This window comes from Mesorhizobium sp. LEGMi-168a (genome assembly GCF_058312955.1).
In genome coordinates this window covers 56,384-113,217 of record NZ_JBZEGV010000017.1, presented here as the reverse complement: position 1 = coordinate 113,217, position 56,834 = coordinate 56,384, and the positions used below count along the sequence as shown (strand labels likewise).

50 protein-coding genes, 2 tRNA genes and 1 pseudogene (2 of these 53 running past the window's edge) are annotated in these 56,834 nt (G+C 62.6%); 22 read left to right on the top strand and 31 right to left on the bottom strand.

The genetic code is table 11. The features are described 5' to 3' along the window. From tatB to AC4FWB_RS21575, 8 genes are all read right to left on the bottom strand, one after another. Positions 1-167: the 5' end (the start) of a Sec-independent protein translocase protein TatB gene (gene tatB / locus AC4FWB_RS21610; RefSeq protein ID WP_491028278.1), read on the bottom strand. The gene continues 538 nt to the left of window position 1, outside the view; only the first 167 of its 705 coding nucleotides appear in the window; its start codon is at positions 165-167; its stop codon lies beyond the left edge, outside the window. Positions 168-211: 44 nt separating this feature from the next. Next, on the bottom strand, positions 212-430 hold the full coding sequence (locus tag AC4FWB_RS21605; protein ID WP_059185404.1) for a twin-arginine translocase TatA/TatE family subunit: 219 nt from the start codon (positions 428-430) through the stop codon (positions 212-214). A gap of 181 nt (positions 431-611) precedes the next feature. Further along, positions 612-1,364, bottom strand: coding sequence for an SMC-Scp complex subunit ScpB (scpB, locus tag AC4FWB_RS21600; protein ID WP_491028277.1), 753 nt, complete (start codon positions 1,362-1,364; stop codon positions 612-614). After that, positions 1,361-2,161, bottom strand: coding sequence for a segregation and condensation protein A (locus tag AC4FWB_RS21595; RefSeq protein WP_491028313.1), 801 nt, complete (start codon positions 2,159-2,161; stop codon positions 1,361-1,363). The genes scpB and AC4FWB_RS21595 overlap by 4 nt, the downstream gene beginning before the upstream one ends. A gap of 63 nt (positions 2,162-2,224) precedes the next feature. Next, the gene (gene nagZ, locus AC4FWB_RS21590) at positions 2,225-3,244 is read right to left on the bottom strand and encodes a beta-N-acetylhexosaminidase (protein WP_491028276.1); all 1,020 of its coding nucleotides are present in this window, start codon (positions 3,242-3,244) and stop codon (positions 2,225-2,227) included. A 135-nt stretch (positions 3,245-3,379) separates the two neighbouring features. Next, positions 3,380-7,084: an SPOR domain-containing protein gene (locus AC4FWB_RS21585; RefSeq protein ID WP_491028275.1), complete on the bottom strand. Its 3,705-nt coding sequence runs from the start codon at positions 7,082-7,084 to the stop codon at positions 3,380-3,382. A gap of 103 nt (positions 7,085-7,187) precedes the next feature. Then, entirely contained in the window at positions 7,188-8,945 is a 1,758-nt protein-coding gene (argS, locus tag AC4FWB_RS21580) for an arginine--tRNA ligase (protein ID WP_491028274.1), read from the bottom strand. 60 nt (positions 8,946-9,005) lie between these two features. Then, a complete protein-coding gene (locus AC4FWB_RS21575; RefSeq protein WP_491028273.1) occupies positions 9,006-10,223 on the bottom strand; it encodes a deoxyguanosinetriphosphate triphosphohydrolase in 1,218 nt (405 codons plus the stop codon). 70 nt (positions 10,224-10,293) lie between these two features. Between AC4FWB_RS21575 and erpA the strand changes: the two genes are divergently transcribed. The 4 genes from erpA to AC4FWB_RS21555 all read left to right on the top strand — a co-directional run bounded on the left by erpA (position 10,294) and on the right by AC4FWB_RS21555 (position 12,218). Beyond that, on the top strand, positions 10,294-10,641 hold the full coding sequence (gene erpA / locus AC4FWB_RS21570) for an iron-sulfur cluster insertion protein ErpA (RefSeq protein WP_491028272.1): 348 nt from the start codon (positions 10,294-10,296) through the stop codon (positions 10,639-10,641). A gap of 8 nt (positions 10,642-10,649) precedes the next feature. Next, on the top strand, positions 10,650-11,042 hold the full coding sequence (locus tag AC4FWB_RS21565) for a VOC family protein (protein ID WP_491028271.1): 393 nt from the start codon (positions 10,650-10,652) through the stop codon (positions 11,040-11,042). A 7-nt stretch (positions 11,043-11,049) separates the two neighbouring features. Continuing rightward, positions 11,050-11,844, top strand: a complete 795-nt coding sequence (xth, locus tag AC4FWB_RS21560; RefSeq protein WP_491028270.1) for an exodeoxyribonuclease III — start codon at positions 11,050-11,052, stop codon at positions 11,842-11,844. A gap of 62 nt (positions 11,845-11,906) precedes the next feature. Beyond that, positions 11,907-12,218, top strand: a complete 312-nt coding sequence (locus AC4FWB_RS21555; RefSeq protein WP_491028312.1) for a hypothetical protein — start codon at positions 11,907-11,909, stop codon at positions 12,216-12,218. Between the two features lie 182 nt (positions 12,219-12,400). On the opposite strand, the gene AC4FWB_RS21550 is transcribed toward AC4FWB_RS21555, so the two are convergent. The 9 genes from AC4FWB_RS21550 to AC4FWB_RS21510 form a co-directional block, all read right to left on the bottom strand. Further along, on the bottom strand, positions 12,401-13,240 hold the full coding sequence (locus AC4FWB_RS21550; protein ID WP_491028269.1) for a tetratricopeptide repeat protein: 840 nt from the start codon (positions 13,238-13,240) through the stop codon (positions 12,401-12,403). Beyond that, positions 13,227-14,951, bottom strand: a complete 1,725-nt coding sequence (gene ilvD, locus AC4FWB_RS21545; protein WP_491028268.1) for a dihydroxy-acid dehydratase — start codon at positions 14,949-14,951, stop codon at positions 13,227-13,229. Before ilvD ends, AC4FWB_RS21550 begins: the two co-directional genes overlap by 14 nt. Before the next feature lie 293 nt (positions 14,952-15,244). After that, entirely contained in the window at positions 15,245-16,483 is a 1,239-nt protein-coding gene (locus AC4FWB_RS21540) for an OmpP1/FadL family transporter (RefSeq protein WP_491028311.1), read from the bottom strand. A 360-nt stretch (positions 16,484-16,843) separates the two neighbouring features. Then, positions 16,844-19,627: a valine--tRNA ligase gene (locus tag AC4FWB_RS21535; RefSeq protein WP_491028267.1), complete on the bottom strand. Its 2,784-nt coding sequence runs from the start codon at positions 19,625-19,627 to the stop codon at positions 16,844-16,846. A 217-nt stretch (positions 19,628-19,844) separates the two neighbouring features. Further along, the gene (locus AC4FWB_RS21530; protein ID WP_491028266.1) at positions 19,845-20,651 is read right to left on the bottom strand and encodes a PopZ family protein; all 807 of its coding nucleotides are present in this window, start codon (positions 20,649-20,651) and stop codon (positions 19,845-19,847) included. 236 nt (positions 20,652-20,887) lie between these two features. Continuing rightward, entirely contained in the window at positions 20,888-22,201 is a 1,314-nt protein-coding gene (locus AC4FWB_RS21525) for a TolC family outer membrane protein (protein ID WP_491028265.1), read from the bottom strand. A gap of 250 nt (positions 22,202-22,451) precedes the next feature. Continuing rightward, complete coding sequence (locus tag AC4FWB_RS21520) at positions 22,452-23,126, bottom strand: protein-L-isoaspartate O-methyltransferase family protein (protein ID WP_491028264.1); 675 nt, start codon at positions 23,124-23,126, stop codon at positions 22,452-22,454. Between the two features lie 104 nt (positions 23,127-23,230). Continuing rightward, positions 23,231-23,304, bottom strand: a tRNA-Cys gene (locus tag AC4FWB_RS21515). Between the two features lie 174 nt (positions 23,305-23,478). Next, positions 23,479-23,739: a hypothetical protein gene (locus tag AC4FWB_RS21510; RefSeq protein ID WP_491028263.1), complete on the bottom strand. Its 261-nt coding sequence runs from the start codon at positions 23,737-23,739 to the stop codon at positions 23,479-23,481. A gap of 218 nt (positions 23,740-23,957) precedes the next feature. Here AC4FWB_RS21510 and AC4FWB_RS21505 point away from each other — a divergent pair. Continuing rightward, a tRNA-Asn gene (locus tag AC4FWB_RS21505) sits at positions 23,958-24,032 on the top strand. A gap of 156 nt (positions 24,033-24,188) precedes the next feature. Here AC4FWB_RS21505 and AC4FWB_RS21500 read toward each other — a convergent pair. The 6 genes from AC4FWB_RS21500 to AC4FWB_RS21475 form a co-directional block, all read right to left on the bottom strand. Beyond that, a complete protein-coding gene (locus AC4FWB_RS21500; protein WP_491028262.1) occupies positions 24,189-25,094 on the bottom strand; it encodes a GGDEF domain-containing response regulator in 906 nt (301 codons plus the stop codon). 6 nt (positions 25,095-25,100) lie between these two features. Next, the gene (locus AC4FWB_RS21495) at positions 25,101-25,547 is read right to left on the bottom strand and encodes a response regulator (RefSeq protein ID WP_491028261.1); all 447 of its coding nucleotides are present in this window, start codon (positions 25,545-25,547) and stop codon (positions 25,101-25,103) included. Beyond that, the gene (locus AC4FWB_RS21490) at positions 25,544-27,523 is read right to left on the bottom strand and encodes a sensor histidine kinase (RefSeq protein WP_491028260.1); all 1,980 of its coding nucleotides are present in this window, start codon (positions 27,521-27,523) and stop codon (positions 25,544-25,546) included. Before AC4FWB_RS21490 ends, AC4FWB_RS21495 begins: the two co-directional genes overlap by 4 nt. Beyond that, positions 27,520-28,485 carry a porin PorA family protein gene (locus AC4FWB_RS21485; protein ID WP_491028259.1) on the bottom strand — a complete coding sequence of 322 codons (966 nt, stop codon included), beginning with the start codon at positions 28,483-28,485 and terminating at the stop codon, positions 27,520-27,522. The genes AC4FWB_RS21490 and AC4FWB_RS21485 overlap by 4 nt, the downstream gene beginning before the upstream one ends. 312 nt (positions 28,486-28,797) lie before the next feature. Beyond that, a complete protein-coding gene (locus AC4FWB_RS21480; protein WP_491028258.1) occupies positions 28,798-29,358 on the bottom strand; it encodes an ATP-dependent DNA ligase in 561 nt (186 codons plus the stop codon). A 435-nt stretch (positions 29,359-29,793) separates the two neighbouring features. Beyond that, positions 29,794-30,936 carry a helix-turn-helix domain-containing protein gene (locus tag AC4FWB_RS21475; RefSeq protein WP_491028310.1) on the bottom strand — a complete coding sequence of 381 codons (1,143 nt, stop codon included), beginning with the start codon at positions 30,934-30,936 and terminating at the stop codon, positions 29,794-29,796. 220 nt (positions 30,937-31,156) lie between these two features. Here AC4FWB_RS21475 and AC4FWB_RS21470 point away from each other — a divergent pair, with 220 nt between their 5' ends. The 4 genes from AC4FWB_RS21470 (at position 31,157) to AC4FWB_RS21455 (ending at position 32,867) form a co-directional block, all read left to right on the top strand. Further along, entirely contained in the window at positions 31,157-31,447 is a 291-nt protein-coding gene (locus AC4FWB_RS21470) for a hypothetical protein (protein ID WP_491028257.1), read from the top strand. A gap of 106 nt (positions 31,448-31,553) precedes the next feature. After that, on the top strand, positions 31,554-31,784 hold the full coding sequence (locus AC4FWB_RS21465; protein ID WP_491028256.1) for a hypothetical protein: 231 nt from the start codon (positions 31,554-31,556) through the stop codon (positions 31,782-31,784). Between the two features lie 288 nt (positions 31,785-32,072). Continuing rightward, a complete protein-coding gene (locus AC4FWB_RS21460) occupies positions 32,073-32,291 on the top strand; it encodes a hypothetical protein (RefSeq protein ID WP_491028255.1) in 219 nt (72 codons plus the stop codon). Positions 32,292-32,435: 144 nt separating this feature from the next. Then, complete coding sequence (locus AC4FWB_RS21455) at positions 32,436-32,867, top strand: cupin domain-containing protein (protein ID WP_491028254.1); 432 nt, start codon at positions 32,436-32,438, stop codon at positions 32,865-32,867. Between the two features lie 96 nt (positions 32,868-32,963). On the opposite strand, the gene AC4FWB_RS21450 is transcribed toward AC4FWB_RS21455, so the two are convergent. Continuing rightward, positions 32,964-33,419 (bottom strand): carboxymuconolactone decarboxylase family protein, encoded by a 456-nt coding sequence (locus tag AC4FWB_RS21450; RefSeq protein ID WP_491028253.1) that lies wholly within the window; start codon positions 33,417-33,419, stop codon positions 32,964-32,966. Between the two features lie 249 nt (positions 33,420-33,668). On the opposite strand from AC4FWB_RS21450, the gene AC4FWB_RS21445 reads away from it, so the two are divergent. The 3 genes from AC4FWB_RS21445 (at position 33,669) to AC4FWB_RS21435 (ending at position 35,493) form a co-directional block, all read left to right on the top strand. Next, entirely contained in the window at positions 33,669-34,424 is a 756-nt protein-coding gene (locus tag AC4FWB_RS21445; RefSeq protein WP_491028252.1) for a copper homeostasis protein CutC, read from the top strand. Then, a complete protein-coding gene (locus AC4FWB_RS21440) occupies positions 34,424-34,936 on the top strand; it encodes a GNAT family N-acetyltransferase (protein ID WP_491028251.1) in 513 nt (170 codons plus the stop codon). Before AC4FWB_RS21445 ends, AC4FWB_RS21440 begins: the two co-directional genes overlap by 1 nt. A gap of 71 nt (positions 34,937-35,007) precedes the next feature. Next, positions 35,008-35,493 (top strand): SRPBCC family protein, encoded by a 486-nt coding sequence (locus AC4FWB_RS21435; protein ID WP_491028250.1) that lies wholly within the window; start codon positions 35,008-35,010, stop codon positions 35,491-35,493. Between the two features lie 6 nt (positions 35,494-35,499). Here the strand turns inward: AC4FWB_RS21435 and AC4FWB_RS21430 are convergent, their stop codons facing one another. From AC4FWB_RS21430 to AC4FWB_RS21415, 4 genes are all read right to left on the bottom strand, one after another. Further along, on the bottom strand, positions 35,500-36,522 hold the full coding sequence (locus AC4FWB_RS21430; RefSeq protein ID WP_491028249.1) for an acyltransferase family protein: 1,023 nt from the start codon (positions 36,520-36,522) through the stop codon (positions 35,500-35,502). A gap of 203 nt (positions 36,523-36,725) precedes the next feature. Further along, the gene (locus AC4FWB_RS21425; RefSeq protein ID WP_491028248.1) at positions 36,726-37,523 is read right to left on the bottom strand and encodes an FAD binding domain-containing protein; all 798 of its coding nucleotides are present in this window, start codon (positions 37,521-37,523) and stop codon (positions 36,726-36,728) included. A gap of 119 nt (positions 37,524-37,642) precedes the next feature. Next, positions 37,643-39,988 carry a xanthine dehydrogenase family protein molybdopterin-binding subunit gene (locus AC4FWB_RS21420; RefSeq protein WP_491028247.1) on the bottom strand — a complete coding sequence of 782 codons (2,346 nt, stop codon included), beginning with the start codon at positions 39,986-39,988 and terminating at the stop codon, positions 37,643-37,645. A gap of 109 nt (positions 39,989-40,097) precedes the next feature. Continuing rightward, positions 40,098-40,598 (bottom strand): (2Fe-2S)-binding protein, encoded by a 501-nt coding sequence (locus AC4FWB_RS21415; protein ID WP_491028246.1) that lies wholly within the window; start codon positions 40,596-40,598, stop codon positions 40,098-40,100. A 197-nt stretch (positions 40,599-40,795) separates the two neighbouring features. On the opposite strand from AC4FWB_RS21415, the gene AC4FWB_RS21410 reads away from it, so the two are divergent. From AC4FWB_RS21410 to AC4FWB_RS21395, 4 genes are all read left to right on the top strand, one after another. Further along, positions 40,796-42,034 carry an FIST N-terminal domain-containing protein gene (locus AC4FWB_RS21410; protein WP_491028245.1) on the top strand — a complete coding sequence of 413 codons (1,239 nt, stop codon included), beginning with the start codon at positions 40,796-40,798 and terminating at the stop codon, positions 42,032-42,034. 6 nt (positions 42,035-42,040) lie between these two features. Next, positions 42,041-43,381 (top strand): ATP-binding response regulator, encoded by a 1,341-nt coding sequence (locus AC4FWB_RS21405; protein WP_491028244.1) that lies wholly within the window; start codon positions 42,041-42,043, stop codon positions 43,379-43,381. A gap of 235 nt (positions 43,382-43,616) precedes the next feature. Continuing rightward, the gene (locus AC4FWB_RS21400; RefSeq protein WP_491028243.1) at positions 43,617-49,208 is read left to right on the top strand and encodes a toxin TcdB middle/N-terminal domain-containing protein; all 5,592 of its coding nucleotides are present in this window, start codon (positions 43,617-43,619) and stop codon (positions 49,206-49,208) included. Positions 49,209-49,240: 32 nt separating this feature from the next. Next, complete coding sequence (locus AC4FWB_RS21395; RefSeq protein WP_491028242.1) at positions 49,241-49,903, top strand: Imm52 family immunity protein; 663 nt, start codon at positions 49,241-49,243, stop codon at positions 49,901-49,903. A 21-nt stretch (positions 49,904-49,924) separates the two neighbouring features. Here AC4FWB_RS21395 and AC4FWB_RS21390 read toward each other — a convergent pair. Further along, positions 49,925-50,167: pseudogene (locus AC4FWB_RS21390) on the bottom strand (helix-turn-helix domain-containing protein); the annotation flags it as partial. 1 nt (position 50,168) lies between these two features. Here AC4FWB_RS21390 and AC4FWB_RS21385 point away from each other — a divergent pair. Both AC4FWB_RS21385 and AC4FWB_RS21380 read left to right on the top strand, forming a co-directional pair. After that, positions 50,169-51,848, top strand: coding sequence for an RHS repeat-associated core domain-containing protein (locus AC4FWB_RS21385; RefSeq protein WP_491028241.1), 1,680 nt, complete (start codon positions 50,169-50,171; stop codon positions 51,846-51,848). A gap of 125 nt (positions 51,849-51,973) precedes the next feature. Then, positions 51,974-52,321 (top strand): DUF2251 domain-containing protein, encoded by a 348-nt coding sequence (locus AC4FWB_RS21380; RefSeq protein ID WP_491028240.1) that lies wholly within the window; start codon positions 51,974-51,976, stop codon positions 52,319-52,321. A gap of 59 nt (positions 52,322-52,380) precedes the next feature. Here AC4FWB_RS21380 and AC4FWB_RS21375 read toward each other — a convergent pair whose 3' ends face one another. Next, positions 52,381-53,064 carry a response regulator gene (locus tag AC4FWB_RS21375; RefSeq protein WP_126099704.1) on the bottom strand — a complete coding sequence of 228 codons (684 nt, stop codon included), beginning with the start codon at positions 53,062-53,064 and terminating at the stop codon, positions 52,381-52,383. A gap of 205 nt (positions 53,065-53,269) precedes the next feature. Here AC4FWB_RS21375 and AC4FWB_RS21370 point away from each other — a divergent pair, with 205 nt between their 5' ends. From AC4FWB_RS21370 to AC4FWB_RS21360, 3 genes are read left to right on the top strand one after another with little or no spacing between them, the layout of a single operon-like run. Beyond that, positions 53,270-53,968 (top strand): fumarylacetoacetate hydrolase family protein, encoded by a 699-nt coding sequence (locus tag AC4FWB_RS21370; RefSeq protein WP_491028239.1) that lies wholly within the window; start codon positions 53,270-53,272, stop codon positions 53,966-53,968. 3 nt (positions 53,969-53,971) lie between these two features. Next, complete coding sequence (gene maiA, locus AC4FWB_RS21365; RefSeq protein WP_491028238.1) at positions 53,972-54,622, top strand: maleylacetoacetate isomerase; 651 nt, start codon at positions 53,972-53,974, stop codon at positions 54,620-54,622. A 20-nt stretch (positions 54,623-54,642) separates the two neighbouring features. Continuing rightward, complete coding sequence (locus AC4FWB_RS21360) at positions 54,643-55,686, top strand: zinc-dependent alcohol dehydrogenase family protein (RefSeq protein WP_491028237.1); 1,044 nt, start codon at positions 54,643-54,645, stop codon at positions 55,684-55,686. A 12-nt stretch (positions 55,687-55,698) separates the two neighbouring features. Here AC4FWB_RS21360 and AC4FWB_RS21355 read toward each other — a convergent pair whose 3' ends face one another. Further along, a complete protein-coding gene (locus AC4FWB_RS21355; protein WP_491028236.1) occupies positions 55,699-56,592 on the bottom strand; it encodes a DMT family transporter in 894 nt (297 codons plus the stop codon). Positions 56,593-56,695: 103 nt separating this feature from the next. Between AC4FWB_RS21355 and AC4FWB_RS21350 the strand changes: the two genes are divergently transcribed. Then, a protein-coding gene (locus tag AC4FWB_RS21350; RefSeq protein WP_491028235.1) for an aminotransferase-like domain-containing protein crosses the window boundary here: on the top strand, positions 56,696-56,834 show its start. Its footprint extends 1,277 nt past the window's final position; 139 of the gene's 1,416 nt are visible here — the first part of the coding sequence; it begins with the start codon at positions 56,696-56,698; its stop codon lies off the right edge, out of view.

Here is a 56,834-nt window from a genome sequence, read left to right as displayed (position 1 = left end):
TCCTTGAGCGCGTCATTGAACTGCTTCTGGAAGTCGCCCGCCATGGCGCGCAATTTGGCCGCGGTGCGGCCGAAGGTGCGCAGCATGTTGGGCAAATCCTTGGGCCCGACGACCACGATCATGACGACCGCGATCACCAGCAGTTCGCTCCAGCCGACTTCGAACATGGCAATCTATTCCAACGAGAGCTGTTCCAACGAGAGCCTGGAGCTCAGCTCTTGCTGACCTTTTCCTTGCCCGGCGAAACGGTCTCGTCGGCACGATGCTCGACGGTGCGCTTGTCGTCGGTATCGTCGTCAGCCATGCCCTTCTTGAAGCTCTTGATGCCCTTGGCCATGTCGCCCATCAGCTCGGGGATCTTGCCCCGGCCGAACACCAGAAGCACGATGACCAGTACGATCATCCAGTGCCAAATCGAAAATGAACCCATAACCATCTCTCTCGAATGTTTTCCCTCGGCGATGATCTATGCGTTTTCGCTCAGGGATTCAAACACAACCGCTATGAAGTTGATAAAATGGCTTGCGGATGTCACGCACTTTCGGCGTCGACGGCTTGCTACGAATCCGCGCAGCCCTGCCGTGGACCATGCAAGAGCGGCTTTTTTGCGGTCACTCCTCGGTGACGCGCGGGGTCAGCAGCCCAAGCTCCTCGAGGTCGATATCCGTCAGCGCGTCTTCGTCCTCGGCAAGCGCCTCCGGATCGGCCGGCGGCACCGGTATCGAGAAATTGGACGGCATGCGCGTCGACAGCAATCCGGCGCCCTTCAGCTCTTCCATGCCGGGCAGATCGCGGATTTCCTCCAGCGCGAAGTGATCGAGGAAGGCATCGGTCGTGCCATAGGTCACGGGACGGCCGGGCGTGCGGCGCCGGCCGCGCATCCTGACCCACTCCGTTTCCAAGAGCGTGTCCAGCGTGCCCTTCGAGGTCTCGACGCCCCTGATGTCCTCGATCTCGGCCCGCGTCACCGGCTGGTGATAGGCGATGATCGCCAGCACCTCGAGCGCCGCGCGCGAAAGCTTTCTCTGCTGGACGGAGTCGCGGCTCATCAGGAAGGCGAGATCGCCGGCGGTACGGAACGCCCAGGCGTCGCCGACCCGCACCAGGTTTACCCCGCGCTTGGCGTAGATTTCCTGCAGATCGACCATTGCCGCCGCTATGTTGACGCCCTCGGGCAGGCGCGCCGCCAGCTGCCGTTCGCTCACCGGCTCGGCACTGGCGAAGATGATCGCCTCGGCCATGCGGACGGCCTCCGACAGTTGCAGCCGCTCGGCGGGGTTCTCGATGGAACCCTGTTCGGCCATCTCGTCCAGATCGTCCTCGACCGTGAACGGGATGACCGAAGCGTTGGCGCGTTCGCTCATGATACCACCTCGACTGCCTTGACCCCTTGTGCGCGCCCGCGCAGGTAGATCGGCGCGAAAACTTGGTCCTGCCGCACTTCCAGCTTGCCCTCGCGCACCATTTCGAGCGTCGCGGCGAAGGAACTGGCAACCGCCGTGCGCTTCTCTTCCGGCGCCGCCAGATATTGGATCAGGAAGCTGTCGAGCGCCGTCCAGTCGTTCATTGTTCCGACCAGCCGCGCCAGCACCTCGCGCGCGTCCTTCAATGACCATACGGCGCGCCGGGCGATCGTCACATTGTTGATCGCCTGCCGCTGCCGCTGCTGCGCGTAGGCGGTCAGCAGATCGTAGAGCGAGGCCGAATAGGCGTTGCGCTTCTCGACGATCACCATCTCCGGCATGCCGCGCGCGAAGACGTCGCGGCCGAGCCGGTTGCGGTTGACCAGCCTTGCGGCGGCATCGCGCATCGCTTCCAGCCTCTTCAGCCGGAATTGCAGAACCGCCGCCAGTTCCTCGCCGCTCTCGCCCTCTTCCCCCGGCTGCTTCGGGATCAGCAGCTTCGATTTGAGGAAGGCAAGCCACGCCGCCATCACCAGATAGTCGGCCGCAAGCTCCAGCCTCAGCGCCCTGACCTTCTCGATGAAGGCCAGATATTGCTCGGCGAGCGCCAGGATCGAAATGCGGGCGAGATCGACCTTCTGGTTGCGGGCAAGATGCAGGAGAAGATCGAGCGGTCCCTCGAAGCCGGCGACGTCGACCACCAGCGACGGATCGCCGGTCAGGCGTGAATCGTCGTTCTCGGCCCACAGACGGTCCATCGGTGCGGCCTTCGCGGCCTTGCTGTCCAATGTCTCCGCCACTCGCCTTTCTTTCCCTTCGGTTCAGGCCACCGCTTCGAAATAGGTGGCAAATTCCGCGCGTATCGCACTTTCGTCGGCGACGTCGCGGCTCTTTATATAGGTCAGCGCCCGCTCCGCTCTCGCCAAGGACTTGCCTTCGAGCGCCGTCGTGCGCGCCGCGATCCCTGACATTTCCTCGAAAACGCCGTTGCAGTGAAGGACGAGATCGACGCCGGCCGCAAGGATCGCGGCCGCCTTTGTCGGGAAATCCCCAGAAAGTGCCTTCATCGACGTGTCGTCGCTCATCAAGAGCCCGTCGAAGCCGATCTCGCCGCGGATTACCTCGTTGACGACCTTGGCCGAGGTCGTCGCCGGATTGTCCGGGTCGACGGCGCTGTAGACGACATGCGCCGTCATCGCCATCGGCAGGTGGTTGAGCGCCTTGAACGGGGCGAAATCATGTCGCCGCAACTCGGCGAGCGGCGTGTCGACCGTCGGCAGCGCGAAATGCGTGTCAGCGATGGCGCGGCCATGTCCGGGAATATGCTTCATGACCGGCAGGACGCCGCCCGACATCAGGCCTTCGGCCGAAGCCCGGCCAAGCTCGATCACGGCATTGGGCTCTTTGCCATAAGCGCGCGCGCCGATCACGTCGCTGGCGCCCTCGACCGGAACGTCGAGCACCGGCAGGCAATCGGCGGCGATGCCTAAACGGGAAAGATCGAAGGCGTGCAGCCGCGCCAGGAGCCACGCGGCGCGGCGGCCGGCCTCATGATCGTCGCGCCAAAGCGCGCCAAGCGCGCCGCCGGCGGGATAGTTCGGCGCCAGCGGCGGCCGCAGGCGCTGCACCCGGCCGCCTTCCTGGTCGATGAAGACCGGAGCGTCCGGGCGCCCGACGCAGTCTCGCATCGAGGCGACGAGATCGCGGATCTGCTCGGCCTCGCCGATGTTGCGCGCGAACAGGATGAAACCCCAGGGGCGTTCATCGCGATAGAAGCGGATTTCCTCGGGGGTGAGCGATTTCCCGGCGCAGCCGAGGATCATGGATTTTGATTCGGTCATAGACGGAAGCTTAAGGCTTTGGCCAAGCAAAGGGAATCACCCCTGCCCCGCGGCGCCCGAATGCCGAAAGCCGTCCACAACGAAAAGCCGGCGCGGCCCTGAGGGCGGCGCCGGCTTTTGGGACGTTCGGGATGGTCAGCGCGACACGAAGCAGGTGCCGCCGGCCGCCTTGTAGCTGGTGCACAGGTTGATCGCGTCGTTGCGCGACTGCGCCGGAACGCGAACGCGGTAGAACGTGCCCTTGCCCGCGATCTCCGCCTTGACGATGTTGGCGGTGCGCCCGGAAAGCACGCTGCCGTAACGGCGCTGCAGGTCCTGGTAGGTCGACTGGGCGCTTTCGACCGTCGGCTGAGAGGCGACCTGCATCGACCACGAGCCGCCACCGGCCGAAGCCGTCGCCGGGTCGATGGAGGCGACCTTGTCGGGCTTGACCTCGCCGACGATGTCGACGGGCTGGTCGGATGGGCGCGGCGGCGCCACCGGCACCTTCGCCGGCGTGTTGGCCGACTGGGCCTTGGCTTCAGCCTTCGGCGCGGCAGTCGGCTTCGCCGGCTTGGCGGTCTCATCCTGACCGGAATCGGCCTGATCCGCGGACTGGTCGGCAGCCGGCGTGACGGTTCCCGTCGGCTGGGCGTCGCCCTGCCCGGCCGGCGCGACATGCTGCGGCGCCGGATCGGGAGGCTCCGTCGCCGCAACTTGCGGCGCGGGAGCCGGGTCCTCGCGCGGAACCAGCGAGCCGTCGGGCTTCACCATCATGGTCTTGACCTTGCGCGGTGCCACGGCGACGACGTCGTTGTTGGTCCCCTTGTCGGCCTCCTGCAGCACCTGGGCGATGCGGTCTTCCGATTTCGGCGCCGGCGCGGCCGGCTGAGCGCTCTCAGGCGCTGCCGCCTGGGCACCAGCCGGCGCTGCTGCGTCCGGAGCCGGCGCTGCTGCGTCCGGAGCCGGCGCCACTGCGTCCGGAGCCGGCGCCGCTGCTTCTGCTTTCGGCGCCGCGGCGTCCGGATTGCCCGCTGCGTCAGTACCAGGCGCTGCGTCGGTATCGTCAGGCGAGAGGTCGACGATCCGGCTCTGCGGCGGTTCCTTCGACGCCACGTCGATCGGCTCCTCCGTGTTGGTCACCAGTTTCTGCTGCGCCGGCTCGGTGGGCTTGGCCGCCCCACCCTTGGCCACCGCGTCATAGACCTTGTTGTCCTGGTTCGGCACCACGGCGCCGCCCGGATTTTCCGGCTTGACCTTGATCGGCGAATTGTCGGCCTTGACGATTACGGGCGCTTCGCTGCCGCCCTTGCCGCCGAAGGAGAAGGCAAGGGCGCCAAGCCCGCCGGCGATCACCGCGGCGCCGACGAGCGCGGCAACCATGAAGCCACGGCTGCGCGGCTTTGCGGCTTCGCGCTCGGCAAGGCCCGGCACGGTCATCGCCTCGTCGAGCTCGGGATCGTAGTCGAGTTCATCGGTGGCGAATTCGTCAGCCTGCGAAACCGGGCGGCTGCCGGGCAGATCGTCGGCATCGAATCCGCTCGCGGCAGCGGCATAGGAGGCGGCCACCGGAGCGGCGGGCGTCTCCGCGCGCAGTTCGCGACGATCATAGCCGGTCTTGAACCCGGCATTGTAGGAATCGTCCTCATAGCCCCGGCTCTGCACGGGCGCCTGAGCGATCTCGGTCGCGTTCATCTCGCTAAGCAAGCCTGCAAACTCGGCATCGAGATCGTCATAGACGGGTGCTGCCGGCTGATCCTCCTCGAAACTGAGCTCCGGAATATCGAGATCGTCGGCCAGCGCCACGACGCGCTCCGGCACATCGACCGTCTCGACATCGGGCATTTCCTCCTGATGGCGAGGCTGCGGCGCCGAGGCTGGCTTGGCGTAGGTGGAATAGTCCTTCGCCGGCTCGTCACCATAGGCAGGCGCCACCATCTGCAACGCCGGCTTGGCAAAGGCGGAATAATCCTTCACCGGCTCGTCACGATAGGCGGGAGCCGCCATTTGCGGCGCCGAGGCGGTCGGCGGCTGCGGCGCGAACGACGCCTGCGCAGGTGCGGCAACCGGGGTCACGCGGCTCCACGACCGGGCCGGTTCGGCGACCGACGCGTCCTGTTCGATGCCCTTGGCAAAAGCTGCATCGAAAGCTTCGTCATCGAAATCGATGCTCGGCTCGGCATTCTGTTCAGCCGCCGTGTCTTCGAAGCCCTGCCGGTCGAGTTCACCGGCGAGCAGCGCATCGAGATCGGCATCGGCAGGCTGCTCCTCGCTCCGCGCAAGCTCGTGCTCATCGAGATCCCAATCGAGATCATCGGCAGCGACGGCAGCATGCTGGCCGGTGTAGCCGGCCGGCTGCGGCGCCGGAGCGGGTTCCTTTGCGACCGGAGTGGGGGCGACCGGAGTGGGGGCGACCGGGGTGGTGGCGGCCGGAATGGGAGCAACCGGAACCGGCGCGGCCGGGATGGGCCGTGCAGTCATGGCGCCGAGCAGCGCGTTGAGCTCGTCTTCCAGGCTCCGCTCGGCAGAGGTCGCAGCCGGCTTGGCCGGTTCGACTGCCGCTATCGGCGGAACCGGTGCCGACACGGCCGGAGCAGGCTCCGCGAATGACGGCTCAGCCGCAGCCACGGGCTCGACAGCGGGAACTACCGGCTCCTCGGCAAGAGCGTCACCGAAGTTGAGCTCGAAATCGTCTTCGAAGACCTGATCGGTTGCGGCCTGGTGGTCAGCGACGGGTTCGGGCTCCGCGGCGGCAGCTTCAGGCTCCTCGGAAAGAGCGTCACCGAAGCTGCGTTCAAAATCGTCTCCAAAGACCTGATCGGTTGCCGCCCGGTGGTCAGCAACGGGTTCCACGGCGGGAGCTTCCGGCTCCTCGGCAAGGGCGTCACGGAAGCTGAGCTCGAAATCGTCTTCGAAGACCTGATCCGCGACAGGCTCGGGATCGGCAGCGAAATGCGCTGCCTCAACAGGCGCCTCGACAGCCTCCTGCTGCTCGGCATCGACCAGTTCCTGTTCCAGGATCGGCTGATCGAGATCCATGTCGACATCGGCCATTGCCTGACCGAACTCGCCGTCGAAATCTCCGTCCGCCATCGGCTGGTCGGCAGCGGGGTGAGCCTCGATCGGCTGAACATCAGCGGCCTCGGGCTGCTCGATCTCGCGGTCATCGAACGTCAGTTCGTCCTCGAGCGACATCTGGACGGCATTGTCGAAATCGGCATCGAATGCCGCCTCGGCCGTGGGCTCGACAACAGCGGGCTCGACGGCGGCAGGCTCGGCGGCCGCGACGGCGCCGTGGCCCGGCTCATGATGGTCGACCCGGAAGCCCTCATCCAGCGAGGCTGCCATTTCCTGATCGACGGAAAGGTCGTCCTCTAGAGGCGAGACTTCCTCGTCCTCCAGAGGCGAAACTTCGTCCTCCAGAGGCGAGACGTCCAAGGAGCCCGCGACCGCCTGGTCGAAATCATCGTCGAAGGCCCTGTCGGCGGCCGGCTCCGGCGCACGCGGCGTTGCAAAGTGAGCGTGATTGGCGGCGTCGTCAAAGACGAAATCCTGCTCGGAGGAAGCGGCAAGCTCATCGTCGGTGAGTTCGTAAGCCGGCTGGTGGTGGGCCGCCTGCTGCGCGACCGGCGCGCTTTCCTCGACAGCGTCGAATTCGCCCATCAGCTCCTTTTCCAGGTCGATGTCGAAATCGCCCTCTTCCGCAGCCTGGTTTGCCGGCGCAGCCTTTGCGGCCGCCGGCGTCTGCGGTCTGACCGGCTGACGCGGGTCGAAACCCATGATGCGTGTCAGTTCCGCGAAGGGATCGTCTTCAGCGATGGGGTTGTTGGCGGCTACTTTCAGCTGGGTTCTGTCTGCCATTATTGTTCCCGAACTCGCACACAGTCGGACGCCATGGACGTCGCGCAGGGTTGGCCCTTACCAGCGCAATGTGGGCAAAAGGTGACAGGTTTTTTAGTCAAACCTAACGCATTTCGGTAGGCGCATCAGCTCCTATCAGCGTCAGGCCGGAGGTCAAAACATCCGAAACAGCCTGCACCAGCCCTAGTCTGGCATACGTCAATTGTGGGTCGTTAACCTTAACAAAACGTAAGTCTGGGTTGTCGGTGCCCCGATTCCAGTGTGCGTGGAAGCTGGACGCCAGATCGTAGAGGTAGAATGCCAGCCGGTGCGGCTCCAGCGCAAGCGCCGCCGATTCAATCAGCCGTGGATATTCAGCCAGCTTGCGGATCAGGCCGATTTCGCCCTCATCCGTCAGCGATGCGACCGAGGCCACGAGCCGGTTGCGGTCGAAATTCGCCTCGCCCAATTGCTCGCTCGCCTGCCGGAACACCGAGTGGCAGCGCGCCGAGGCGTATTGCACGTAGAACACCGGATTGTCCTTGGACTGCTCCGTCACCTTTGCGAAGTCGAAATCGAGCGGCGCGTCGTTCTTACGGTAGAGCATCATGAAGCGGATCGGGTCGCGGCCGACCTCCTCCACCACGTCGCGCAGCGTGACGAAATCACCCGACCGCTTCGACATCCGGACCGGTTCGCCATCGCGGAACAGCTTGACCAGTTGGCAGAGCAGGACCGTGAGCTTGACCGTGTCGCCGGCGACCGCGCGCGCCAGCGCCTCCAGCCGCTTGACGTAACCGCCATGGTCGGCGCCGAGCACATAGATGAGATCGACGAAGCCGCGTTCGACCTTGTCCTTGAGATAGGCGACGTCGGCCGCAAAATAGGTGAACGAGCCATCGGACTTCACCAGCGCCCGGTCCATGTCGTCGCCGACGGCGGTCGAGCGGAACAGCGTCTGCTCGCGGTCCTCCCAATCGTCCGGCTTCTCGCCCTTCGGCGGCGGCAACTTGCCCTTGTAGATATGTCCTTTGAGCGTCAGGTCGGCGATCGCCGCCCGGATCTTCTTGGCATTGTCGGCATGCAGCGTGCGCTCGGAGAAGAACACGTCGTGATGCACATTGAGCAGCGCAAGATCCTCGCGGATCATCGCCATCATCGCATCCACCGTACGGTCCTTGACGATCGCCAGCGCTTCGTCACCCGGCATCTCCAGCAGGCCGAGGCCGAACTGCTCGGCCAGCGCCTGGCCGACCGGGATCAGATAGTCGCCCGGATAGAGGCCTGGCGGGATCTCGCCGATGTCTTCGCCGAGCGCTTCGCGGTAGCGCAGCATCGCCGAGCGGCCGAGCACGTCGATCTGCGAGCCGGCGTCATTGATGACATATTCCTTGGTCACGTCGTAACCGGCAAAGGCCATCAGATTGGCTAAAGTGTCGCCGACGACGGCACCGCGGCAATGGCCGACATGCATCGGGCCGGTCGGATTGGCCGAGACATATTCGACATTGGCCTTGCGGCCGCCGCCGATTTTCGAGCGGCCGTAGTTGCGGCCCTCGCCGAGCAGCACGGCCAGATGCGCCTGCCAGAACCCGTCCTTGAGTCTCAGATTGACGAAGCCCGGCCCGGCGACATCGGCCGACGCGATGTCGGCGTCAGCGCGCAGCGCTTCGGTCAGCTTCTCGGCGAGAGCGCGCGGATTCTGTCCGGTGGGCTTGGCCAGCACCATCGCCGCATTGGTGGCAAGATCGCCGTGGCTGGCGTCGCGCGGCGGCTCGACCGCAATGCGCGACAAGTCCAGCGCTCCGCCGTCCCTGTCTTTCAAATCAAGGGCTTCGACGGCTTTTACGATCCGCGCGTTGAAATCGGCGAAGATATTCATTGGGTCTGCTCTGGGTTTAGAAAGGCGACCGGCTTCTTGCCGGCAAAATCGTGGCTCGCCCTAGCTCAAATCCGGCGTATGGTCAAACAGACGCCTATGCTCCTTGAGCGCATAGGTGTCGGTCATGCCGGCCAGGAAATCGGCGACGCTGCGCGCCTTGATGTGGTCTTCCGCCCGATCGAGCCCTTCGCGCCAGCCGTCCGGCATGGCGCGCGGGTCGGCGAAATAGACATCGAACAGGTCGCGGACGATCTGTTCGGCATCCGCCCGCACGCGCATCACTTCAGCGTGCCGGTAGAGATGCTTGTAGAGGAAGGCCTTCAGTTCCTTTTCGGCCGCGGCCATGCTGGCGGAAAAGGTGACGATCGTCTCACCCGCCGCCCTCACCGCATCGGCGCTGTCCGGCTTGAGGCGCTCGATGTTGGCGGCGGTGGAAGCGATGACATCCTCCACCATCAATGTGATCTGCCGGCGCATCAGCTCGTGGCCGGTGCGCACGTCGTCGAGCCCCGGATAGCGGGCGCGCACTGCCTCGAGGATCGATCCCGGCAGGCCGACATCCTCCAGCATCTCCAGCGTCAGGAAGCCGGCGCGCAGACCGTCGTCGATGTCATGGGTGTTGTAGGCGATGTCGTCGGCGATCGCGGCGCACTGCGCCTCGATGCCGGCGAAGCGGTCGAGCTCGAGGTCGTGCAGTTCCGAATAGTCGCGGATCGCCTGCGGCACCGGCCCCTTCAACCCCTTCCCGCTCGCGTCGGTGAGCGGACCATTGTGCTTGACCAGTCCTTCCAGCGTTTCCCAGGTGAGGTTCAGCCCGTCGAACTCCGCATAGCGCCGCTCGAGCCGCGTCACCACGCGCAGCGACTGCGCATTGTGGTCGAAGCCGCCCCAACCGGCCATCTTCTCGTTCAGCGCTTCCTCGCCGGTATGGCCGAAAGGCGTGTGGCCGAAATCATGCACCAATGCCACCGCCTCGGCGAGATCCTCGTCGCCACGCAGCGCCCGCGCCAGGGCACGGGCAATCTGCGCCACCTCGATCGAATGCGTCAGCCTGGTGCGATAGTGGTCGCCCTCATGCGCGACGAACACCTGCGTCTTGTGCTTCAGCCGGCGAAACGCGGTTGAATGGATGATGCGGTCGCGGTCGCGCTGGAACGGCGTGCGGGTCGGGCTTTCCGGCTCATCGAACAGGCGCCCGCGCGAACGCGCCGGGTCGCTGGCATAGACGGCGCGCGGCCGGTAGCCGAATCCGATATCGTCGAGAGCATCTTTGCCCATTCACCCACCAGTTGACTTGCCCCCGCCTGCTTCATACTTATCATGGGAAACCGAAAGCAAGGTGACGCCGATGGGCGCGGATGCCAAGACTGCCATGAAGGTCGAGATGACCGACGCCGCCGCGAAGCGGATCGCAAAGATCGTTGCTGGTGAACCCGGCAAGACGGCGCTGCGCGTCTCCGTCGAAGGCGGCGGCTGCTCCGGCTTTTCCTACAAGTTCGATCTCGTCGATAGTCGCAACGACGACGACGTCGCCATCGAGAAGGATGGCGCGACGATTCTCATCGACGACCTCTCGCTGGTCTATATGGGCGGCTCGGTGATCGACTTCGTCGACGACCTGATGGGCCAGTCCTTCCAGATCAGGAACCCGAACGCCGTCGCCTCCTGCGGCTGCGGCACCAGTTTCTCCATCTAACCGGTCCGATGCCTGCGATCGGCGCGGTCCGTCAGGTCGCGCTCTCGGCCGGCCGCGATCTCGATACGACGCTGGCCTTCTGGCGTGACGTGCTCGGCATGGGCGTGCATGCGCGCTACGATCCGCCGGGCATCGCCTTCATCATGGCCGGCGATGTGCGGCTGTTCTTTGCCGACAGCGTGCCGCCCGGCACCGTCTATCTCGACATTGCCGGCCTGGAGGCCTTCCATGCCGAGGCGAAAGCCGCCGGCGTTCCCTTCACCGCGCCGCCGACGCTTGTCCATCGCGACACCGAAGGCCAGTTCGGTCCGCCGGGGGAAACCGAATGGATGGCCTTTCTAAAGGACCCGGCAGGCAATACGATCGGGCTCGTCGAGCGCCTTGCGCCGGAAGAACATTGAGGTCCGCATGAAGATCGTCACCTGGAACATCAACGGCGTTCGCGCCCGCATCGGCAACCTCACCCACTGGCTGACCGAGAGCGCGCCGGACATCGTTTGCCTGCAGGAGATCAAGACGCTCGACGATCAGTTCCCGCGCGCCGAAATCGAAGCGCTTGGCTACAATGTCGAGACCAACGGCCAGAAAAGCTTCAACGGCGTCGCTCTTCTGTCGAAGCTCCCCTTCGACGAGGTCAACCGCGGTCTGCCCGGCGACGATGCCGACGACCACGCGCGCTTCATCGAAGGCGTGTTCTCGACCGACAAAGGCGCGCTGCGTGTCGCTTCGCTCTATTTGCCGAACGGCAATCCGGTCGACGACGAGAGGAAGTTTTCCTACAAGCTGTCCTGGATGGCGCGGCTGGAGCGCTGGGCGCAAGAACGGCTAAGGCTCGAGGAAGCACTGGTGCTGGCCGGCGACTACAACGTCATTCCGGAGCGCGCCGACGCCAGGTTCCCCGAGAACTGGCTCGGCGACGCGCTGTTCCAGCCGCAGACGAGGCAAGCCTTCCGCCGCCTGAAGAATCTCGGCTTCACCGAGGCCGTGCGCGCCGTCACCGACTCATCAGATGTCTATACATTCTGGGACTATCAGGCCGGCGCCTGGCAGAAGAACAACGGCATCCGCATCGACCATCTTTTGCTGTCGCCCGAAGCCGCCAATCGCTTTTCCTCGGCCTCGGTCGAAAAGCATGTGCGCGCCTGGGAAAAACCCTCCGACCACGTGCCGGTGGCGATCGACCTCGCCTTGCAGCCGGCCTGAAGCCGCCGCCTACCCGGTTTTCGCGAACCCTGATCTCGCCACAAATCGCGCGTTTGATGCGAATTGTTGCGGGGGTTGAAATGGTGATCCGATCTGTTCTTTGCCCGATTGGCCTTGCGCTGGCGTTTGCCGCGCCGGCGCCGGCGCTTGCCGCCCAGGCGTGCCTTGCCAATGGCAAATCGTTCGAGGTCGGTGAGACAGTCTGCCTGACTGTTGCCGGGGAAAGTCACCTCGCGCGCTGCGACATGGTGCTCAACAACACGTCCTGGACGAAGGTCAAGGACGAGTGCCCTGGAGGGGTTCCGAAACCGCACCCGACGTCAATCTCGACGCCGGTGCCCAGCCTGGCGCCGACGGAGCCGACCGAGAACTGACGCCGAAGGGGATAATCTCTCCCCTCGAGGGGGAGATGGCCGCGAAGCGGCCAGAGGGGGTCGTCTCACATAGAGCGCCGACGTCTCTGGCGATACGGAGGGCCCTGGCGCTTCACGCGCGGCGACCCCCTCTGTCGCCTTTCGGCGACATCTCCCCCTCAAGGGGGGAGATCAGCAGCCGCTTACTGGTCGCCGTTGTTGCCCTTGGTCAGGATGTCGTCGGCGAGCGAAATCGCCGTGCGGCGGTCGGCTTCGCCGGCGGCGGCGAAGGCCTCTTCCTGCATGCTGCGGATCCAGGGCTGGTCGGCCGGCGGAGCGCGCTCCAGCGCCGCCGTCATCATCGCCAGGCCGCGCACGATCTTGCCGCTCTGGAACAAAAGATTGCCGAGTGTCGCCTGCGCGCCGGCATGGCCCTTCTCGGCCGCGAGCTGCAGCCAGCGTCCGGCCTGCTTGACGCTGGCCTTCACGCCGCCCTCGCCCTTCAAGAACATCTGGCCGATCTCGAACTGGGCGTTCGGGTTGCGGTAGTTGGCGGCGGCGCGCATGTAGTATTCCTGCGCCGCGACCTCGTTTTCCTCGACCGGGCTGCCGGGGATGCCTTTGCGCAGATAGTCGCCGAGCGCGACAAGCGCGTCCGAGACATAGCTTTCCTCGGGCGAGCCGGGCTCGACATCCTGGTCAACGATCTCCGAAAAGAACTTGAAGGCCGCATAGTCGTCGCGCGCCACGCCGTCACCTTCGGCATACATGCGCGCAAGCTTCCAGGTGGCGCCGATCTGGCCGTTCTCGGCGGCGTATTTATAGGCCTCGACCGCCTGATCCTTATGGCCGTTCTTGTAGGCGGAGAAGCCGAACTGGAACACCGCCCACGGGCTCGACTGCGGCTTCACGCCGGTCTTGTCGTCGAACACCTTGTCGTCGAAGGCCATGGCCTGCCCGACGGCGCCCAAGGTCGCCCCGAGACCGGCGATCACGACCAGTGCCGAAAAGACAGATGACCTCAACACCTCAAATGTCCGCATAGCAGTGTGTTTCTTTCGCACCGCCCGGATGGGTGACCGCGCCGTCGCGAGCCGACCCTACGGTCTGCGCATATTTCCAGATCGCGCCGGACTGGTAGTCGGTCTTGCGCGCCTTCCATTTCTTCGCCCGCGCCGCGAGCTCGGCATCCGACAGCGCCACCTCGATCGTGCCTTTCACGGCGTCGATCGAGATCACGTCGCCATCCTTGATAAGCCCGATCGGCCCGCCGACCGCCGCCTCCGGCCCGACATGGCCGATGCAGAAGCCACGTGTAGCACCGGAAAAACGTCCGTCCGTGATCAGCGCCACCTTGCCGCCCATGCCCTGGCCGTAGAGTGCCGCCGTCGTCGACAGCATCTCGCGCATGCCCGGACCGCCGCGCGGCCCCTCGTAGCGGATGACGAGGACCTCGCCTTCCCGGTAATTGCGCTGCGTGACCGCTTCGAAGCACTCCTCTTCCGAATCGAAGCAGCGCGCCGGGCCTGAGAATTTCAGCTCTGACATGCCGGCGACCTTCACGATCGCGCCTTCGGGGGCAAGGTTGCCCTTCAAGCCCACAACGCCGCCTGTCTTGGTGATTGGCCGATTGGCGGGACGCACAACATCCTGACTGTCATTCCAGGCAACGTGCTGCATATTTTCGGCCAAAGTGCGGCCGGTGACGGTGAGGCAATCGCCGTGCAGATAGCCGTGATCGAGCAGCGTTTTCATCAAGAGCGGAATGCCGCCGGCCTCGAACATGTCCTTGGCGACATATTTGCCGCCGGGCTTGAGGTCGGCTATGTAAGGCGTCTTCTCGAAGATCGCCGCGACGTCGAACAGGTCGAACTTTATGCCGGCCTCATGCGCGATCGCCGGCAGATGCAGCGCCGCGTTGGTCGAGCCGCCGGTGGCGGACACGACAGTCGCGGCATTCTCAAGCGCCTTGCGCGTGATGATGTCGCGCGGCCGGATGTTCTTGGCGATCAGCTCCATGACCTTTTCGCCGGAGGCGAAATTGAAGCGGTCGCGCATCTCGTAGGGCGCCGGCGCGCCGCAGGAATAGGGCAAAGCCAGGCCGATCGCCTCGGCGACGGTCGCCATGGTGTTGGCGGTGAACTGGGCGCCGCAGGAACCTGCCGAAGGACAGGCCGCCTGCTCGATCTCGAGCAGCTCGGCATCGCCGATCGTGCCGACCGAATGCTGGCCGACAGCCTCGAACACGTCCTGGACGGTGATCTGCTTGCCGCGATAGCTGCCGGGTAGGATCGAGCCGCCATAGATGAAGATCGACGGCACGTTGAGGCGGACCATCGCCATCATCATGCCGGGCAGCGACTTATCGCAGCCGGCGAGCCCGACCAGCGCGTCGTAGCAATGGCCGCGCATGGTGAGCTCGACCGAATCGGCGATGACCTCGCGCGATACCAGCGACGACTTCATGCCCTGGTGGCCCATGGCGATGCCGTCGGTGACGGTGATGGTGCAGAATTCGCGCGGCGTGCCGTTGGCGGCGGCCACGCCCTTCTTCACCACCTGCGCCTGGCGCATCAGCGAGATGTTGCAGGGCGCTGCCTCGTTCCAGCAGCTTGCGACGCCGACCAAAGGCTGCGCGATCTCGGCCGCCGACAGGCCCATGGCATAGAGATACGAGCGATGCGGCGCGCGCGCCGGACCAACGGTCACGTAGCGGCTGGGCAACTTGGCCTTGGAGATCACCCTGGCGTCCATACTCGTCCTTGCCGCACACCCCGCGGCCGGTCCCATCGCCGGGCCATCCTGGCACGCATCCCGAGACCTATCCGAGTTGCTCCGGGTTTATGGCGGGAAATGGGCAGTTCCCTCGGCAAGCCTTTTAGCGCCGGGGTTGTTCATAAACTGTTGCCAAAACGTCACAATCGCATGGGGCGCCCGTTGCAGCGCCAGTTTGCAACAATGCATCGGCCAATCAGGCCAGGCAGTTGATTGCGCAATGAAAAAAGGCCGGGCGATCCCCGGCCTTTTTTCTTGAAATTTGCGGAACCTTAGAATTTGATCTTGAGGCCGCCCGAAATCGCCGTGACCAGATCGTTGCCGAAGTCGTAGCTGGCATCGGTGCCGGCCAGATAACCGTTTTCGCCGGCCACTATCCCTGAATGGCCGCTGGTCATGACGCCGATCGCGCCTGCCAGGCGAACTTCGATATTCGGCTTCGGCGTGTAGGCGACGCCGCCACCAAACGTCCAGGTGTCGGTCTGCGAGCCGTACCCGTGCGAGGTGCCACGATCCCAGGACAGCTGGCCGGCAGCGCTCCACTGGTCGTTGAACTTGTGGCCGACGCCGCCCGAAACCGTCCAGCCGTCACGATACATCAGATCCAAAGAGGTCACCTGGGCCGAATGAGCGTCGTCGCCCGTGACGCACAGCGCAGCGGGCGTACCCACCACGCAGATCGGAACGCTTTGCAGAACGCTCCAATTGACCCACTTGATCGAACCGAAGGCGAGCCAGCCGGGCGCGATGCCCGACTGCAGCTTCAATTCCACCACATCCGGCATGTACTGCGTTGAGCCGTAGATAGGCAGAACAACGCCGCCGACATTCGTGAGATCGAGCGTGCCCGAGATGTTGTCGAGCTTGACCTTCGAATTGTAGACGAGGCTCGCGCGCAACGCGATGTCGGGGATCTCGTAGGCGAGGCCCGCGCGCCAGCCCCAACCGCTGCTGGTCAGATCAACGCGGCCAGTGCCGCCGAAGTCGGGCACCAGCGGTGACACCAGGCTTTCCTTGAAGCCGAAGACTTTCTGATAGAAAACACCGCCGATAAAGCGGAGCTGACCCTTGCCCGCATCCATCTTGTAAGAGCAGGTCGCGGCGTAGTTGTCGCTTTTGATGTCGGTTTCCATATTGGAAAACGCACCGTTCCAGACGCCGGGCGCCGTATGCGCGCCCCAAGGCTGCGAATAGTCGACCATACAGTCGACGCCCTGCACGACCTGGACCTTCGCTCCGATGCGCGGGACCCAATAATCCTCGGCTCCGTCGGCCGTGGTCCCGAAACCGAGGTCAAGCCCTCCCGGACCGCGGGCATTTTTGTATTTGCGATCCGGCATCACGAAGGTCGCTTCCGCTTCCGTCGCAAAAGGCGCCGGATCGAACAGCAGGTCGATGTCGTAGCCGCCGCGCTCCAGGCCGCCGGCATGCGCCGGATGCATGGCTGCTCCGACCAAGGCCAGCGAAAAGCACCCCGCGCCCAGCAGTGCTTTGAGCCGCAAAATATTCATGGAGTCCCTCCCCGAAATACCAGTGAGGCAAGCTAGAACCAATTCGGGTTAACGGCGCAACTACGAATTCAAGAGTTGTACACGTACACCTTGACAGCTCGCATTTTTGCCATGGTGCCCGGCCGCGAAATCGAGCCTAATCGCGGCTTAACAGGCATCGAATGGCAGGAAAAAGCTGCAAAAACCTTTCAACACAGGCCAAAAACAGGCCATTTTCGGAGAAATAGGCCCCATTGTTACATTATGGCAACAATGGGGCGCAAAGTTTCCGTTTACGTCAAAATTAACGCAACGGCACGCCTATCTCCGATTGAGATTACGCTCCGGAAAGCTGCTCTTCGACGGGGCGAATCTTGTCTCTCAACCGGCGTCGCGAACCCTGGTCAGAGCGACCGAAAGCTTCTCCTGCGCCTCGCGATATTCGGCGAGCTTTTCGCGCTCGGCCTCGACCACCTCTTCCGGCGCGTTGGCGACGAACTTCTCGTTCGACAGCTTCTTGTGCAGGCGGGCGATCTCCTCGGTCACCTTGGCCAGTTCCTTCTGCAGCCGCGCGGCTTCCGCCTGGAGGTCGATCAGGCTGCCGAGCGGCAGGCAGACGGTCGCTTCGTTGAGGACGATCTGGGCCGAGCCCTTAGGCGGCGTTTCCGCCAGCGATATGCTGCCGACACGGGCCAGGCGTTTGATCGCCTGATCGTGGCGTTCGAGCCTCTCGCGCGTCGTTGCGTTGGCGCCGATCACCGCCAGAGGCGCGATCGCCGCCGGCGGCACGTTCATTTCCGAGCGCACCGAGCGGATGCCTGAAACGAGATCGACCAGCCAGTTGATGTCGGCGGCGGCTTCATCGTCCTCGAAATCGGGCGACGGCCAGGCGGCGTGGCAAAGCAGCGATCCGCGCTCCTTGCCCTCGCCCGCGGTCTGCGCCCAAAGTTCCTCGGTCATGAAAGGCATCATCGGATGCAGCAGCTTGTAGATTTCGTCCAGCACGAAGGCGACGCAGGCCCGGCTCTCCGCCTTGGCCGTCTCGTCGGTGCCCATGAACACCGGCTTCAGGAGTTCCAGATACCAGTCGCAGAACAGGTTCCACACGAACCGGTAGGCCGCACCCGCCGCCTCGTTGAAGCGGTAGGTGGTGATGCCCTCGGTGACCGCGCGCGCAGCCCGAGTCAGTTCCGTCAGGATCCAGCGGTTGACCGCGAGCTTGGCATCGTTCAGCCAGAAATCGTCGTTCCTGGCGACCTCGTTCATTTCGGCGAAGCGCGTCGCATTCCACAGCTTGGTGCCGAAATTGCGATAGCCGGCGATACGCGCCGGATCGAGCTTCACGTCGCGTCCCTGCGCCGCCATGACAGTCAAGGTGAAGCGCAGCGCATCGGCGCCATATTCGTCGATCAGGTCGAGCGGGTCGATGACGTTGCCCTTCGACTTCGACATCTTCTGCCCGTTCTTGTCGCGCACGAGCGCATGGACATAGACCGTGTGGAACGGCTCCTCGTCCATGAAATGCAGGCCCATCATCATCATGCGGGCCACCCAGAAGAAGATGATGTCGAAGCCGGTCACCAGAACGTCGGTCTGGTAATAGGTCCTGAGCTCCGGCGTCTGGTCGGGCCAGCCCAGCGTCGAGAACGGCCATAACGCCGAGGAGAACCAGGTGTCGAGAACGTCCTCGTCGCGCGTAAGGATCTCGCCTGGCTGGAAGTTCTCGAGCTTATCCTCGACCCAGGCCTTCCACGGGCCTTCCAGCGCCAGATAATATTCGATCGCCGCGGCGAGCGCCTCTTCCTCGGTCTTCTCGACGAAGACGCGTCCGTCCGGCCCGTACCACGCCGGAATCTGGTGGCCCCACCAGAGCTGCCGCGAGATGCACCAGGGCTGGATGTTCTCCATCCAGTCGAAATAGGTCTTTTCCCAGTTCTTCGGCACGAAGTTGGTGCGGCCTTCGCGCACCGAGGCGATGGCCGGCTTGGCGAGCTCGGCCGCGTTGACGTACCACTGGTCGGTGAGGAACGGCTCGATCGGCACGCCGCCGCGGTCGCCATGCGGCACGGTGTGGCGATGCGGCTCGACCTTATCGAGGAAGCCGCTGGCTTCCATCAGCTCGACGATCTTCTTGCGTGCGGCGAAGCGGTCCAGCCCGTCGAGCTCGTCCCAGACGGCCTGGCGCTCCGGCGTCACCTCGAGACCGGCGAGGAAGTCCTCATTGTCCTTGAGCTTGACGGCCGCTTCAACGGTCAGGATGTTGATCGCCGGCAGCTTGTGGCGCTTGCCCACCTCGAAATCGTTGAAGTCATGCGCCGGCGTGATCTTGACCGCGCCGGAGCCCTTCTCGGGGTCGGAATATTCGTCGGCCACAATAGGGATCTTCCGGCCGACGATCGGCAGGATGACGTTCTTGCCGACCAGATCGCGAAACCGTTCGTCGTCGGGATGCACGGCCACCGCCGTATCGCCGAGCATGGTTTCGGGGCGCGTCGTGGCGACGGTGATGAACGTCTTTGGGTTCTCTGGGTCGAACACCGTGCCTTCGACCGGATAGCGGAAATGCCAGAGATTGCCGTTGACCTCGTGCTGCTCCACCTCGAGGTCGGAGATGGCCGTCAGCAGCTTCGGATCCCAGTTCACAAGGCGCTTGTCCTTGTAGATCAGGCCTTCCTTGTAGAGGGTGACGAAGACCTCCAGCACCGCCTTCGACAGCCCCTCGTCCATGGTGAAGCGCTCACGGCTCCAGTCGGCCGAGGCGCCGAGCCGCTTCAGCTGGTTGAAGATCGCGCCGCCGGATTCGGCCTTCCACTCCCATACCTTTTCGATGAACTCCTCGCGTGTCAGGTCGCGGCGGTGGATCTGCCTTTCCATCAGCTGGCGCTCGACCACCATCTGCGTGGCGATGCCGGCATGGTCCATGCCGGGCTGCCACAGCACGTTCTTGCCGCGCATGCGCTCGAAGCGCACCAGTATGTCCTGCAGCGTGTTGTTGAGCGCATGGCCCATATGCAGCGAACCGGTGACGTTCGGCGGCGGGATGACGACGGTGAAGGCCTCCGCCCCTTCCTCCGCCCCGGCGCCGGCGCGGAAAGCGTCGGCCTCTTCCCAGATTTTGGCGATCTTCGGCTCGACGGTTTTTGCGTCGTAGGTTTTATCAAGCATGGAGGAAGTCCGAACTGTCGGGAACAAGCGTCCGGTGTAAATCGGAAGCTCTTGGCCGAGTCAACCGCGAGAAGGATAGGCGCGCCTTGCGCAGATAGGCTTGCCGCGATCGACGGCAATCCCACGCCTCATCGCAAAACGATCCCGGAGCTGCATTTGCCGGAAACAAAAGCGCCGCCCAATGGCGGCGCATCCTAGCTTGAACGGTCGGGCTAAATCACTGCGCGCCGCGCGCCACGCGCTCGATTTCCTCGCGCACCAGCCGCTCGACCAGTGTCGGCAGGTTGTTGTCGAGCCAATCCTGCAGCATCGGCCGCAGCATCTCCTCGGCCATTTCGTCGAAGGTCTTCTTGCCGCGGCTGGCGAAGGCATCCGAAAGCTCGCCGAACGCCGCCGCGACCTGACGGCCGGCATGCTCGGACAGGATCGCCGGCCGGGCCGGCGGCAAATCGGCCGAGGATGGTGCTGAAATCTTGCCCGACGCCGCGGTTTCGGCGGTTGACGTGGCAAAATCCTCTTCGTCGATCTCGACTTCCGGCGCCGCCTCCGCCGGACGCGCGGCCACCTTCGCCTTGACCGAGCTTCCGCCGACGGCAGCGATCTCGCGCCGCCAGTCGGCGACGATGGTATCGGCGCTTTGCAGTGCGCCTGCTGCTGCGGCCGGAGCGCCGGGCTCGGCGGCGACGCTGGCCCCGACTTCGGCCAGGGTGGTGGGCGCAGGCGCGGTCTTCACGGGCTCGGGGCGCGTCTCACCGCGCTCGACCGCCGGATCGGATGACGCGAGCTGGGCCTGGATCTCCGCCAGGCTCATCGGCTTCCTGGGGGTGGATTCCGCGTTGAGCTCGGAACGGAAGGCGTCAACGTCGGCTGTCGGCGCCGCCGTCGGCTGGAGGTCCTGGCGCAAGTCGCCGCTGTCGGTCGCCGGTTGCTTGCGGCCGGTGTCGCTGTCCTCGATGATCCTTCGGATGGAAGCAAGAATCTCTTCCATGGAAGGTTCGCGCTGTGCGCTGCTTGCCGTCGCCATCGTCACATCCGCCGCCCTTGTGACCTATTGCAGATTTCCATTCCGGCCCGGCCGGAATTCGAATCAATGGCGACAGCGTAACCGACCGATCGTCATCCGAGAATCCCCAATCTGGGGACACATTGGATTTCAACAGATTAGCTGGCTCCGCGCCAGTAGCCGACCGCTTGGCGCTCAAATGCAAAAAACGCCGCGCATCCGACGGATGCGCGGCGTTTTGGAAGTTTGCAGAAGGATCAGCGGCCGTCCGGCGTGCGCAATCCGATCCACTTGTCCTTGACGGCGTTGTAGTGCTCTTCCGGCTTGTATTTCGTGACCGCTAGGCCGAGCCGGTCGACCGACAGGCGACCGATCGCCGACAGGATGGCATAGCTCGCCACGACGACGTCGCGCTCGGAGCTGGCCTGGTTGATCTTGGCCGTGATGACCGCGTTCTGCGCGTTGAGCACGTCGAGCGTGGTGCGCTGGCCGACATTGCGCTCCTCGATGACGCCGTTGAGCGCCAGTTGCGCGGCGGCGATCACCTGCCTGTTGGCATCCACGCTTTCGCGGGCGGCGGTGTATTGCGTCCATGCCGAAGCCACTGCCTGACGCACCTTGTCGCGGTTGACGTCGACTTCGATCCGAGCCTGGCTGAGCGATTCCTTCGATTGGCGAACCAGCGCCGAAGTGCGGCCGCCGGAATAGATAGGAACGGTCAGCGTGGCACCAATGTTGGCGGAAGTCGAACCGCCATTCGTTCCTAAATCCGGATTGCGGTGCAGATAATCCTCCGAAATGCCAGCAGACGCAGACAACTGCGGCAGTAGCGCCCCTTCGGACGACTTCACCGAAAACGCCGCCGCGTCGACGAGATGCTCGGTGGCAAGGATGGCCGGATGCTCCGCGGCGGCAATGGTGAAGGCCGAATCGAGACTCCCCGGCAACAGCTTCCCAACCGGCGCGGCCGCCTTGAGCTTGCCCGGCTCGTCGCCGACTATCTGGTGGTAGGTCGCCGCACTGGCCAGCGCCGTTGCGCGAGCGGCGCTAAGCTGGGCCACCGCCGTGGCGCGCGAGGCGTCGGCCTGGGCGACGTCGGTGCGGGTGCCCTCGCCGACCTCGAAGCGCGACCGTGCGGCGCGCGCCTGTTCGGTCAGGAACTGCAGGTTCTGTTCGGTCAGCACCGCGACCTGGCGATCGCGAATCACATCCATATAGGCGCTTGCCGCGTTGAACAGGATGTTCTCTTCAGTGTTGCGCAGGCTTTCTTGCGAGGCGCTGACCTGCGCTTCGGCGGCGGCGACATTGTTCTTGGTCTGGAAACCGTCGAACAGCGTCTGGTTGATTTTGATGCCGAAACTGCCCGTGGTCAGCTTGGAATTGGGGCTGGCACCGTGCGTATTTGTGTAGTCGACACTCCCCGAACCGGTGACGGTCGGCCGGTAACCCGACTTGGCGATGGCCACCCCCTCGTCGGTGACACGGGTGCCGGCACGGGCGGAGTTCAGCTGGGAGTTGTATTGATAGGCCTTGGCGAGCGCGCCGGTGATGGTTTCTGCCGATGCGGCCATTGGCGAAAGCGCGGTCGCCGAAACGAGCATGGCTGTTAGAAAAGTCTTGTGTAGGGGCGGCACGTATTATCCCTCATTCGTTTTGCATGGGAACCACGCCACGTCAGCCCACCCTTACAGATCAGCCAGCGCCGCGTTGGTATCGTTCCCCCGCTGACAGCCCCCCGAAAAACGCCCGGTCAAGCAAATCAGCAACGATTGTTCAGGCGCAAGCGATCATGACAGCGCCTTCGCTGCAAGGCAAAACCGCTTAAAATTCGAACGCATGGACACGTTCGAAGCCCGGTAGTGGCTTAATTGCCGCATTAAATGCGCGTCTTCCGGTTACAACCCCCCCAGCCTTGAAAAATAGCCGCGCCACGCCAGAGTTGCCCTGCCCTTCGACCACAACCAGCCGTCCGTCCTCGGCGAGCTGGCCGAGCAATGCCTCCGGCACTTCCTCGACGCTGCCACCGATGAAGATGACGTCATAGGGGGCGTTGGCGGCATGACCCTGCGGCAACGATCCGGTCACCACCGTCACGTTCTGGCAACCCAGCGTCGAAAGCGCAGACTTCGCGGCTTCCGCCAGCGCCGGGTCGCTTTCCAGCGCAACCACCGATTTTGCGATTCGGGAAAGCAGGGCGGCCGAATAGCCGGTGCCACAGCCGACATCGAGCACCGAATCGCTGTCGCTGATCTCGGCCAGCTGCAAAAGCTTGGCGAGCGGCGACGGCTCCATCAGGTAGCGGGCGCCGCTGCCATTGGCGCCGCCGGAAACACGGATGTCCTCGTCGATATAGGCGAGATCGCGCTGGCCGGCGCCGACGAAGGCTTCGCGCGGCACGGAAAGCATCGCTTCAATCAGCGGTGCGCTGGTCACGTCGGTGGTGCGGATCTGGCCGTCGACCATCTTCACGCGGCGTTCGGAGAAATCAGCGTTCATGTCCCAACCAACCCGCTTCCCGCGCCAATTCAAGTCCCGCAAAGTTCGCAGGCCAATTCGACTGGAACCTGGTTCCGGCGCGATAGCGCTGGAGCCCGGGCATTTGGAGGCCTCGCCCGGAATCGAACCGGGGTGCAAGGATTTGCAGTCCTCTGCGTAACCACTCCGCCACGAGGCCTTCCATGCTCCCGGCGTTCCGAGCGAACTCATTATGTTGGCGGTGAAAGGTCGTCAAGCACCGGAAAATCATTCCCGACGCTTTCCCACGCGTCATCGGGAACAATGGTTGCCGATCGCTTGCGGCCGGTCTCGACGGCGCCTTCGAAGCTTTCCGGGTCTCCCCTGGCAGCATTCAGTCCGGCCGGCGCCGACGCTGCCACCAGACGACGAAGCGCCGCCTGTGGCGACGCACCAACGCGAATTCATAGGACAGGATCAGCAAGCCCAGCGGAATCATCCAGAAGCCGAGAATCGGCAGAAAGCCGAGAATACCGCCGACGGTGAGCAGCACGCCGATCGCGATCCGCGCCCCCCGCGAGCGGGGCATGGTGAATTCGCGGCCCAAGATCGTGATCTTCCGTACCGGGGCGCTATCGTCGTCAGTTGCCGTCATTCAAAACCAGATCCCATCTGCGCGGCTGCAGCTCGTCAGTACCAAAGGCAACAACCGGCCGCTTTGTTCCGTGCCAGTGTGAACCCGTTCATATGTGGGCACGCCGAAACGATGCCACAAATGGCCGCACGAAAAACTGGAGAAAAATTGCGAATTGCTGCTTTGCAAAGCTGAAAGGTGTTTGCTATAGGCTGCGCCACTCACATCAGAGCCTCCGTTCCCCGGTAGCTCAGTGGTAGAGCAACCGGCTGTTAACCGGTTGGTCGCTGGTTCGAATCCGGCCCGGGGAGCCAATAATTCCAAAGCCTTACGGGTTTTACGAATTTCCAGTAGTTTGCGCATTTGCTGCTCCGAGCAACGCCTGGAGCAACATCCTGCCTTTGCCTTTCGCCATCCTCCCCGGTTATCAGAGGCGATCCATTTGAGGACTTATCGCAGAAAAAGGGAGGTTATCGTTGGGCCGCCTTGGTCCGGCGGCTATCTTTATCCACGTACATCGCCTCGTCCGCTTCGGCTATCAAATCGTCGATGGATTTCAACGTTTCCGTTGTTGGATCATGGTGGGCGAAGCCCAAACTGAGGGCCAGCGCCGGCTCCCCCGCCGATTCGAGATTGTGATCCTCCACGGCGCTGGTGAGTCGGCGACGCAGGAGGTCGACAGCTGCTCTGTCGACCCCATCTGTCATCACGATAAACTCGTCGCCACCGATTCTGGCGATCACATCGGACGCCCGGAAAACGGAACGCAGAACCCCAGCGGTCCTGATCAAAGCCCGGTCACCGACCTCATGCCCAAAATGATCATTGATGCGCTTCATGCCGTCCAGATCGACGAAGATCACCACCAATCCCGTTCCGGTCCTGGCGGCGCGCTTCACCAACTCTTTGGCGAGCACTGCGAAGCCACGACGGTTATGAAGGCCGGTAAGTTCGTCGACGAGCGACAGGTCCCTAATCTGCAGCACCATTCTATGACGCTCTCGGGCATAGCGGATTGCGCGAACGATTTGCGGCCCGTCGATTTGCCCTTTGACGAGATAGTCCTGTGCGCCGTCGCGAACCGCTTGAATCGCTGACCGTTCATCGTTGAGGCCGGTCAGCACTATGACCGGCACGTCGGGGGCGGTCTCCTGAAACCGCAGAAGCGTATCCAAACCCGTACTGTCGGGGAGAAACAAATCGAGCAATACGAGGTCGAAGTTCTGATCGGCGATTTGCTCGAGGCCATGGGCCAACCGATCCGCTGTCGAGATCATGAAAGACTTGGTGCTGCCGTCCGTAAGCAGTTCCCGGAATAGCCTGGCATCACCGGGATTGTCTTCAACGAGGAGAATGTTTAGCGGACGTTCGGTCAACTCACGCTACTCCGGTGGCAGCTTTACAATCGAGAGCCAGAAGTTCTCGATCCCCCGCACTACGCGCACGAACTCATCCAGGTCGACGGGCTTGGTGATGTAACAGTTGGCATGCAGGTTGTAGCTGGTCAGGATATCTTTCTCGGCCTGCGAGGTGGTCAACACCGCAACTGGGATACGTCGCAAGTTTTCGTCCGTCTTGATTTCGGCGAGAACCTGACGGCCGTCCATTCGGGGCAGATTGAGATCAAGCAGGATCAGGTCAGGGCGTGGCGCGTCGGCGTAGCGCCCTTCCCGCCGCAGCAACGACATGGCCTCGACTCCGTCCTGCACGACGTTGAGTTCATTGCGCACCTTTGCGTCTCGCAACGCCTCGATCGTGAGCCGAGCGTCGCCGGGATTGTCCTCGACAAGGAGGATGTTGATGGCGCGTCCAGTCGAGTTCATGTTCATACCGGATCCATTTGAGATGCCGAGGACGTTGAGGTCAACTTCCGTGCCTGGTTGATGTCATCCTCTATATCCCGGCAGGGAAGCGTGAAGAAGAAGGTCGAGCCATGGTTGACCTCAGACTCGACCCAAATTCGGCCGCCGTGGCGTTCGACGACTTTCTTGCAAATGGCAAGACCGATGCCAGTCCCCGGATATTCGGCCCGTGTGTGCAAGCGCTTGAAAACGGTGAAAAGCTGCTCGATGTACTTGGCATCAATGCCGATGCCATTGTCCGCGATCGAGAATAGCCATTCCCTGCCGTCTAGCCGAACCGCGATCTCGATTTCCGGGACGCGCTCGCCACGGAACTTGATGGCGTTGCCGATCAGGTTTTGGAACAGTTGAACCAACTGGAATCGATCGGCATCGATCTTCGGCAGTTCGGACTTTCGGATGATTGCGCCGCTCTCGATCAGCGCCGCTTTGAGGTTCGTCAAGGCGCGCTCGACCACAAGATTGCAATCGATCGCCTCGAACGCACTGCCCTGCGTGCTGACACGTGAGTAGACCAGCAGATCGTTGATCAACGCCTGCATCCGTGCAGCGCCATCCACGGCAAAATGGATGAACTCGTCGGCATCGGCATCCAACCTTCCTTTGTAACGTCTGCCAAGCAATTGGGTATAACTTGCCACCATTCGCAGCGGCTCCTGCAAGTCGTGCGAGGCGACATAGGCGAAGCGCTCCAGCTCGATGTTTGACCGGGCCAGCTCACTTGCCCTCAGGTCGAGCTCGCGTGTCTTTTCCGCGACGCGCAGCTCCAGAGTGGCAGCATGCGCGTGCAGTTCGGATTCCCGGCTTTTGAGCGCGGTCGTCATTCGATTGAAGGCACGCGCCAAACGACCAAGCTCGTCGCTCGAGGAATCAGGCAGCACCACATCCCGCTCGCCAGCCTGGACTCGTCTGGCGCCCGCCTCGATGCGCCGGATGGGGTTGGTAATGGTGCGCGACAACAATCCCGACGCCGCCGATGCGACGAGCAAAAGCAGGCCGCTAGCGATCGCGAGGCTCTGGCCGAGTTGATAAACAGGGGCGAAGGCTTCGGCCTTGTCGAGTTTTGTGATGAGACACAAACCAAACTTCGGCATCCAGCGATAAACGGTGATCGCCGGAACGCCGCGGTAGTCATTCGAGAGATCCAGCCCATCGTTGTGGTCAAGGCAGAGCCGGGCCGCCACGCTTCGGTCCGAGCTAAGGGTGCTCGCGTCGGCGTCGGTCAGCAGGCGCGGTCTGTTGACAAACTGCTTATGCGTATCGATCAGGTATGCTTCGTCGGTCGCGCGGAGCCCTGCCCGACGATCGACAGTACTAGCCAAACTCTCCGTTCCGAGACGGGCGACCAGAACGGCAACAAGTGCACCGTTCCGGGCACGGAGCGGCGCGGACAAGAACGGCGACAACAGGGTGAGGTTCCTCGAACGGTCCGGCACCAGGTAGAGGCCGGCGCGGATCTTGGCATTGGTGAAATAAGGCTCACCCGCGCCCTGGCGGCTATGATCGGCAGGATCCGTCGCCGTCAGGACTCGGCCCGATTTCGGTTCCATCACAAAAAGCGCGACAAAGTCCTGGCCCTCTCCGGTGCGCGCTGCAAGGTCGTCGCGGAAGTCAGCCCAATCGTCGAGCGTCGCATCCGCAGGAAGACCGGCAAGCTTGGTGAAGTCGTCGACAATGTGGGGCGATTCGCTGAGCCCGCGCAGCTCGCTCAACTGCCCGTCGAGCCATGACCCGATCGCGGCCTGTTTTTCCAGTGCTCGCGATTGGACCTCGGCAACAACGCTGCTCTCAAGCGCCGCCCTGCCCTGGTTGAAGGCCAGCCATCCGGTCGCGCCGAGAAGGATTGCAGCGAAGAGCGCAAAAAGCAGGGTAAGCTTTTGTGAAATCCCAAGCCGCAAGAGCGGCAAGGCCTCCTGCGGATCGCCATGCGATCGCATGCTCATTCCGCACTCGGCCGCGCGCCGCGGCGAAGCTGCAGCAAACCGATCGCCAACCAGGCGAGAGCCAGCGCTACCAGGGCAGCGGGCAGCCAGATCTTCGCCGCTAATATGCGCAGTCGGACCGAAGTCGCCGCGCCGAACAGGTCGGCCTTGGACTGCGCGGAATACCTAGCCCGCCAGACACTGAAGTCGCCTATCGACTTCCCGGTGGCCGGATCGACGAAAAAGCTGTGGCCATTATCCGTCATGTCGACAAGGGTGCCTGAGACGGGTTCGACCCACAGAAAGCCTTCGCCGTCTGTCCCGACCCCGAAGCGCTCGGGTACGTCGGGAAGATAATCATAGGTCTTTGTCTCGTCGAGGTCCGCGATCGTGAAGCGGTACACTGCGAGCGCCAGACCGTCGACCACCTCATTGTGATCGAAAGCCAGGTGTCGTGGACCGCCATAATAGGGGTCCCAGACCTCATCAGCGACGTCCCTCAGATGCGGCGGGAACAGGAATTGCCCACTGCGGCTAAGGTCGCCGTAGCCCGCCACATTCTGCCTGGTCATGCGATCGACGCCGTAAAGGCCGGTGGTTTGATAGTTCACCTCACCGGTGTCAGTCGTCCAATCGATATGGCTCTGGACGATGGCAACGTCGCCGGTGGCGCTCAGCACCTGGTCGACACGACGGCCCTCCTGGTGGAACGCGGCGAAGGCCACATCTGGCGTCTGCCGGAAGCGGCTATCCGATTCGAGGATGACGCTACCGGTATAGTCAGCCGGCAACCTCTCCAAGGCTGGTCCGAGGCTCAATCGTATAATCGCTGCGGTAACGATCAAAAACGCTGGTGGCGCAAGGACCCACAGGAAAGGTATCGAGCGGCGCCCCTGCGGAGCATTCACCATTGCCGATGCATGCGGCGCATCAGCTCCCATCGTTGCTCCCTCGGCTTGCCAACGGCAATCGACTTTCGGCACGAATCGCTCCTATGCCGACCAATATTCCATGCGTGCGTTAGTCTATCTGCGAGCTGCTCCACGATATCTGCTTCCCACAGAGGGATCAAGATCAAGGATCTATTGCCCCTTGTGGATTCCCTCATCTTATCGCGGCATAGATAACCTTTTGCTTACGATTTCACGCCCAAGCATCAGATGGTCCGGTGCAAATGGCTTTCGTAAGCTGAGGACATTGGCACGACCGGCGTCGGCACACGATCGGGATACCTGACGAGAGCTGTATTGCCGCGACTCGCGGGGGCGGGGCAGCGTTCGGGCCGGATCACACACCTAGCAATTCGAAATCGGCTTTCTCGAACATTTGGCCTTCAGCCATGTCTTAGACGGTCCGCTCCTGTAGCGGCTATCGGCGCGTTTCGAAATGACGCCACTAAGCCCGGTTTTCTCGATGGCGCGAAAGATCGCCAGCGCGTCGCCCTCAAAATGCTCACTGTATTGGATCTTGCCGACGCCAGGCTGAACCAATTGCCGCAGCGCTTGCTTGCGCTGCAGCAAGGGCAAGCGGACGAGATTGAGACCGTCGAGATGGAGAATGTCGAACGCGACGAACACCAGCCGGCTCGGCTCGTTCCAGATCGCGGCTTCCAGCGCAGCGGAATCGGGCGAACCACGCACGCCTGACACAATCACCTCGCCGTCGAGAATGGCGGCCCGACACTGCAGTTCGACAGCCAGGGCGAGGGACCAGTATTTTGTCGTCCAATCACGGCCGTTCTTGCTGTACAGACGCACGCCACCTTTATCGATGATGATCTGCGTCCGGTAGCCGTCGAGCTTGGCCTCGTGAACCCATCCCTCATCTTCGGGTATCCGCTCGACAAGAGTTGGCATCTGCGGCGAAATGAACTCCAGCCGGCTGCCGTCGAGCTTGGCACGCTTACTCAATTACGCCACCATCTTTGACGGATAGCGGTGGCGTTATCGGCACAGGCGGACCGATGTCCCCAACTTGGACACCTGCCGCCCGTGCCGAGCCCCCACTAAGCCATTCTGCTGCGGAATGAATTCCGGCCGGCCGCCCCCGGCTTGGCACGCTTACTCAATTACGCCACCATCTTTGACGGATAGCGTTGGCGCGATCGGCACAGGCGGATCGATATTTCCCCCCAACTTGGAAACCTACCGCCTGTGCCGAGCCCCGCTAATCCGTCACGAACATCTATGAATAAGGGCGCATTGTCGTTAGCTGCGCATCCAAATACTTATCCTGGCGTGCATATCTCGATATCGGCGCGGCATCCTCTCCGAGGGCCGCCAACGCCCTGCTCAGCTTCCAAGCGCTTTGAGCCAAGCTTCAAAGGAAGAGGCCTTCTCGTGCGCGCCAAGCGAAACAGAGTGGGCGGGGCGCGGCAATACCATCGTCCTGCGGCCTTCACGCGGGCTGTAACCGAACTCCTTGCTGAACGCTCGGCTGAAGTTTGCCGCTGAACTGAACCCGAAGGCTTCCGCAATTTCAACAATGCGTCGGCTGTCCGCCGGGTCGCTAAGCGCAAGATGGGCTGCTAAAAGTCGGCGACTTTGAATGTAGTGGAGAACGCCACCGCTCGGTTCGAACAACTGATAAAGGCGAGATCGAGAAACGCCGAGCGCCCGACACATAGAATCCGGTGTCAGACGAGCCGCGTCCAGATTGTTTTGGACGTATCGACGCGCTCGCTCCATGAGCGCGACACTCGCCAGTTGTTCGGCCGCCGCGGCATGTTCCGCCGGAGGCGCAAGGCAGGCAATGATCATGCTGCGTGTTGCGTGTACGATGCGGGGCAGATCTTCCGCCGTGAGATTGCGCAGTCTTGTTACGATGCTGTTGACGTAGTCGATCAAAAGGTTAGCAAAGTTACCGGACAGAATTGAATTGTTGTTCGCGTCGAGGGTCCCCGCCGCGTCGGCGAACAAATCACGCGGCAAATAGAGAAAGAGACTTTCGGATTCCGTTGTCCTTCCGCGAAACGGGTAGCCAAGCGACCTGATCTCCAATTTGCCCGGCTGGCCCTCCGCGACGCGGCGATCAACCTCCGTCCATGACCGGCCAGTATGTGGTAAGACGACATACCAGTGATCGATCGAGCTGGACCGTAACTTCGCGGCAGAACGTATATAACTGTGCGCTGGCGCACGCTGTTCAACGACCAGCATGCCACCAAGATTCCAAGCCGTGTGGTCGGCGGGAAAGCCGTCGTCCGGCGATTTGTTATCCGGCAGCTTGACCTCGACAAGCGGTGCCACATGCGCTTGCCAAGCGGTGAATTGATCCCCTGGTGCCAGCGCGAGCGTTGAAAAGGACAACGGTTCTAGTACCGGCGCGAGTTGTGGAGCGACCTCATTGCTAGGTTGAACGTCGCGCGGCCAACGGCGTCGCTCACGCTCCGGCGCTTGCGCAGCATGGGCCTCGTCCTGCTTTTTGGCGTCCATCGCGCGTGGTGTCATATCCGATTCCGGTATGCCCATGCCCTCGCAATCATGTGGTGTATCCCGGGCCTCTGGCAAGCCTGTTGGCCGCATCGGCGATCACGCTGGATTACAGCAAGAAATGCATCCCGAGATAAGTTTCTGGATGCGAAGATAACGACACTCTCCAAACTGGTGCGTATAGATTCCAGCATCGTGAAAGCGATGTTGAGGAGACCACGAAATGAACGAAAAGCTCAAAGGAGAAGCCCGCCGCAAGATAATTCTTGATGGATACGTTAACAACGAGCCATTGAAAAACATTGCGGCAAAGCTCGGATGCTCATTGGCGAGCTTGAAAGTCAGCGCCAGCAAACTTGGCTGCACCAGAACTCCAAAAGAGGCGGCGGATTTTCGGCGCGGTTTTTGTATACCGGAAGACAAGCGGCAAGACTATTACCAGCTTATGACCTCCGGACAATATAGATCTCGCGAGTGCGCGCAGATCCTAGGGCTGCTGACAACGCAATCATAAGCCCGGAGGAAATCTGGCTACAATACTATTGACGATACTGTCGCTCAAGCCTCAGTGATAAAAGCCCGCCGCAAAGCACGGGCGGCGGGCCGGAAAGGTCCGCTCAATGCTGCGCCAGCGTTTTAGTCGCACCTGTCTTAGCCCTCTCGATCTGGCTGTTTGCGAACGCGTGTTCAACCAGGTCTGCGCGGATGAACAGCTCGATCCTTTGGACCCGGACGCCGAAATTTTAGCGACGATGGTTGTGGCCATTTTTCGAAATGCTCACACTTGCGAGCGGGAGCTGCTGGAAGCGGTCAGATCCCTCCGGCAAAAGGTCACAGGAACCGGCCAGTAGCACATGTCGCTCAAAACTGCTCAGCGACGCCTCGATTGAGATGCTGGAAGGGATCGGCAGTTCATAGTTCGCAGTTTCGTCCAGCTCGGGAGCCAAGTTTTTCAACCGACATTGGACGAAGCGCGGAATTCTGTTCTGCGATCCGCTCGACTGCGTTCAGCTATGGGCTCAAACGACCCTGCGGATGCTGGATCATTTGTTGCCGCCAGATGATGCCCGTTGCCGTGCAACCTCGAGGATGAGCACGCGTTTACGACGATTGTCCGGTTTCATGGGAGAGCGGCCATCATGGCTAACTACTCCAAACTGATTGGCTCGATCGTCGGTGGCGCGGTGGGCTGGCTTGGCTCGAAATACGCCTTGCCACCCGATTTGACTTCGCCCGAAATCCAGGCCGCGGCGACGCTCATCCTGAGCGCGGTGGCGACCTATCTGTTTCCGGCAAACGCCCAGAGCGCGGCGCCGACGGCCGAACGGCCCGCCGATACGACACCCCGGAATCGGTGAAGGTCGCATCCGCGCTACGGTCCAATGCCTGTCAGAAGGCGACGAGTTTGATCGAAGCGCGGCTCGCGTTTCCAAAGACGCCGCCGTTGCACTTGCGCGCGAATGCATGTCGCGCGATGGTCGCGCGACTTTCGGGGAGGATTCATGCGCAACATCCTGGCATCGGCGCTGCTGCTGGCGGCAGCGCTTTCTTCAAGCACCGCCCTCGCTCTGGACAGTTCCGGCACACCGGGCGTCGTCACGCCGCTTGCCTCCAAGACGACCACCGCCTCAGGCCAGCCGATCACGCTGCCGCAGGGGAATGTCGAGGTTCAGGTTTCGGCCTATCAGATCGCCCCCGGCGCGACGCTTCCAGTGCACAAGCACCCCTTCCCGCGCTATGCCTACGTCGAGGCAGGCACGCTCAAGGTCACCAATATCGAGACCGGCAGCAGCAACACCTACAAGACCGGCGATTTCATCGTCGAGATGATCGGGCAATGGCATCAGGCCACCAATATCGGCGTCGATCCGGTGAAGCTTCTGGTGATCGACCAGGTCAAACAGGGCGCCAAGAACACGATCTTGAAGCAGTAGCCAGGCAGGCACCTGCATCTGCAGGCATCGAGGCAAAGGGCTTCAAGTATCCGTTTGCCAGGCGCCCGCCCCGAGGTGGACGCCTGGCTAGCTGTCTTAGCCCCAAGCGCCCACCGGCTGCCGGGTCGGCGCATTCAGGCGGTTGAACGCATTGATCAGCGCGATCTGAATCACCAACGCGGCCAGCGCCTTGTCGTCATAATGACGGGCGGCCTCGTCCCAGACGTCGTCGGGCACCGCGTCGGAGCGATCGGCCAAGCGCGTTGCGGCCTCCGTCAACGCAAGAGCAGCCCGTTCGGCACCGTTGAAGTAAGGCGTTTCCCGCCAGGCGGAGACGGCAAAGATCCGCTCGTCCTTCTCGCCCGCCTGCTTCAGCTCGCGCGCGTGCATGTCGACGCAAACGCTGCAGGCATTGATTTGGCTGGCACGCAGATGGATGAGCTTGCGCGTCACATAGGGCACCTCGGCGGCTTCGGTCGATTTGTCCAGCGCCAGCAACGCCTGCAGGGCGCCGGGAATGAGCATCACCGGGTTCTTCAATCTGGCTTCCATCGTTTGTCTCCTGTGGTCTTGCAACCGTTATCGCGCATCGGATTCGCCAATGGCGGCTTTGGTGAAATCAATAACCATTCGGTTATGATTTACCCATAACCTTGCAGTTATGGATTGTCAAGCGGCACCCGCCACGCCCGACGGCTGAAGGCCATCGTCTTCGCTTGCTGGATCGATCGTTGCGGCTTTCGCGACACCCGTCCCGATGCTAGGGCTGGTCACCCCTATTTGAAGCATGGATGGACACTTGTGATTGACGCCCGACAGCCGCTGATCGAAATCTGCGTCGAAGGCATCCATGGGCTGCTTGCCGCGCAGGCCGCCGGCGCCGACCGGGTCGAGCTTTGCGCCAGCCTGGTCGAAGGCGGCATCACACCGAGCCTCGGCACTGTGCGCGCCGCGCTCGAACGCGCAACCATCCCCTTCCATGTCATCGTGCGCCCGCGCGGCGGCGATTTTCTCTATAGCGAGGCGGAATACCGCTCGATGCTCGCCGATGTCGAAGCCCTCCGCGATCTCGGCGTGGCCGGCGTCGTCGTCGGTTGCCTGACCGCTGACGGAGCCATCGACGAGGCGCGCATGAGCGAGCTGGTGCAGGCCGCAGGCCCTCTCAACGTCACCTGCCATCGCGCCTTCGATATGACGCGCGATCCGCCGGAGGCGCTCGAGGCGCTGATCCGCTGCAAGGTCGGCCGGGTGCTGACCAGCGGCCAGCGCGACACGGCGCTGGAAGGCGTTGACCTGCTTGCGCAGCTCGTTCGCCAGGCTGGCGAACGCATCATCATCCTCGGCTGCGGCGGACTAGCGCCCGACAATATCGGCGAAGTCCTGAGGCGAACCGGACTGAGCGAGATGCATTTCGCGGCGCTTGCCGACGTGCCGAGCGCCATGCGCTACCGCAACCCGCATGTCGGCATGGGCGGCGCCGATCTCGATCGCGAATACCGCAACACGGTGACCGACGAGATTCTGGTGGCGGCAACGATCGCGGCCGCGAGAGCGTGATGCCGGAGACAACGATGTGGAAAGACCGGCTGCTGATCGAACGCGTCACGCCCGCCGACGAGGCCGCTATCCTCACCCTCAACAACGAGCATGCCGCCGAACTGTCCTGGCTGGAGCTTGAGCGGCTGTCGTTCCTGATCGGGCAGGCTTTCTACGCGCGCCGCATCGGCGCGCTCGAAGCCTTCATCATGTGCTTCGATCAGGACGCGCGCTACGACAGCCCCAACTTCCTCTGGTTTCGCGAGCGCTATCCGCGCTTCGTCTATGTCGACCGGGTGGTGGTCGCGGCCGAGGCGCGCGGCCGTGGCCATGCGCGCCGGCTCTATGAGGATCTGTTCGAGCATGCCCGGCGCGCCGGCCATACGATCGTCACCTGCGAGGTCAACGCCGATCCGCCGAATCCTGCCTCGGATGCCTTCCACGCAGCGCTCGGCTTCGCCGAGGTCGGCGATGCCGTGATTCACGGCGGCAAGAAGTCGGTGCGCTATTACGCCAAGCCGGTCGCCGGCTAAGCGACAAAGATTGCTGGTCCCAAAAACAAGCCAGAGCTAATGTGGCCGCTGCGCTGGCTGGGGGTCATGTCATGCCGAGCAACGTCTTCCGCTTCGACGAGAGCTGGGACATTCCGGACGCGACGCCGCAGGAGGTATGGGACGTCCTTTCGGATGCCGAGCTTCTGCCGCTCTGGTGGGGCGACGCCTATAAGGAGGTCGAACCCCTCGACAAAAAGGGCAAGGGCGTCGTCGGGTCGCGGGCGAGAGCCAGGGCGCGAGGCGCCCTGCCCTATGAGCTGAATTTCATCATCGAGGCGGCCGAGCTCGAGCCAGGTCGCCTGGTGGTGGTGAAGACCTTCGGCGATTTCGATGGGCTATGGCGAGCCGAACTATCGCCGTCCGGAACCGGAACGCATGTGAAGCTCACCTGGCAGGTCATCGTGGGAAGGCCGATCCTCAAATTCCTGGCGCCGCTGCTCAGGCCGGCCTTTGCCTGGAACCACCGCTGGACCACGCCGCGCGGCGAAGCCGGGCTTCGGCGCTATCTGGCCGCTCAAAAGGGCATCAAGAACTGACCACCTTCACCAATTGCGGTTGAGCCAGCCCCGGGCTGGTTTTTCGATGATGTAGTAGCTCGCCAGCGCGCAGGCGAAGACCGCGGCCAGCATCGGGATCGGCGCGCTGTCCCGGTCATAGACGAACTTGTAGAAGGGCTGCTGCCAGAGATAGAGCGAATAGGACCACAGCCCCAGCATCACCATCGGCCGCGACGACAGCAATCCGGTGAGATACCCGCCCGCGAAGTCGAGCGTGTTGACGGCGAGCGCGAGCAGCGGCACTCCCAATAGATAGTGCACGGGCGTGGGCACCGGATCGAGGAACAGCAAGACCGCGCCAGCGGCAGCCGCCAGCGCCACATGCCGGTTCATCAGAAAGGCCGGCAGCCGTCCGTCGGCTTTGAGCAGGCAGATCGCCGCCGAAAGCAGGATCGAGGCGATATGCACGTCGGTGCGCCAGTAGCTGGTCTCGTAGTCCATGCCGAACGCCCAGTAGGAGATGGCGCCGTTGGCCATCGCAAGCAGCGACAGCGCCATAAGCAGCCGCACGACATTTGCACGCCCGGACACCACCATGCTGATCAGCGCCAGCAGAATATACGAATGCTCCTCGACGCAGAGCGACCAGATATGGTCGAGCGCGCCGGCGCGGTTTACGAGAATGCCGGCATAGTTGTAGGTGAAGGTCAGCGCCGTCAGCGCCGCCTTCCACTTGAAGGCGATGAAGCTGCCGGCGAGCCCGGCCATGGCGGCGATCACGAACACCAACAGCGCCGGATAGATACGCGAGAAGCGGCGCTTGAAGAATTTCTTCAGCGGAAAGCGTTCGATGAACAGGATCTCGCCCATCAGCCGGCCGCTGAGCACGAAGAAGAACTCGACGCCGAGCACGCCGAGATTGATGCCGGGAACCGGAAAGAAATGGCCGATCAGCACGAGCGCGATCGACAGCCCGCGCCAGCCGTCGAGATAGGCCAGCCTTGTACGCGCCGCTTTGTCGGCTGCGGCCCGTGGCAGGACACCGGCCGTCGCGGAGATGTCGGTCATGCCGTCCTTCGCAACTCGAGGCCCCGGCACGGATGGCCCGTGCCTGGAACCGCTTCGTTTCCCGCCGCGTTCATTTTGCAGTGCGGGATAATCTTGTGCAAGTGCGAAGCCGCGAATTCTCGGGTAATTCCTGCCAAGTCGTTGCGAATACAAAAGGAAAAGGGGCCGCTACGGCCCCTTCCTTTCGTCCAGGCTGCGAGCGTTCACGCGTTGGCCGCGGCCACCGCGCGCTTCGCCATCACCGCGATCAGATTGGCGCGATAGTCGGCGGAGGCATGGATGTCGCTCATCAGGCCTTTGGCCGGCACTTTGAGGCCGTCGAGGGCCGAGGCGTCGAACTTCTTCGCCAGCGCCGCCTCGATTTCCCTGGAGCGGAAGACGCCGTCGTCGCCGGCGCCGGTCACCGCCGCTCGCACTCCATCCTTGCCCTTGGTGACGAACACGCCGACGATCGCGTAACGCGAGGCCGGGTTGCGGAATTTCTGATAGGCCGCCTTGGCGGGCGCGGTGAAGGTCACCGCCGTGATGATCTCGCCCTCCTTCAGCGCCGTCTCGAACAGGCCCTTGAAGAATTTGTCGGCGGCGATCTGGCGCTTGTTGGTGACGATGGTCGCTCCCAACGCCAGCAATGCCGCCGGATAGTCGGCCGCCGGATCGTTGTTGGCGATCGAGCCGCCGATCGTGCCCTTGTAGCGCACCGCCGGGTCGCCGATCAGCGAGGCCATATGGGCGAGCGCCGGGCAGGCCTTCTTCAGCTTCTCGTCGCTTGAGACGTCGTAATGCGTCGTCGCCGCTCCGATGGTGACCGTCTTGCCGGAAACCTTGACGCCCTGCAGCTCCTTCAGCCGCGACACGTCGACCAGATCCGAAGGCGCCGCGAGCCGCGTCTTCATGGCGGGGATCAGCGTCATGCCGCCGGAGAGCAGCTTGGCGTCACCGCTCTTCAACAGCTTGGCCGCCTCGGTGACCGAGGCGGCGCGGTGGTAGTTGACTGCGTACATGGGTTCCTCCCCTAAAGTGATTGGGGAGTAGTGAGTAGTCGGTAGTCAGTAGGGAGATGGCCGCTGACGGAGGCCAAGGCTCTCTATTCCCTACTCACTATTCCCTACTCACTACTCACTCATTTCGCCGCGCGTATCGCCGACCACACGGTCGACGGCGACGCCGGCATGGCGATGTCGACGACGCCGAGCGCATCGGTGATGGCATTGATCACCGCCGGCGGCGAGCCGATGGCGCCGGCCTCGCCGCAGCCTTTGACGCCGAGCGGATTGCCCGGGCATGGCGTGTTCGAGGTCGAGACCTTGAACGACGGCAGGTCGCCCGCGCGGGGCATCGTATAGTCCATATAACTCGCCGTCAGCAGCTGCCCGCTGGCGTCATAATACGCGCCTTCGAGCAGTGCCTGGCCGACCCCTTGCGCAATGCCGCCATGCACCTGCCCCTCGACGATCATCGGATTGATGATGTTGCCGAAGTCGTCGGCCGCGACGAACTGAATGATTTCCGTCAGGCCGGTTTCCGGATCGATCTCGACCTCGCAGATGTAGCAGCCGGCGGGGAAGGTGAAGTTGGACGGATCGTAGAAGGCCGTTTCTTTCAGGCCCGGCTCCATGCCGGCCGGCAGGTTGTGCGCGGTATAGGAGGCAAGCGCGACCTGGAACCAGGGCAGGCTCTTGTCGGTGCCGGCGACCTTGACCTCGCCATTCTCGATAACGATGTCGCCCTCGTCCGCTTCGAGCAGATGCGCCGCGATCTTCTTGGCCTTGGCCTCGACCTTGTCGAGCGCCTTGGCGACCGCCGACATGCCGACGGCGCCCGAGCGCGACCCGTAAGTGCCCATGCCCATCTGCACCTTGTCGGTGTCGCCGTGGACGATCGAGACCGAATCGATCGGCACACCGAAGCGCTGGGTGACCAGCTGCGCGAAGGTCGTCTCGTGGCCCTGGCCATGACTGTGCGAGCCGGTCAGCACCTCGATCGTGCCTACCGCATTGACGCGCACCTCGGCCGATTCCCACAGTCCGACGCCGGCGCCGAGCGAACCGACCGCAGCGGATGGCGCAAGGCCGCACGCCTCGATGTAGCAGCTCATGCCGATGCCGCGCAGCTTGCCTTGCTTGGCGGCATCCGATCGCCGCTTGGTGAAGCCGGCATAGTCGGCGGCCTTCATCGCCGCATCGAGCGAGGCGGCATAGTCGCCCGCGTCATAGTTCATGATCACCGGCGTCTGGTGCGGGAAGGAGGTGATGAAGTTCTTGCGCCTCAATTCCGCCGGCGACACGCCGAGCTCGCGCGCGGCGGTCTCCATCATACGCTCCAGCACGTAGGTGGCTTCCGGCCGCCCTGCCCCGCGATAGGCATCGACCGGCGCGGTGTTGGTATAGACGGCGCGCACATTGGCGTGGATCGCCGGTATGTCGTACTGGCCCGACAGCAGCGTGGCGTAGAGGTAGGTCGGCACGCAGGACGAAAACAGCGACATGTAGGCGCCGAGATTGGCTATCGTGTCGACCTTGAGGCCGGTGATCCGGTTGTCCTTGTCGAAAGCCATTTCCACCGTCGAGACATGGTCGCGGCCATGCGCGTCGGAGAGGAAGCTTTCGGTGCGGTCGGCAACCCATTTGACTGGAACGCCGGTCTTCTTCGACGCCCACAGACAGACGATCTCTTCCGGATAGATGTAGATTTTCGAGCCGAAGCCGCCGCCGACGTCGGGCGCGATCACCCTGAGCTTGTTCTCCGGCGCGACATTGTAGAAGGCGCTCAGCACCAACCGGGCGACATGCGGGTTCTGCGAGGTCGTCCAGCAGGTGTAATGATCCTCGGCCTTGTCGTAGTGACCAAGTGCAGCGCGCGGCTCCATCGCATTCGGCACCAGCCGGTTGTTGACGATCTTCATGCGCGTGACGTGGGCCGCCGACCTGATCGCGGCATCGGTTGCCTTGCCGTCGCCGAGCTCCCAGTCGAAGATCAGATTGTTCTCGGCCTCGGCATGGATCTGCGGCGCGCCCTTTTCGAGCGCCTTGGTCGCCTCGACCACCGCCTTCAGTTCCTTGTAGGTGATCTCGACCGCTTCCGCCGCATCGCGCGCCTGACCCTTGGTGTCGGCGATGACGATGACGACGGCGTCCCCGACATAGCGCACCTTATCCACCGCGAGCGGCGACCAGGCGCCCATCTTCATCGGCGTGCCGTCCTTGGAATGGATCATCCAGCCGCAAATGAGATTGCCGATCCCGTCGGCCTTGAGTTCCTTGCCGGTCAGCACGCCGACGACGCCGGGCATCGCTTGAGCTTGTCTGACGTCGATCTTCTTTATCTGCGCATGCGCGTGCGGGCTGCGCACGAACACGGCATGCTTCATGCCGGGCACCACCATGTCGTCGACATAGCGGCCGCCGCCGGTGATGAACCTCTTGTCTTCCTTGCGCGCCACGCGAGCGCCGACACCTTCGATACCCATAAGAAATTCCTCCGGAATTTAGGGGAATAGGGCAGTAGGGGAGCAAGGGAGTAGGGAATTAAGTGCCAAGTGGCTTACTCCCTTACTCCCCTATTCCCTTACTCCCCTATCAAGCAGCTTGCTTCGCCTTGCCCTTCGACCCCTTCGCCATCGCTTGCGATGCGGCGAGGATCGCCTTGACGATGTTGTGGTAGCCGGTGCAGCGGCAGATATTGCCGTCGAGCTCGGCGCGCACGGTGGCCTCGTCGAGTCCTTCCGGATGGTGCGCGATCATGTCGGTCGCCGCCATGATCATGCCCGGCGTGCAGAAGCCGCATTGCAGCCCGTGATGCTCCTTGAACGCCGCCTGCACCGGGTGCAGATCGGCACCGTTCGCCAGCCCCTCGATGGTCACGATGGTCGACCCGGAGGCCTGGACGGCGAGCATCGTGCAGGATTTCACGGCTCTGCCGTCGACATGCACGACGCAGGCGCCGCATTGCGAGGTGTCGCAGCCGACATGGGTACCTGTGAGGCCGAGATGGTCCCGTAAGAAATGCACCAGCAGCGTTCGGTCCTCGGCGCTCCCGCTGACCCGCTTGCCATTCACAGTCAACGACACATCCGACATGCAGCCCCTCCCCTGGGTATAACCTTGGTCATCCGATGCCGATGCCGTGCTAATGCTTCGGCAATGCGCTATCCTCATATCGCGCAACGGTAGGAAACAGCGCGGCCGGCTTTCCGCCAATTGTACTTTCGGTCATGGCCAAAGCGCCGCGCGGTACCGCACCCGGCCCATTGCCAAAACCGTGATTGAAGGCAAAGATGCCTGGGACGCCCCACGTGCCCGACACGTACAAAAACAGCGTTGGAGGAATTGCGGGAGAAGGCAAACTGGCCAGTTCGAGCACGCGCTATGCATGCGGCCTCTCGGCGCTCACCACCGATGAGCCCGACCCTAATGCCTTTGCCCGGGCAATCGCAGCCGAAGCCGCGGCCGTCGACGCCGGCTTCGCGCTGCTCTTCTTCTCCCAGAGCCTCGTCGACGCGGCGGCACTTGCACAGGCGCTGAAGCTCAATGCGCCTTCGCTTGCCTATGCTGGCTGCTCGACCGCCGGCGAGATCACGCCGCAAGGGCTGGAGGAAGGCCACATCCTCGCTTTGCTTCTGCCGTCATCATCGTTTTCGACCGCCAGCATCATGCTCGAGAACCTTTCCTCCTCCGGCATGGACAGGATCACCGACGAGGTCGCCTCGCTGAGGAGCCTGCTGCGCGGCCGCGCTGGCCAGGAGCGCGCGAAAAGCGTTTTCGCGCTCTGCTTCATCGATGGGCTCTCCTACGCCGAGGAAGCGGTGACCTCGGCCATTCACTGGGGACTGGACGACATTCCGCTGATTGGCGGCTCGGCGGGCGACGACCTGAAATTCGAAACGACAAGGCTGATCTCGAACGGCAAGATCGCTTCCGACAGCGCCATCGTCGTGCTGATCGCGACCGAGATCCCCTTCCATGTCTTCAAGACCGACAATTTCATTCCCACCGACGAGAAGCTGGTGGTGACGGCGTCTGATCCCGACCATCGAATCGTGCGCGAATTCAACGCCACCAACGCGGCGGAGGAATACGCCGCCTCCGTCGGCATGGTGCCGCAGGCGCTGACACCCTTAAGCTTCGCGTCTCACCCTGTCGTGGTGAAGGTTGGTGGCGAATATTATTGCCGCTCGATCCAGCGCATGCATGCCGACGGCTCGCTGTCCTTCTTCTGCGCCATCGACGACGGCGTCGTTCTGTCCATCGCGCAGCCCAAGAACATGGTGGAAGCGACTCGCGACGCCCTGCTGGACGTCGAGCGCAAGCTCGGCGGTATCGACATGGTGCTCGGCTTCGACTGCGTGCTGCGCCGGCTCGACGCGCGCAACCGCCAGGTCTTCCGCGATATTTCCGAGCTCTACCGGACCAAGAACGTCATCGGTTTCGGCACCTATGGCGAGCAGTATCGCTCGATGCATCTCAACCAGACCTTCACCGGCATCGCCTTCGGTGAGCGCCGGGCGGCCGAGTGAACTGCCATGCCGCTTCGTGATATCGACGACCTCGAGAAGCTGAAGAAGATCAATGCCGCTCTCGTCAGCCGCGTCGAACGCTCGATGGACCAGCAGGTCAACGCCTTCTCTTTGTTCCAGACCGCGATCTCGCTGGAGAACCAGGTGCGCACCCGCACCGAGGAGTTGCATACGACGCTGCGCCGGCTTGAGCGGTCGAACATCGAGCTCAGCGCGGCAAAGGAAAACGCCGAACTGGCGAATCTTTCCAAGACCAGGTTCCTCGCCGCCGCCAGCCACGACGTGCTGCAGCCGCTCAACGCCGCGCACCTGTCGGTTTCGGCACTCGCCGAAGTCCAGACCAGCGAGGAAGGCAAGAAGCTGGTGCGGCAGGTCGAGCGCTCGCTGGAGACGATGGAAGACTTGCTGCGCACGCTGCTCGACATCTCCAAGCTCGACGCCGGCGTGGTGCAGCCAGAGATTGGCGATGTCAGCCTGGAGGCGCTGTTTTCCTCGCTGCGCTCGGATTTCCTGCCTGAGGCGCAGAACAAGGGCCTGTCGCTGAAATTCCGGCCGGTCAATGCCGTCGTGCGCTCCGACCGTACGTTGCTGCGCCGCATCTTGCAGAACATCCTCTCCAACGCGCTGCGCTACACCCGCTCGGGCGGCGTGCTGGTCGGCACCAGGCATCGCGGCGATACCATCCGCATCGACGTCGCCGACACCGGCTGCGGCATCCCCGACGACCAGCGCGAGGCGGTGTTCGAGGAGTTCCATCGCGGCACCTCGACCCTCGTCGATGCCGGGCTGGCCGGCGGATTGGGCCTCGGCCTCGCCATCGTGCGCCGCATGGCGGCCGCGCTCGGCCATCCCGTCACCTTTTCGTCGAAAGTCGGGCGCGGCACGATCTTCCATATCGATGTGCCGGTCGGCATGACCGCCGCGGCTGAGCCGGCAGCGGGCATCGGCGATTTGGAACGGCCGCGCGGCTACGGCTTGTTCGGCACCAGGGTGCTGCTGGTGGAAAACGACGCCGACGTGCTGAGCGCCATGACCTCGCTACTCGAGCGCTGGCAATGCCTGGTGCGCGCCGCGACCTCGACCGACGATGCGCTCGACCTGCTGGGCGACACCGCTTGGGTACCGGACATCATCATCGCCGACCAGCATCTCGACGGCGGCGACCTCGGCACCGCGACAATAGCCGAAGTCCGCGACTATCTCGGCCGCCCTGTCCCGGCGCTGATCGTCACCGCCGATGGCTCCGAACTCATCGCCAAAGCCGCCCGCGCCGCCGGCATCGAATTGATGCGCAAGCCGCTAAAGCCGGCGCAGTTGCGTGCGTTATTGGCGCATTTGCTGGCTTAAGGGCGCGGTTTTTCTGTCACCACAAAACAAGAGAGCTATTTGCGCTCGAAGATATTGCGCAAGGCAATTGCCATATGGCGCTCGAACGCATTGGAACTTAGCCGATTGTTGTATCAAGCTAGCCTATGCGGTTCAACTCTCAAATAAACCTGTGGACAAATGTTGTGTGACGTTTCGGTGTCGTATCGCTCAAATCCGGATTGAGTATCGATAAGCAACTTGCTCGGGGGGACTCATGAGGCGGTTGCTTGTTGGCGCGGCAGTGCTTGCCGCGGGCGTCGTCGGCGCGGATGTTTCTGTTGTTTCTTATATTAGCGGAAGTGCGGGGACAGTAGCGTTCGCGCAAGAGGCGCAAGGCCCTTCGGTCGATACAGGCGCGCCAACAAATGGTTTCGGCAATAGCGGCGCGGCGCTGGGCGGCCAGCCGAGCGGCAACGCGACATCCTCCGATCCGTCCTCGGAGACCGGCGGCGCCGGTTCCGGCACGACGCAGGTGACGGGCAGCCCCGATGAGGCGGCCAAGGTCGGCGTCAAGCCGGGCGACGGGAAGACCGCGGACGACGGTAAATCTGCCGACACCAAGACGACGACCGATCCGAAGTCGGGCGGCAAGGCCAAGACCACCGATACGGAGGCAGCGCCCGAGGAGCCTGCCGCAGCCGCGGCGACTGCGGCTGCAACGTCGACCACGACCACCAGCGGCGATCCGGAGGCGATCGGCACGCCGAAGGTCGATCTGCCCAAGGCCGCCGGCAATGGCAATCTCGGCTATTCGGTTGCCATCGATGTGCCGGCCTTCCATGGCATCGAGCCGCAGATCGCGCTCAACTACAATTCGTCGCGCAAGACCAAGCTCGGCGGCCTCTACCAGGGCTGGCTCGGCTATGCCTGGGGGCTCGACAGTTTTGATGTCATCGAGCGGGCAAGCCCCGGCTACGGCATGCCAGTCTATGACGCGACCGACATTTTCCTGCTCGACGGCCAGGCGATGGTCGCCTGCGTTGCCGGCATGGTCTCGCCGTCCTGCGCGACCGGCGGCACGCATGCGACGGACAACGAAAGCTATCGCCGCATCGCGCTGAACAGCAGCACGAATGAATGGAAGGTAACCGACAGGGACGGCACGGTCTCGACCTTCCGCTCGGTGGGTGCCGTCGCCAATATCAATCCGGCAGCCGGCACGCCGGCCTATGATCTTGCCTTCAGCTATCGCTGGCTGTTGACCTCCGTCACCGACACCAACGGCAATACGGTCATCTACAACTATACCTGCCCGACAAGCCCGACCTGCTATCCGGCAAGCGTCACCTACAATGGCACCAGCATCACTTTCTACTACGAGGCCCGTCCCGACCTGATCCTGATGGGCAACGGTCGCGACATCTCGGAAGCCAGCCAGCGCATCAAGACGATCGGTGTCCTGGTCGGCGCCTCGATGCGCAGCGCCTACAAGCTGACCTACGACCAGGCGCCGTTCTCCAACGCCTCGCGGCTGACCCAGGTTACCCGCCACGGCACCGATGCCACCATTGCCGCCGATGGCACCATCACCAGCGGAACGTCGAAGGTCGTCGCCCAGATGGCCTATCAGAACGCCGACTGGAGCTACACCACCGTCAATACTCCGCTCTACGAACGCATCCCGGCCACTGGCGGCAATCCAAGCTACGGGTATCCAAGAGATGCCATCGACCTTAACTTCGACGGTAGGGATGAATTGTGCTGTCGGTACTCCGAGACCACCACCACAATAACGACCGGCGGTGGAGGATCGACGGGAGATCACACTGAATATACAAAAAGGGTATCACAGAATTATAAGAGAATAATCAAGTTTGGCATCGATGGCGCCCGGTTCGATGTAAAGACATTGTTCGCCGACACGACGACGACCACGACAACAAACAATGCCAGCATTCCTGAATCGCCGAGCCCCTCTGCTTTGACCGCACTCGATCCCGGGCGCTTTCTGGCAACTAAGAACGCGATGGACTTTGCCCAATACACGGGTTCGAAAATAACTTCGTGCCATGGTACGCATGACCGTGGGGAGGTTTGCACCGACACCTACTCGGCGACCCCCTCTCTGGTGTTGACCGATGCCAATCTCGCCATGACCAACGTTGGTTGCAGCCCAGCTCCCGCTGGATACGAGTCCGTATGCAGCAGCCTGCCAAGCTACAGCAATGTGTCTACGCCTCCCACGAGTTCGCCATTTGTGGCCGATACGAATGGTGACGGAATTGACACCGTGGAGAAACGCGCCACATCCACCGACACCAGCATGGGCGTCGGGGACTTCCTCGGCAATGGCAAGCAACAGCCCTTGTTCATTGTGAGTACCACCCTCAAGAAGGGCGTCCTTTCCAGCGGCAAATGGCAAGCAGGCGGAACCGCTTTCAACATAAATTGCCAGTTTGACACACTCTTGAATCCTGGCTCCTGCGTCTTCGCAGACCTCAACGGCGACGGTGCGACTGACGTTGCCAGATATAGATCAAGCGCCGACGAGATCACGGTATATCTGTCGACCGGCGTCGGTTTTAAAAACTTCACGGCTACCAGCGGTATTCTCGGCGGCAAGGCGATTCTGGGTGATTTCGACAATGATGGAAGAACGGATGTTTTTACGCTGAGCGACAACGTTGTTGTCGGCCAGGGTGAAACACGTTTGATCAAAGTTTACTCTCTTCAACCCTCCTCATCCACGACCTACGCTGCGGTCAATCTCGCGCGCCCGGCATCGATTCCAACAGTCGGGGACGTGATCGGCGACTTCAACGGCGACGGGCTGGCGGACTTCACCACCTATGCCAGCATGATCATCTCGAACGCCGGCACCGGCAATCCGAACCTTTTGAAGCAGATCGTGACGGAGCTGGGCGGCACGGTGGCGGTTGAGTACACGCCATCGTCGACGTGGGCGAATAACTACCTGCCGCAGGTGGTGCATGCGGTGACGAAGCTTTCGGTGGGCGACGGCCGCGGGCAGACGGCGGTGAGCACCTATCAATATTCCGGTGGCAAATACGATCCGGCGGCGCGCAAGTTCCTGGGCTTCGCCTCCATCGTCGAGACCAGGCCGCTGGCCAATGGCGAGACGGCGCCCTCCAAGATCGAGACCACCTATCGCCAGGATCTGGCCAGCTACGGCCTGCCGTCGCTGACGGTGTGGAAGGATGGCGCGGGCACCGCGCACAAGCAGGTCGCCGAGACCTATGCCGTCAACGCCACGACCAAACCCTACACGGTCCAGAATACCGCGACCGACACGACGCTGACCGAGAACGTCACGCACACGCTCAGGGTCGAGCGCGGCTTCGATGCCTACAACAACGTCGTCAGCCTCAAGGACTATGGCCGCACCGATGCCAGCGGCGACGAGACCTGGACGGAACGCTTCTTCTCGCCCAACACATCGGCCTACATCGTCTCTTCGCTGATTGCCGAGCGGGTGCATGCGGGGCTCACCGGCAGCGATCCCTATGTCAGCTACAAGCACAATTACTATGACGGCAGCACCGATGTGTGGGCGGTGCCGACCAAGGGCAATTTGACCCAGGTGCAGAGCTTCAGCAATGTCTCCACAGGCACGGCGGTCAACCAGTATTTTGCCTACGACTCGTTTGGCAACAGAACCGCGGCCAGCAACGGCCTCGGCCACCGCACCGAGTGGGACTATGATCCGACCTATCACCTCTATCCGGTGACGGAGCGGGCGCCGAAGTATTTTGCCACCGGCGGTCAAGTTGCCGACACCCGCTTCGTCTCGACCGCGACCTTCAATGCAGTGTGCGGGCTTCTGGCGACCAAGACCGACTGGAACGGTCTGGTGAAGACCTTTGCCTACGATCCCTTCTGCCGGCCCTATCAGGTCTCGCAGAGTGTGACAGGCGCCTATGCCAAGACGCGCTTCGAGAGCGAAGGCAATCCGGCAACACAAGCGCTGGTCAAATACACGCCGCTGCCCAACGGCGCCGGCGAGGACTTTACCCGCTCCTATTATGACGGCTTGGGCCGGATCTACCGTGTCGAGACCCCCGGCGAGACGACGGCCGGACCAAGGCGCATCGCCGACACCGACTACGATCCGCGCTCCAATGTGCTGCGCACCGCCTTCCCGAGGTTCGTCGGCGATGCAGCGCAGTGGACCACCAACTCCTACGACTGGAACGACCGGCTGATCCTGACGGTCAATCCGGATTCGAGCCAGCGCAGCTATTTGAACGAGCTAGCGACAGGAACAGGCGTCAATCCGCGCCTCAATGCGGTGACGATGACCGACGAACTCGGCCATCAGACCCGGACAGCCTGGACGACGCATGGCGATATCGCCGGCATCGTTCGCGACAATGGCGGTCTCAATCTCGGTGAGAGCCGCAGCTATGACGTGCTCGGCCGCTTGATCGGAGTGACGGACCCCGGCGGCTCGACCTGGAGCTACACCTACGACATGCTCGGCAACCGGCTGTCGGCTTCCGATCCCGACCTCGGCACCTGGACCTACACCTACGATGCGGCCAACCGGCTCATCAGCCAGACCGATGCCAGGGGCACGGTGACCAATCTCAGCTATGACCAGATGGACCGGCTGACGCAGAAGACGGCAACGGCTTCCGGCGGCAGCGCCGTCACGCTGACGCAAAACACCTATGACGAGGCGGCTGCCGGCTCCTACAATATCGGCCAGCTGACCACCTCGACCAATCCGGCCGCGACGCAAAGCTACAAGTATGATGGCTTCGGCAAGGTGGCGCGGCAGGATGCCTCCATCGGCACGCTGACCCATACCACCATCACAACCCGCGATGCCTCGGGCCAGGCGATCGCCACGCAATACCTGCCGGCTGAGCTCGACTTCGGCACTGCGGCCTCACCGCTGCAATACACTGCCGGCAACAAGCTTGCCTCAGCCCCCGGCTTCATCACCTCGACACTCTATGAGGCCGATGGGCAGACCAAGGAGATCAACTACGCCAACGGTGTGAAGACCGCCTTCACCTACTCGCCGACCCGGCGTTGGGTGACGCGCGTCACCACCTCGAGGGGCGCGACCGTGCTGCTCGACGACCAGTACGCCCGCGACACTCTCGGCCGCATCACCGGCACCACGGGGCTGACGGCTTCCGACAGCTGGACCTATGGCTATGACAATGCCGACCGGCTGACCTCGTCCGACAATCTCGGCGACAACACGCTCGACGAGACCTTCGTCTATGCCGCCAACGACAACATGGTCTCGCGCAGCCGTGTGGCCGGCACCTACACATATCCGGCGGCGAACGCAGCGCGTCCGCATGCGCCGACCAGCGTCGGTTCAAACGCCATGGCCTATGACGCCAACGGCAATCTCACCTCGGACGGCAGCCGCACGCTCGCCTGGGACGAGGCCAACCGGCTGAAGACCGTCACGCTCGCCTCCAACACCGTCAACCTGAGCTACGGCCCTGACGGCGCACGGATGAAGAAGGCTTCCTCCTTCGCCACCACGCTCTATCCCGACGCCTCGGTCGAGATCGATCCGGCAACGCCTGGAGGCGAAATCTACACCCGCTACCCGCATCCGGACGTGAAGGTCGTCGGCGCGACAAAATTCTTCCTGCATCGCGATCACCTGGCCTCGGTGCGCATGGTGACCGACAGTACCGGCAATATCGCCGAGGCCACCAACTACGCCACCTATGGCGAACGCCTCAACTCAGGCTTCCAGACGCAGAAGTCCTACATCGGCGAGCGCTTCGATCCCGAGACCGGGCTGCTCTACCTCAACGCCAGATACATGGATCCCGTGCTCGGACGCCCACAGAATTGCTTTAGGAACCGATAAACAGCCAAACGACCTAGAAAAAGATCAGCCTTATGTCAGTAAATATCTATGTTTATTGGGGAAAAAGGAAAGAGGAACTGGACGAGCTTGTCTTGCGAATCCTCTCGCATTTTCGAGTTATATCGGAGTCGGATGCAAGACTCGCCCAATGGGCACCACTGGGTAGGTCTCTTAAAAAGGCTATGGCCTCGGAAAAAGTTGATATCTCGTCAACGGACGTCCTCCGTAGCTGGCTTCTGAAAGGTCAAAACAAAACCGATACAGCCCCACGGCAGCCTATCCCAGAGCTAGGCTATCGTCTGTCATTCTGGAATCAGCGCTTAGGGCACCTGGAGGCGTCAACATCAATTACGTGCGGCGCCTTCTCAGAATACTTGTCGAGTGACAGCCAAAATAACGCGTCGCTTGAGTTAAACTATTTGAGAGACGTTGGCCTAAAATCAGACGTCCTAATGAAAATATTTCATGACCTTATCGAAATTTGGAACCCAATGTGGGGTATGGTCTGGAAGTATGCTCATAGCGGGCACCCCGCTGGAACTCCCTCCGACCCACGCCAGATTCAGCTTGCTTTCTACCAACAGCATGATGGTGCAGGACCAGCTAATCGTACTATAGGAAAAAAGCAACGAATCAGTGCTGATGGCAGCACCTGGATTAACGAACAAGTAGCCTATCTCTTAGAGAAAAATTAGCTTAGGAAGAACGCTGCGGCATCAAAACCCCGCCTGGTCCCTGAACAGCTCAGCATTGTCCAGCTTCGACACCTCGATCACCGCTTGCGTGCGGCTATAGACATTGAGCTTGCGCAAAATCTCCGACACATGCGCTTTCACCGTCGTCTCGCCTACCTGCAGCTCGTAGGCGATCTGCTTGTTCAGCATGCCCTGGCGCAGCATCTGGAGGACCCTCAGCTGCTGCGGCGTCAGCCTGGCCAGACGCTGCACCATATCGGCGCCGTTGGCGCGGCAGGACGCCACCATCGCAGGGCTGACCCACACCACCATCACGACCCGCGATGCCTCGGGCCAGGCGATCGCGACGCAATACCTGCCGGTTGAGCTCGACTTCGGCACTGCGGCCTCACCGCTGCAATACACTGCCGGCAACAAGCTTGCCTCAGCCCCCGGCTTCATCACCTCGACACTCTATGAGGCCGATGGGCAGACCAAGGAGATCAACTACGCCAACGGTGTGAAGACCGCCTTCACCTACTCGCCGACCCGGCGTTGGGTGACGCGCGTCACCACCTCGAGGGGCGCGACCGTGCTGCTCGACGACCAGTACGCCCGCGACACTCTCGGCCGCATCACCGGCACCACGGGGCTGACGGCTTCCGACAGCTGGACCTATGGCTATGACAATGCCGACCGGCTGACCGCGTCAGACAATCTTGGCGACAACACGCTCGACGAGACCTTCGTCTATGCCGCCAACGACAACATGGTCTCGCGCAGCCGTGTGGCCGGCACTTACACATACCCAGCGGCGAGCGCAGCTCGTCCGCATGCGCCGACCAGTGTCGGCGCCAACGCCATGGCCTATGACGCCAACGGCAACCTGACCTCCGATGGCAGCCGGACACTGACCTGGGACGAAGCCAACCGGCTGAAGACCGTCACGCTCGCCTCCAACACCGTTAACCTCGCCTATGGCCCCGACGGCGCGCGGGCGAAGAAGGCTTCCTCCTTTGCCACCACGCTCTATCCCGACGCCTCGGTCGAGATCGATCCGGCAACACCGGGCGCGGAAATCTACACCCGCTACCCGCATCCGGACGTGAAGGTGGTCGGCGCGACCAAGTTCTTCCTGCACCGCGACCATCTCGCCTCGGTGCGCATGGTGACGGATAGCAGTGGCGATATCGCCGAGGCCACCAACTACGCCACCTATGGCGAACGCCTCAACTCAGGCTTCCAGACGCAGAAGTCCTACATCGGCGAGCGCTTCGACCCCGAGACCGGACTGCTCTACCTCAATGCACGATACATGGATCCCGTGCTGGGGAGGTTCATCTCACCCGATGACTGGGATCCGACGCTGCCTGGCGTCGGAACGAACCGATATGCCTATGCCCAGAACGATCCAGTCAATAAGAGCGATCCGAACGGGCATTCGCTACGATCATCCGACGACAGCGCCGCGGGGCTGGCAAATAGCGGCAAGGAGGGCGGCGGTACCAACAGCGGTGCAGCTACGGGTAGCGACAAGGGTCCCCAAGCTCCCGCGGATAGCAACAAGGACTTAGCGAATCTGGGCTTCAAAGGTAAAGGCAAGACTGCGGTTGGTGATCATGTCGCGGAAGATGACTTTGTTAAGTTCGACTACGAACCGGTTAGCGCCGGTAAGCTAAATCCTAACGCCGCACCAATCTGTGGCGGCAATTGCGCAGCACCCGGAGATTTCCAAGGACCCGGATACTATGCCAAAGATGCGGTGGGCATGAAGATGAATCCGGAGCCCGTTACGAGTCCAAGGGCCACGGAGCCGCCACCGCAGTATACTTCGAAGATCGATCGAGCTACGTTTGCTGCCGAACGAGCGGCATATTGGAAGGGCGAAGCAGCATCTAATCCAGGGGCGTATTCGGAAAGCGACCTCACAAGGATGCAAGCTGGAAAGGCACCGATCGGCCAATGATGGATATCCAATGGAACTGCACCATGTAGATGGCACGCCTGAAGGTGAGTTGACCCCGATGACGCATACCGACCATCGGCTTGGCTCCAACTTTTCTGAGAATCACCCGTGGCTAGGACGACGAAATGAATAGTGAGATTTTTGAGAGTTCCGTCCGCCATGCAGGTGATCTTGCAGGTGTTTTTGAATACGATGGTGAGGTAGGCTATTTCTATCTGTACGACAACCGAAAAGGGCCAAGAGAAAAAATATTGTCCTCGATATTTATAATATCTGGAGAAACCAGTTTTTCGCAAGACGACGTGGTCGTATCTTGGAATTCTGAAGGTACCTATGTTGGACTGTATATACTTAATAGGCTTTGGGCCGTATTTAGCGACACTGCTAATAAATATGGAGGAGCCTACAAGGAGCAAGCCGATCCGGCCATTCCAAAAGAGGTTCTAGCGCAAATTAAATCGAGTATCCATTAGCTTAATATTTGAAAAGAATTGCAGTAACTGTGCATTTTCGGCACGCGTAGGCTGAGCTCTCAAAACCCCGCCTGATCGCGAAACAACTCCGCATTGTCCAGCTTCGATACCTCGATCACTGCTTGCGTCCGGCTGTAGACATTGAGCTTGCGTAAAATCTCGGAGACATGCGCCTTGACGGTGGTCTCGCCCACCTGCAGCTCGTAGGCGATCTGCTTGTTCAGCATGCCCTGGCGCAACATCTGCAGGACCCTCAGTTGCTGCGGCGTCAGCCTGGCCAGGCGCTGCACCATGTCGGCACGGTCGGTGCTGTCGGCGTCCGGCGGCTGTCCCTCGTAGTTTTCCGGCACGTAGACGGCGCCGTCCATCACCGAGCGGATGGCGGCGGCGAGATCGCTCTTCCGCGCCGATTTCGGAATGAAACCGGCCGCGCCGTAGGACAGCGCTTCGGAAATGATCTTCGGCTCCTCGTAGCCCGACACGATCACGACGGGCAGCCGCGGATAGCGGGTCCTGAGCTGCAATAACCCTTCGAAGCCGTGCACGTCGGGCATGCTGAGATCGAGCAGCGCCAGGTCGAACGGCTTTGCGTCGGCCAGAAGTTCGATCGCCTCCGCGATCGAGCGCGCCTCGACCGTATCGACGTCCGGATAGGCCATTTGCACGGCGCTGTGCAGCGCCTCGCGAAACAGCGGGTGGTCGTCGATGATCAAAAAACGGGCGCGATCGCTGACGGCGGTCATTTTATGGGTTCGGGCATCGGTTCGGTTTCGTCTGTCACAGGATAGTCCCGCGACCATGGCCAGATTATTGCCAAATAGTACATCGCCCGAAAGTCGCGGTGTCGGCAAAACGACAGGGCCAATGGTTTCCACGGCTTAATGCCTTGCCCGCCTGATCAAATCGGCCGAATGTGCGGTCGGATTCATTTAAACGCAGAGAATGCCGATGACCGACTTCGTCCTCCCGCCGCCAGCAATCGCTTCGGTTGCCGTCGCCGGCTCGGCGGAGCGGTTTGCCGTCCGCCGCATCTTCTGCGTCGGCCGCAATTATGCGGCGCATGCGCGCGAGCTCGGCAATGACGAGCGCGACCCGCCCTTCTTCTTCACCAAGCCGGCCGACGCGGTGGTCGACAGCGGCGCGGAAATCCCCTACCCGCCTTTGACCTCAAATCTCCATCACGAGATCGAGCTGGTCGTGGCGATCGGCAGAGCCGGCTTCCGCATTCCCCGCGCCGAGGCGCTTGCCCATGTCTGGGGCCACGGCGTCGGCGTCGACTTGACCCGCCGCGACCTGCAGGACCAAGCGAAGAAGGCAGCCCGCCCCTGGGATTGGTCGAAGGCCTTCGACCAGTCCGCGCCCTGCGGCCCGCTGCTGCCGGTCGCAAAGGCAGGCCATCCCGACAAGGGCCGCATCTGGCTCGCTGTAAACGATGAGGTAAAACAGGATGGCGACCTCGCCGAGCTGATCTGGCCGGTCGCCGATGTCGTTGCGATCTGCAGCGAGGCGGTCGAGCTTCAGCCAGGCGACCTGATCTTCACCGGCACGCCGGCCGGCGTCGGCGCGGTTCAGCCGGGCGACAGGATCACCGGCGGCGTCGACGGCATCGGCGTAATCGAGGTGACCATCGGCCAGCCAAGGGCTTGATTGATGAGCGACCTCGTCCTTCACAACTACTATCGCTCCTCCACCTCCTACCGGGTGCGGATCGCGCTGGAGATGAAGGGGCTGAGCTATACCTATGTGCCGCACCACCTGCGCCATGGCGAGCATCTCGAACCCGCCTACCTCGCGGTCAACCCGCAAGGGCTGGTGCCGGCGCTGGTGCTGGACGACGGAACGCTTTTGACGCAGTCGCTGGCGATCGTCGAATATCTCGACGAGATCGCGCCCGAGCCGCCGCTGCTGCCCAAGGACGCGCTTGCGCGCGCCCGCGTCAGGATGCTGGCGCAGATGATCGCGTGCGACATCCATCCGGTGAACAATCTGCGCGTGCTCACCTCGTTGCGCACCCTCTTCGGCGCCGGCGACGAGGATGTCGTCAACTGGTTCAGGCACTGGGTGAACGAAGGGTTCCAGCCGCTCGAGAAGATTCTGGCTTCGTCGCCTGAGACCGGCACGTTCTGCCACGGCGACACGCCGGGATTGGCCGATATCTGCCTCGCCGCTCAGGTCACCAACAACGCCCGCTTCGGCGTCGACATGGCGCCCTACCCGGTGATCTCGCGCATCCACGCCGCCTGCATGGCGCTGCCGGCCTTCCAGAAGGCCGCACCTCAAAATCAGATCGATGCAGAATAGCATTTACAAGGACTTGTCCCATGAAAGCTGTCGTCTTCGAAAAATTCGGCGAGGCGCCGACGATCCAGACCGTCCCCGACCCGAAACCGGCGGCGGATGGCGTCGTCATCAAGGTCGAGGCGACCGGGCTGTGCCGCAGCGACTGGCATGGCTGGATGGGCCATGACGACGGCATCACGCTGCCGCATGTTCCCGGACATGAGCTGGCAGGCGTCGTCGTCGCCGCCGGCAAGCTGGTGAGCCGCTGGAAAGCCGGCGACCGCGTCACCGTGCCCTTCGCCGTCGGCTGCGGCCGCTGCTTCGAATGCAACTCCGGCAACCATCAGGTCTGCGAGCACCAGACGCAGCCGGGCTTCACCGGCTGGGGCTCCTTCGCCGAATATGTCGGCATCGAGCATGCCGACACCAATCTCGTTCGCCTGCCTGATTCTATGGAATTCGCCACCGCCGCCAGCCTCGGCTGCCGTTTCGTCACCTCTTTCCGCGCCATCGTCGACCAGGGCCGGGTGACGCCGGGCGAATGGGTGGCCGTGCATGGCTGCGGCGGCGTCGGGCTGTCGGCGATCATGATCGCCAGCGCCATGGGCGCCAATGTCATCGCCATCGACCTCACCGACGAGAAGCTGGACTTCGCCAAGAAAATCGGCGCGGTTGCGACGATCAACGCCTCGACGACGCAGAACGTCGTCAAGGCGGTCAAGCAGATCACCAATGGCGGCGCGCATATGTCGATGGACGCGCTCGGCCACCCGACGACATCGTTCAACTCGATCGCCAATTTGCGCCGGCGCGGCCGCCACGTTCAGGTCGGGCTGATGCTCGGCGAGCACGCACGCCCGCAGGTGCCGATGGACAAGGTGATCGCCTTCGAGCTCGAAATCCTCGGCAGTCACGGCATGCAGGCCTACCGCTATTCCGCGATGATGGAGATGATCCGCACCGGCAAGCTGAAGCCCGAGCTACTGGTCGGCAAGAAGATCAGCCTCGAGGAAGCGCCGGCCGCGCTGATGGCGATGAGCGGCTTCGAGGGCATCGGCATCGGCGTGGTGACGAAATTTCAGTAGGAAACAGCGCTGTCATTGCTGGGCTGGGCGCAGTGGCGGACTCGGCTTTGCAAACTTCTTCGCCCCGAACACGCACAGCACGACGCCGAGCGTGACAACCACCATCAGCGGGCTGACCTGCTCGTGCAGCAGGCTCGCCGCCAGCGCCAGGCCGAAGAACGGCTGCAGCAGTTGCAACTGCCCGACGGCCGCGATGCCGCCCTGCGCCAGGCCTCGATACCAGAACACGAAGCCGATCAGCATGCTGAACAGCGAGACGTAGGCGAGGCCGATCCATGCGCCGGAGCCGACGCCGGCGAAGGAGGGCGGCAGCGTCGCAAAGGTCAGCAACAGCATGACCGGCAGCGACAGCGCCAGCGCCCAGCAGATCACCTGCCAGCCACCGAGCCTGCGCGACAGCGCGGCGCCCTCGGCATAGCCCAATCCGCAGGCGATGATCGCGGCAAGCATCAGCGCATCGCCGACCGGCGACACCGTCACGCCCTGCAGCAGCGCAAAGCCGGCGACCAAAGCGCTGCCCAGGCATGAAAACAGCCAAAAGGCAGGACGCGGACGGTCGCCGCCGCGCAGCACGCCGAAGATCGCGGTCGCCAGCGGCAGCAGGCCGACAAAGACGATGGAGTGCGCCGCGGCGACATGCTTCAGCGCCAGCGCCGTCAGCAAGGGAAAGCCGACCACGACGCCCAGCGCAACGATGGCCAGCGAAACCAGATCGCTTCGCTCTGGCCGCTTCTCACGAAACAGGAGCAGCATCGCAATGCCAAGCAGGCCGGCGATCGCCGCTCGGGCCGAGGTCAAAAAGGTCGGGTCGAAATCCATCACCGCGACACGCGTCGCCGGCAGCGAGCCGCTGAAGATCAGCACGCCGATGAAACCGTTCAGCCAGCCGTTCAAACCCTTGTCCATGATCTACTCCATTTGCTTCGTCCGTACGGCCCAGGGCCATGGCTTTGCCAGAGACAATGCGGTACAGTTCGGCAAAACTGTAATGGCCTGCAGGGGAGTACAGATGGACACACCCGGCCCGAATGCCGGTGGAACGCTGGTCGAAACGGTCATGGCGGCCATCCGGCAGCGGATCGCCGCGCGCGTCCTGACGCCAGGCGCGCGCCTGCCTTCGATCCGCGCCTTCGCCGGCACAATGCAGG

What these genes read in the sequence shown, in the direction of transcription:
- AC4FWB_RS21540 (WP_491028311.1), bottom strand. Translation starts at nt 16,483, where the DNA reads ATGAATATTTTGCGGCTCAAAGCACTGCTGGGCGCGGGGTGCTTTTCG.
- AC4FWB_RS21410 (WP_491028245.1), top strand. Translation starts at nt 40,796, where the DNA reads ATGCCTGGGACGCCCCACGTGCCCGACACGTACAAAAACAGCGTTGGA.
- AC4FWB_RS21455 (WP_491028254.1), top strand. Translation starts at nt 32,436, where the DNA reads ATGCGCAACATCCTGGCATCGGCGCTGCTGCTGGCGGCAGCGCTTTCT.
- AC4FWB_RS21525 (WP_491028265.1), bottom strand. Translation starts at nt 22,201, where the DNA reads ATGGCCGCATCGGCAGAAACCATCACCGGCGCGCTCGCCAAGGCCTAT.
- AC4FWB_RS21585 (WP_491028275.1), bottom strand. Translation starts at nt 7,084, where the DNA reads ATGGCAGACAGAACCCAGCTGAAAGTAGCCGCCAACAACCCCATCGCT.
- maiA (WP_491028238.1), top strand. Translation starts at nt 53,972, where the DNA reads ATGAGCGACCTCGTCCTTCACAACTACTATCGCTCCTCCACCTCCTAC.
- AC4FWB_RS21595 (WP_491028313.1), bottom strand. Translation starts at nt 2,161, where the DNA reads ATGGACCGTCTGTGGGCCGAGAACGACGATTCACGCCTGACCGGCGAT.
- AC4FWB_RS21470 (WP_491028257.1), top strand. Translation starts at nt 31,157, where the DNA reads ATGAACGAAAAGCTCAAAGGAGAAGCCCGCCGCAAGATAATTCTTGAT.
- nagZ (WP_491028276.1), bottom strand. Translation starts at nt 3,244, where the DNA reads ATGACCGAATCAAAATCCATGATCCTCGGCTGCGCCGGGAAATCGCTC.
- AC4FWB_RS21425 (WP_491028248.1), bottom strand. Translation starts at nt 37,523, where the DNA reads ATGTACGCAGTCAACTACCACCGCGCCGCCTCGGTCACCGAGGCGGCC.
- erpA (WP_491028272.1), top strand. Translation starts at nt 10,294, where the DNA reads ATGGGCGCGGATGCCAAGACTGCCATGAAGGTCGAGATGACCGACGCC.
- AC4FWB_RS21450 (WP_491028253.1), bottom strand. Translation starts at nt 33,419, where the DNA reads ATGGAAGCCAGATTGAAGAACCCGGTGATGCTCATTCCCGGCGCCCTG.
- AC4FWB_RS21490 (WP_491028260.1), bottom strand. Translation starts at nt 27,523, where the DNA reads ATGAGCATGCGATCGCATGGCGATCCGCAGGAGGCCTTGCCGCTCTTG.
- AC4FWB_RS21550 (WP_491028269.1), bottom strand. Translation starts at nt 13,240, where the DNA reads ATGCGGACATTTGAGGTGTTGAGGTCATCTGTCTTTTCGGCACTGGTC.
- AC4FWB_RS21440 (WP_491028251.1), top strand. Translation starts at nt 34,424, where the DNA reads ATGCCGGAGACAACGATGTGGAAAGACCGGCTGCTGATCGAACGCGTC.
- AC4FWB_RS21530 (WP_491028266.1), bottom strand. Translation starts at nt 20,651, where the DNA reads ATGGCGACGGCAAGCAGCGCACAGCGCGAACCTTCCATGGAAGAGATT.
- AC4FWB_RS21475 (WP_491028310.1), bottom strand. Translation starts at nt 30,936, where the DNA reads ATGGACGCCAAAAAGCAGGACGAGGCCCATGCTGCGCAAGCGCCGGAG.
- AC4FWB_RS21465 (WP_491028256.1), top strand. Translation starts at nt 31,554, where the DNA reads ATGCTGCGCCAGCGTTTTAGTCGCACCTGTCTTAGCCCTCTCGATCTG.
- AC4FWB_RS21405 (WP_491028244.1), top strand. Translation starts at nt 42,041, where the DNA reads ATGCCGCTTCGTGATATCGACGACCTCGAGAAGCTGAAGAAGATCAAT.
- AC4FWB_RS21380 (WP_491028240.1), top strand. Translation starts at nt 51,974, where the DNA reads ATGAATAGTGAGATTTTTGAGAGTTCCGTCCGCCATGCAGGTGATCTT.
- AC4FWB_RS21355 (WP_491028236.1), bottom strand. Translation starts at nt 56,592, where the DNA reads ATGGACAAGGGTTTGAACGGCTGGCTGAACGGTTTCATCGGCGTGCTG.
- AC4FWB_RS21360 (WP_491028237.1), top strand. Translation starts at nt 54,643, where the DNA reads ATGAAAGCTGTCGTCTTCGAAAAATTCGGCGAGGCGCCGACGATCCAG.
- AC4FWB_RS21480 (WP_491028258.1), bottom strand. Translation starts at nt 29,358, where the DNA reads ATGCCAACTCTTGTCGAGCGGATACCCGAAGATGAGGGATGGGTTCAC.
- AC4FWB_RS21520 (WP_491028264.1), bottom strand. Translation starts at nt 23,126, where the DNA reads ATGAACGCTGATTTCTCCGAACGCCGCGTGAAGATGGTCGACGGCCAG.
- scpB (WP_491028277.1), bottom strand. Translation starts at nt 1,364, where the DNA reads ATGAGCGAACGCGCCAACGCTTCGGTCATCCCGTTCACGGTCGAGGAC.
- AC4FWB_RS21535 (WP_491028267.1), bottom strand. Translation starts at nt 19,627, where the DNA reads ATGCTTGATAAAACCTACGACGCAAAAACCGTCGAGCCGAAGATCGCC.
- AC4FWB_RS21460 (WP_491028255.1), top strand. Translation starts at nt 32,073, where the DNA reads ATGGCTAACTACTCCAAACTGATTGGCTCGATCGTCGGTGGCGCGGTG.
- AC4FWB_RS21605 (WP_059185404.1), bottom strand. Translation starts at nt 430, where the DNA reads ATGGGTTCATTTTCGATTTGGCACTGGATGATCGTACTGGTCATCGTG.
- ilvD (WP_491028268.1), bottom strand. Translation starts at nt 14,951, where the DNA reads ATGGACGCCAGGGTGATCTCCAAGGCCAAGTTGCCCAGCCGCTACGTG.
- AC4FWB_RS21510 (WP_491028263.1), bottom strand. Translation starts at nt 23,739, where the DNA reads ATGACGGCAACTGACGACGATAGCGCCCCGGTACGGAAGATCACGATC.
- AC4FWB_RS21370 (WP_491028239.1), top strand. Translation starts at nt 53,270, where the DNA reads ATGACCGACTTCGTCCTCCCGCCGCCAGCAATCGCTTCGGTTGCCGTC.
- AC4FWB_RS21495 (WP_491028261.1), bottom strand. Translation starts at nt 25,547, where the DNA reads ATGAACATGAACTCGACTGGACGCGCCATCAACATCCTCCTTGTCGAG.
- AC4FWB_RS21575 (WP_491028273.1), bottom strand. Translation starts at nt 10,223, where the DNA reads ATGGGCAAAGATGCTCTCGACGATATCGGATTCGGCTACCGGCCGCGC.
- argS (WP_491028274.1), bottom strand. Translation starts at nt 8,945, where the DNA reads ATGAATATCTTCGCCGATTTCAACGCGCGGATCGTAAAAGCCGTCGAA.
- AC4FWB_RS21420 (WP_491028247.1), bottom strand. Translation starts at nt 39,988, where the DNA reads ATGGGTATCGAAGGTGTCGGCGCTCGCGTGGCGCGCAAGGAAGACAAG.
- AC4FWB_RS21430 (WP_491028249.1), bottom strand. Translation starts at nt 36,522, where the DNA reads ATGACCGACATCTCCGCGACGGCCGGTGTCCTGCCACGGGCCGCAGCC.
- AC4FWB_RS21435 (WP_491028250.1), top strand. Translation starts at nt 35,008, where the DNA reads ATGCCGAGCAACGTCTTCCGCTTCGACGAGAGCTGGGACATTCCGGAC.
- AC4FWB_RS21565 (WP_491028271.1), top strand. Translation starts at nt 10,650, where the DNA reads ATGCCTGCGATCGGCGCGGTCCGTCAGGTCGCGCTCTCGGCCGGCCGC.
- AC4FWB_RS21400 (WP_491028243.1), top strand. Translation starts at nt 43,617, where the DNA reads ATGAGGCGGTTGCTTGTTGGCGCGGCAGTGCTTGCCGCGGGCGTCGTC.
- AC4FWB_RS21375 (WP_126099704.1), bottom strand. Translation starts at nt 53,064, where the DNA reads ATGACCGCCGTCAGCGATCGCGCCCGTTTTTTGATCATCGACGACCAC.
- AC4FWB_RS21415 (WP_491028246.1), bottom strand. Translation starts at nt 40,598, where the DNA reads ATGTCGGATGTGTCGTTGACTGTGAATGGCAAGCGGGTCAGCGGGAGC.
- xth (WP_491028270.1), top strand. Translation starts at nt 11,050, where the DNA reads ATGAAGATCGTCACCTGGAACATCAACGGCGTTCGCGCCCGCATCGGC.
- AC4FWB_RS21395 (WP_491028242.1), top strand. Translation starts at nt 49,241, where the DNA reads ATGTCAGTAAATATCTATGTTTATTGGGGAAAAAGGAAAGAGGAACTG.